The sequence below is a fragment of the Micromonospora lutea genome, from assembly GCF_016863535.1.
Lineage (GTDB): Bacteria > Actinomycetota > Actinomycetes > Mycobacteriales > Micromonosporaceae > Micromonospora > Micromonospora lutea.
The window spans coordinates 1-54,042 of the sequence record NZ_BOPB01000023.1 but is presented as its reverse complement, the minus strand read 5'-3'; the positions used below and the strand labels follow the sequence as shown (position 1 = coordinate 54,042).

The following is a 54,042-nucleotide window of genomic DNA, read 5'->3' as shown; positions in this document are numbered from 1 at the left end:
AGTGAGCGCACGGAAAAACCCACACCCCACAGCGAGCGCAGGGCAGCCCACACCCCAACAGGCCAGACCGGACACCAATGGCCACGCCGGCAACAGCCAGACCGGATATCGAGACCACAGCCGGACAGCGCCCACAAAGCGGGGCACAGCCGAGGTTCAGGCGGCCGGCCAGTCCTGGGAGGCCACAGGCGGCGAGACCGCCCCCGGAGGGGCGGCCTCGAGCCAGGAGAGGAACCCGGTGACGGTGGATCGTGCCATGGCGATCTCGACCGGGGCGTGTCGACTGGTACAGCGGAGGATGATCCAGTCGGCGGGCATGGACATTCGTTCCTGCCCCTCGGGCAGTCGCCGTCGTTCGACCGTCAGCCCTTCGCGGGACAGCACCCGTTTGGGTCGTACGGCGAAACTGAACATGCGGTACCAGCGGAGTTCGTCGCCGACGAAGCGACCGAAGCCGGGCGACCAGCCACGGCCGTCGAGCATGGTGGTGGTCCGGACACTGAGCCGGATGATGCCACCGCTTCGGGTGACCAGAGCCCGCCGGATGAAGAGGAACAGGATCGCGCCGAGGATCACGGCGACGCCGATTCCGACCCCTTCGACGATCTCCATCGGCGGGTCGGCTCAGTTACCCGAAGCTGCGGTGGCCGGAGTGGCGTTCTCCGCCAGTACGGTCACACCCCGGTCGCTGACCGAGAGGAAGCCACCCGCCACGTCGTAGGTGAGCTGCTCGCCCCCGGGAAGCTTGATGCGTACCTGGCCGGGCTCGGCGAGCTGGCCGAGCATGGGCGCGTGCCCCGGCAGCACACCCAGCTCACCCTCGGTCGTGCGGGCCATGACCATATCGGCCTTGCCCGACCAGACCTTTTCCTCGACGGCCACGAGCTGGACGTTTAGCTGCTCTGCCACGCTGTCTCCTTGCTGAGGCGGCGGATTGGGCAAATTCTAGTCGCGTCCCGGACCTGTTCTTCAGGCGGGTGCCGAGACCTGCACCACGGTCAGCCAGTGTTCACCAGCTTCGGATGTTCGAGGAGGAACGGGTCGAGCAGTTCCCGCTCCAGGGCGACGAAGAAGTCGTCCACCTCGGGCGCGAACCGTTCGCCGAGATACTTGCCGTTCTCCTTGATGCCACCACCCGGCAGCTTGATCATCTGAATGTTGCCGGGGCGGATGTCCTTGAGAGCGAGGCCGAAGTCGATCACGCTGTGCCCCCGACCACTGAAGATCAGCGACTCGCCTGCCGCGCGGAGCACCTTGTCCAGCTTGACCGGGTTGGTCACCACGTCGGCGCTGAGTGCCTGAGCGGCCATCGCCTTGACGAACTGCTGCTGGTGCCGCTGCCGGCCGTAGTCACCGTCGGGGACACCGTTCTCCGGGTACCGCTGACGGACGTAGTCCAGCGCCTGCCAGCCGCTCAGGTGCTGCTTACCCTTCGGGTAAACCGCCTGCGGGCCGATGTAGCCCTCCCCGTTGGGGTTGCCCTTGCGGTGCTTGCCGTTCGGTTCGCGGTGTTCGGAGCGGACCTCGCGCTCGATCTTCATCGTGACGCCGCCCATGGCGTCGACGATCTTCCTGAAGCCGTTGAAGTTGATGATCGCACCAGCGTCGAACCGCTTGATGCCGGTGACCTGCTGCACGGTGAGGGCGAGCAGTTCGAAGCCGCGGGCGGGGTCCGGCTTGCCCCCGGGCACCCGGCTGCCGAACGACATCGCGGCGTTGAGCTTGGTGGTGGCGCCGCCGAACTCCGCCTTGGGGAACGACGGGATCTCCACGTACAGGTCTCGCGGGAGGGAGAAGAGGTACGCGCGGTCCATCTCCTTCGGCACGTGGAGGACCATGATCGCGTCGGACAGTGGCAGGGTGTCCTCGTCGCGGGGGTCGATGCCGACGAGCAGGATGTTGAGCGGACCCTTGATGTCGCTCTTACGCGTGTTGGCACCGGCCGCCTGGTCGCCGAAGAGGTCGGCCTTGCCGATTGCCCCCTCGTAGCGGGCCATCAGTGCCTCCGCGCCCACCAGGCTGGTCCCGCTGAGCATCATCAGGACGACCCCGAAGATGGTGCACAGCTGCGCCCACCGGGGCACGCCCCGCCACACGGACGATCGCCCACCACGCTTGCCGCGCCTGCCGGCCTTACCCACGAGCATCTCCGTTCGTCGCGCCCACTGGGGAATACGGGCGCGCGGGTCCGAATGGTTTAACCGATCAACGGCCATCAGGACATGACCATGGCTGGGTGATGGCCAGAAACTTCACCGGACCGCGACTGCCACGATCCGGCGTCGGTGCCTGGACATCGCAACTGACGGTATCTCGCAGTCGCCGTGATCGCCGAGCGCGGAACGCCGGGCGGCGACGATGGTACGTCGTCAAGATGAACGGAAGGCCGCCCCGGTGTTACCGGGACGGCCTTCCGTTGACAGAGAAGGATCAGCTCTTCATCAGCTCGGCGGCCTTCTTCTCAAGGTCGTCGAGTCCGCCGCACATGAAGAATGCCTGCTCGGGGAAGTGGTCGTACTCGCCCTCGCTGATCTTGCGGAAGGCCTCGATGGTCTCCTTGATCGGAACCGTCGAGCCCGGCACGCCGGTGAACTGCTCCGCCGCGTAGGTGTTCTGCGACAGGAAGCGCTCGATCCGCCGGGCCCGCTGGACCGTGATCTTGTCTTCCTCGGAGAGCTCCTCGATACCGAGGATGGCGATGATGTCCTGCAGGTCCTTGTAACGCTGCAGGATCCGCTTCACCTCGCTGGCCACCTGGAAGTGCTCCTGGCCGACGAACTCGGGGGCCAGGATCCGCGACGAGGAGGCCAGCGGGTCCACCGCCGGGTAGATGCCCTTGTCGGAGATCGACCGCTCCAGGTTGGTGGTCGCGTCCAGGTGGGCGAAGGTGGTGGCCGGGGCCGGGTCGGTGTAGTCGTCCGCCGGCACGTAGATCGCCTGCATCGAGGTGATGGCCTGGCCCCGGACGGAGGTGATCCGCTCCTGCAGCTCGCCCATCTCGTCGGCCAGGGTCGGCTGGTAGCCCACCGCGCTGGGCATCCGGCCCAGCAGGGTGGAAACCTCGGAACCGGCCTGGGTGAAGCGGAAGATGTTGTCGATGAAGAGCAGCACCTCCTGCTTCTTCACGTCACGGAAGTACTCGGCCATGGTCAGCGCGGAGAGGGCGACCCGCAGCCGGGTGCCCGGCGGCTCGTCCATCTGGCCGTAGACCAGGGCGGTCTTGTCGATGACGCCGGAGTCGGTCATCTCGTGGATGAGGTCGTTGCCCTCGCGGGTGCGCTCACCCACGCCGGCGAAGACCGAGGTACCACCGAAGTTACGGGCAACCCGGGTGATCATCTCCTGGATGAGCACCGTCTTGCCCACACCGGCACCGCCGAACAGGCCGATCTTGCCGCCCTTCACGTACGGGGCGAGCAGGTCGATGACCTTGATGCCGGTCTCCAGCATCTCGGTCTTCGGCTCCAGGTCGGCGAAGGCCGGGGCCTTGCGGTGGATGCCCCAGTGGTCGTCGGCCTGAATGGTCTCACCCTCGGTGAGGTTGAGGCACTCACCGATGGCGTTGAAGACGTGGCCCTTGACCGCGTCACCGACCGGCACCCGGATCGGGAAGCCGGTGTCGCGCACGTCGGCACCGCGCACCAGGCCGTCGGTCGGCTGCATCGAGATCGCGCGGACCAGGTTGTCACCCAGGTGCTGGGCGACCTCCAGGGTCAGCGTCTTCTCGCCACCGGACAGGGTCACGTCCACATGCAGCGCATTGAACAGGTCCGGCATGGCGTCGCGCGGGAACTCGGCGTCGACGACCGGGCCGATGACCCGGACCACGCGACCCGTGGCCGTCTTGGTCTCAGCTGGTCCACCAGCAACTGCGGATACAGTCATCACACTTCACTTCCCGACGCGGCCAGCGCGTTCGCGCCGCCGACGATCTCACTGATCTCCTGGGTGATCCCGGCCTGGCGGGCCGAGTTCATCTCACGCGTGTACTTGTCGATCATCTCTTCGGCGTTGTCGGTGGCGCTCTTCATCGCCCGCCGACGGGCTGCCGACTCGCTCGCCGCCGACTCCAGCAACGCCGCGTAGATCCGCGTGTTGATGTACTTCGGCAGCAGCGCGTCGAGCAGCGCCTCCGGGTTGGGCTCGAACTCGTAGTCCGGCAGGACACCGGGCGCCGCCTCCGAGCGGGGCCGCTCCTCGACCTGCAACGGGCCGATGATGCGGGTGACCGGGTTCTGGGTCATCAGGGACTTGAACTCGGTGTAGACGATGTGCAGCTCGTCCACCCCGCGTACCCCGTCCGGTCCCGGACCGTCCGCCTCGTCGTCCGCGCCGGCGACGAACGCCTTGATCAGCGTCTCACCGACCTCGCGGGCGTCGGCGAATCCCGGCTGTTCCGAGAAGCCCGTCCAGCTGGCCTCGATCGGCCGGTTGCGGAAGCGGTAGAACGACACTCCCTTGCGCCCGATGACATAGAGCACCGGCTCCTTGCCGTCGGCCCGCAACCGGGCGATCAGCGATTCCGCCGTGCGGATCGCGTTGGAGCTGTAGCCACCGGCCAGGCCCCGGTCGGCAGTCACCAGCAGCACGCCCGCCCGCCGCACCCGCTCGCGCGGGGTCAGCATCGGGTGGTCGATCCGCGCGTTGGAGGCCAGCGCCGTGAGCACGCCGGTGATGGCCTGGGCGTACGGCAGGGACGCCTCGACCCGGGCCTGAGCCTTGGCGATCCGGCTCGTCGCCACGAGCTCCATCGCCTTGGTGATCTTCTTCATCCCCTTCGCCGAGCGAATGCGTTGACGAAGAACACGTACCTGCGCCGCCATGGCCCGACCCTAACGCTTCTCGGCCGGAGCACCGCCGCTGTAGCGGGTGACCGTCTCGTGCTCGGACTCGCCCTCCAGCGGCTCCGCCGGCGCCTCGTTGATCGAGCGCTCGTCCTCGCGGCCGAGGAAGCCCTGCTTGAACTCGGTGATGGCCGCGTCCAGGGTCGCGATGATCTCGTCGTCCCACTTGTTGTCGGCGATCGCCTGAAGGGTGGCGTTGTGCTTACGCCGCAGGTGCTCCAGGAACTGCGTCTCGAAGCGCCGCACCTCGCCGACCGGGACGTCGTCCAGCTTGCCCTCGGTGCCGGCCCAGACCGAGACGACCTCCTCCTGCACCGGGTACGGCGAGTAGTTCGGCTGCTTGAGCAGCTCCACCAGGCGGGCACCGCGGTCGAGCTGGGCGCGGGATGCCTTGTCCAGGTCGGAGGCGAAGGCGGCGAACGCCTCCAGCTCACGGAACTGGGCCAGGTTCAGCCGCAGCGAGCCAGCGACCTTGCGCATCGGCTTCACCTGCGCCGCGCCGCCGACCCGGGAGACCGAGGTACCGACGTTGATCGCCGGCCGGACGCCCTGGTTGAACAGGTCGGTCTCCAGGAAGATCTGGCCGTCGGTGATCGAGATGACGTTCGTCGGGATGAAGGCCGAGATGTCGTTGGCCTTCGTCTCGATGATCGGCAGGCCGGTCATCGAGCCGCCGCCCATCTCGTCGGAGAGCTTCGCGCAGCGCTCCAGCAGCCGGGAGTGCAGGTAGAAGACGTCACCCGGGTACGCCTCGCGGCCCGGCGGACGACGCAGCAGCAGCGACACGGCCCGGTACGCCTCGGCCTGCTTGCTCAGGTCGTCGAAGACGATCAGGACGTGCTTGCCGCCGTACATCCAGTGCTGCCCGATGGAGGAGCCGGTGTACGGGGCGAGGTACTTGAAGCCGGCCGGGTCCGACGCCGGGGAGGCGACGATGGTGGTGTACTCCATCGCGCCCGCCTCCTCCAGCTGCCCCTTGATGGAGGCGATGGTGGAGGCCTTCTGACCGATGGCGACGTAGATGCAGCGGACCTGCTTCTTCGGGTCGCCGGAGGCCCAGTTCTCCCGCTGGTTGAGGATGGCGTCCAGGGCGACCGTGGTCTTGCCGGTCTTTCGGTCACCGATGATCAGCTGCCGCTGGCCCCGACCGATCGGGGTCATCGCGTCGATGGCCTTGATGCCGGTCTGCAGCGGCTCGAAGACCGACTGCCGGGCCATCACGTTGGGGGCCTGCAGCTCCAGCTCCCGGTAGCCCTCGTCGGCGATCTCACCGAGGCCGTCGATCGGCTGGCCGAGCGCGTTGACCACGCGGCCCAGGAAGGCGTCACCCACCGGCACCGAGAGCACCCGGCCGGTGCGCTTGACGCGCTGCCCCTCTTCGAGCCCGGCGTAGTCGCCGAGGACGACGACACCGATCTCCCGGACGTCGAGGTTCAGCGCCACGCCGAGCGTGCCGTCCTCGAACTCCAGCAGCTCGTTGGTCATGGTCGAGGGCAGGCCCTCGACGTGGGCGATGCCGTCACCGGTGTCGGCGACGGTGCCGACCTCCTCGCGGGAGACGTCGGGCGAATAGGAGGAGACGTAGCGCTCCAGAGCGCCGCGGATCTCCTCCGTCGAGATGGTCAGCTCGGCCATCCTCTGCTTCCTTAAGTATCAGGGGCCCGGGATACCTAGTACCGACCGGTCCTCGGGTCGACTGTCTTTCCGGGCGCTTCGCTGGGTGCTGGTCAGCGCTTCGCGAGCGCGTTGCGGGTCTCGTTGAGGCGGCGCAGGATCGTCCCGTCGTAGAGGTCCGAACCCACCCGTACGCTCACTCCTCCGAGGATCGCCGGGTCAACCGTAAGCTTGACAGCAACCGGTCGATCGTATATGGCGGAAAGCCGATCGCCCAGTCGCTGCTCCTCCTCCTCGGTGAGCGGGGCGGCGACCGTCACGTACGCGACCTGCCGGTCCCGCCGCTCCGCCGCCAACTCCACCAGTCGGGACAGCGCGGCGGTGAACGAGCGCCCACCGAAGCCGGCCAGCGCCGCCTCCGTCAGCCGCACCGTCACCGGCCGGGCCTTGCCCGTCAGGAGCATCCCGACCAGCTCGGCCCGCTGCGCCACCGGCGCCATCGGGTCGGACAGGGCGTTGGACAGCTGCGGGTCCGCGGCGACCACCTGGCCGAAGCGGAACAGCTCGTCCTCCACCTCGCCCAGCTCGTCGGCGCGGTCCGCGCTGGCGAGCAGGGTCTGCACGCCAAGGCTCTCCGCCCCGTCGAGCAGCTCCGACGGCGCGGACCAGCGGCCGGCGACCAGCGTCCCGAGCAGGTCGAGCGTGTCCACACCGACCTTGCCGGAGAGCACCGAGTTCAGCAGTTCCGTGCGGTCCGAACCCTCGCGGGCCGGGTCGGAGAGCGCCCGGCGCAGCCGGACCTCACGCCGCAACAGGTCCGCCACGGCGAGCAGCTCCGCGCCGGTGGCGGCCGCCGCCGACGCCTCGACGCCCCGGACGTACTCCTCCAGCCGCGCGAGCGCGGCGGCGTAGGACTCCCGGCTGGCGGCCTGCATCAGCGGGCCCCCGCGCTCTCGAGATCGGTGAGGAACCGCTCGACGGTGCCCTTGCGGCGAGCCTCGTCAGCGAGCGACTCGCCCACGATCCGGCTGGCCAGGTCGACCGCGAGACCGCCGACCTCCGCGCGCAGCTCGCGCACGATGGTCTGCCGTTCCACGGCCAGCGAATCCCGACCGGCGGCGATGATCCGGTCGGACTCCTCCCGGGCCTTGGCCAGGATTTCGGTACGGATCGACTCGGCGTCGGCGCGGGCGTCGTCCCGGATCCGCGCCGCCTCGGTACGCACCTCGGCGAGCTGGGCCCGGTACTGCTCCAGCAGTTGGTTGGCCTCGGCCTGGGCAGCCTCGGCACGCTTGAGGCCGCCCTCGATCGCGTCGACCCGCGCCTGGTACATCGCCTCCATACGCGGCATCACGAACTTCAGCAGCACGAAGCAGAGCAGGGCGAAGGCGATCGTCCCGATGACGAGCTCCTGCCAGATCGGCACGAGCGGGTGGTGCTCTACACCTTCAGCGGCGACATACATGTCAGACCTCCGGGTCGACTAACGGACGGTCAGTTGACAGCGAAGGCGAGCACCAGGCCGAACAGGGCGAGCGCCTCGACCAGCGCGAAGCCCAGGACCAGCCAGGTGCGGTTGTAGCCGGCGGACTCCGGCTGGCGGGCGCTGGAGTTGATGTAGGCCGCGAAGACCAGGGCGACGCCGATACCGGGGCCGATGGCGGCGAGGCCGTAGCCGATGGTGTTGACGTTACCGTTGATGGCGGCGAGAACGTCCATTGCGGGTATTCCTCCTAGTAGACGCGTGAGGTTCACGCGTACGCGGTCGTGCCGGAAGCTTGGCCGGGCCGGGCGGCCCGCCGAAGTTTGTGGCGGATCAGTGCTCGTCGGCGAGCGAGCTGCCGATGTAGTTGGCGGTCAGGGTCACGAAGACGTACGCCTGCAGCAGCGCGACCAGCACCTCGAAGAAGGCCATCAGGATCGCCATGACGAAGGCGGCGACCGACGAGATCTGGATGAAGATGTTGTCCGAGGCGAGCATCACGAAGCCGCCGACGGTGAACACCAGCAGGATCAGGTGGCCGGCGAACATGTTGGCGAAGAGTCGGACCGCCAGGGTGACCGGTCGGACGACGAAGGTCTGCAGGAACTCGATCGGGATCAGCAGGAAGTGCATGGGCCACGGCACGCCCGGCAGGATCAAACTCTGCTTGAGGTAGCGGCCCAGGCCGTGCTTGCGAGCCCCGATGTAGAGGTACATCACGTAGGAGATCAGTGCGAGCACGATCGGGAAGGCGATGTGCGAGTTCGGCGAGATCTGCAATCCGGGGACGATGCCGAAGAGGTTGGTCACCACGATGAAACAGAACAGCACCGTGAAATAGGGCGCGAACCGGATGCCGTCTCGGCCCATCTGCTCGCGGGCGATGTTGTCCCGGACCAGACCGTAGACCGACTCCGCCATCCACTGGCCCTTGCTGGGCACGAGCTTCGGGTTGCGATAGGTGGCCATGAAGAAGACGATCAACAGCCCGACGGCCAGCCAGACCATGAGCGTGAACTTCGTGACCCACGGACCGGCGAGATCCGGCGGGTAGAAGTCTCCGACGCTCGGGGGCCAGGGAAGGCCCTCTGCGGCGACAAGCTGTCCGCTCACCGTGTCATCCTCCGCACTCGACAGACCCGCGCGTGCCGGCACTCAGGCACTGAGCCTCTTCATGATCAGGTAGATCGCTCCGGCTGCGCCGAGCATCATGCCGACGGCTATTCCGACGCCGGTCGGCAGGCCCAGGAACTCCCCCGCCAACCAGCCGAGGAATCCCCACACCACGATGCCGGCGAGCAGGTAGCCGAGGACGGCTCCGGCGACACCTTCCGACGAGTGTTCGTCGGGGCTTCTGCGGTGGGGGTTGTCGGCCATGACGTCGCGAACACTATCAGCCGGGTGTTTCGCGAGTGTGCGGCACCCCCCACACTGCGAGCAGCGTGCGGGCGGCGGGTGCGGCGCATCAAGCCGGGGTCAGCCTACTCCTGTCCGACCAGCCGGACAGGCCCACGAAACGCCCGGGAAACGGCAGCCGTACGGTCAGTGATCCGACGAACGGTCCACGCTGGGCAGCGGCGAGCGCAACGCCCAGGTCAGGTGGGCTCCGGTCCACACCACCACGGCCGCGATGATGGCCACGCCCAGGTCGGGCAGACCTGGCCAGCCGGTGGCCGCCACAGCAGCCATCACCACGCCCAGAATGACGATCTTCGTGACGTAGGTGACAAGCCCCACCGACATGATCAGTCGCGGGTGCACCGCGTCCGCCCAGGCCACCGAGAGACCCGAGATCAGGTAGCTGACGATCACCAGCGCGATGCCTGCGGCCACCCCGGCCGCGCCGGTCGGGCCACGCAGCACGGCGGCGGTCGGCACCGCGACCACGGCCAGCGCGGCGCAGGCGAGCAGCGGAAGACGCAGGTACGGCAGCCGGGCCCGGATGGCACCGGGCTCCCCCGCCCGAGGAACGCTCGCCGGGGGTACGCCGGGCTCGCCGGCGCGGGGCCCGCTCATCGGGGGTACGCCGGGAACTCGGCGGCCAGCTCGGCCACCTCGGTGGTGATCCGGGTCAGCTCGTCGGCCCCACCCGGTGCGGACGGGTCGGTCCGCACCGCCCGGGCGATCAGCTCGGCGATCTGACGCATCTGCGCCTCCGCCATGCCCTGGGTGGTGACGCTGGGGGTGCCCACCCGGATCCCGGAGGCGACCATCGGCTTCTGCGGGTCGTACGGGATCGCGTTCTTGTTCAACGTGATGGTCACCGCGTCGCACCGCGCCTCGGCCTCGGCGCCGGTGACCCCGTACTCCCGCAGGTCGATCAGGGCGAGGTGGGTGTCGGTGCCGCCGGAGACCGGGCGCATCCCCTCGGCCGCCAGCCCGTCGGCGAGCGCCCGCGCGTTGGCCACCACCTGCGCGGCGTAGCTGCGGAACGCCGGTTGCGCCGCCTCGTGCAGCGCGACGGCCTTGGCCGCCACGGCGTGCATCAACGGGCCGCCCTGGGTGAACGGGAAGACCGCCTTGTCGATCCGCTCGGCCAGCGACTCGCGGCAGAGGATCATGCCGCCGCGCGGGCCGCGCAGCACCTTGTGGGTGGTCGCGCAGACCACGTCGGCGTACGGTACCGGCGACGGGATCGCCTGCCCGGCGACCAGCCCGATGAAATGCGCGGCGTCCACCATCAGGTACGCGCCGACCTCGTCGGCGATCTCCCGGAACCGGGCGAAGTCGATGAGCCGTGGATAGGCCGTCGCCCCACATATGATCATCTTCGGCTGGTGGGCCAGCGCGAGATCCCGTACCTCGTCGTAGTCGATCAGCTCGGTGTCCCGCCGGACGGTGTAGCCGACGGGGTTGAACCACCGACCGGAGAAGTTCACCCGGCTGCCGTGGGTCAGGTGCCCGCCGTGCGGCAACTCCATCGCCAGCACGGTGTCACCCGGTTGCACCAGGGCGGCGTACGCGGCCAGGTTGGCGCTCGCGCCGGAGTGCGGCTGGAGGTTCGCGTGCTCGGCGCCGAAGAGGTCCTTCGCCCGGGTGATGCCGAGTTCCTCGGCCCGGTCCACCTGCGCGCAGCCACCGTAGTAGCGCCGACCCGGGTAACCCTCGGCGTACTTGTTGGTCAGCGTGGAGCCCAACGCGGCCAGCACCGCCGGCGAGGTGAGGTTCTCGCTGGCGATCAGTTGCAGGCCGCCGCGCAGCCGGTCGAGCTCGCCGAGCACCACCTCCGCGATCTCCGGGTCGGTCGTGCTGAGCTGCTCGAAGTCCGGCCCCCAGAAGGTGCCCTCGGCGGTCTCCACAGCGCCAGAGTCTATGAGACCGCAGACTGGAGGGGTGAGATGCCTGGTGACCGGCGCGACAGGATACGTGGGCGGGCGGTTGGCGCCGCGCCTGTTGGCGGAGGGACACACCGTGCGCTGTCTGGCGCGGCGGGCCGGCCGGCTGCGCGACGTGCCGTGGGCCTCCCGGGTCGAGGTGGTCGAGGGTGACCTGAGCCGGCCGGAGAGCCTGGCCGGCGTCTTCGACGGCGTCGACGTGGCCTACTACCTGGTGCACTCGCTCGGCCAGGCCGGTTTCGAGGCCGCCGACCGGCAGGCCGCGAGCACCTTCGCGGCAGCGGCCCGCGCCGCGGGCGTACGCCGGATCGTCTACCTGGGCGGGCCGGAGGCCCCCGACGAACGTTCGTCGGCGCACCTGCGCTCCCGCACCGAGGTGGGTCGGATCCTGCTGGACAGCGGAGTGCCGACGGTGGTGCTGCGGGCCGCCGTGATCATCGGTTCCGGGTCCGCGTCGTTCGAGATGTTGCGCTACCTGACCGAACGGCTGCCGGTCATGGTCACTCCGCGCTGGGTCGCCAACCGGATCCAGCCGATCGCGGTTCGCGACGTGCTGCGCTACCTGGTCGGCTGTGCGGGGTTGCCGCCGGAGGTCAACCGGGCCTTCGACATCGCCGGTCCGGACGTGCTCACCTTCGGCGACATGATGCAGCGCTACGCCCGGGTGGCCGGGCTCTCCCGCCGGCTCCTGCTGCCGGTACGGCCGCTGACGCCCACGCTGTCGTCGTACTGGGTCGGACTGGTCACCCCGGTGCCGAACGCGCTCGCCCGACCGCTGGTGGAGAGCCTGGTACACGAGTCGGTCGCGCACGAGCACGACATCGCGGCCTACCTGCCGGACCCGCCGGGCGGGCTCACCGGTTTCGACAAGTCCGTCGAACTGGCGCTGACCAAGGTGCGCGACGCCCAGGTGGAGACCCGTTGGTCGAACGCGGCCGGGGCGGACGCACCCGCCGAGCCGCTGCCCAGCGACCCGCGCTGGAGCGGCGGCACCGCGTACACGGACCTGCGGGAGCGGACGGTGGCGGCACCGCCGGAGGCGTTGTGGAAGGTGATCGAGGGAGTCGGCGGAGAGCACGGCTGGTACTCGTTCCCACTGGCCTGGTCGGTGCGCGGCTGGTTGGACCGGCTGGTCGGTGGGGTGGGGCTGCGGCGCGGCCGGCGTCACCCGCACCAGCTACGGGTCGGCGAGGCACTGGACTTCTGGCGGGTGGAGGAGATCGTCCCCGGTGAACTGCTGCGACTGCGCGCCGAGATGCGGTTGCCCGGCCGGGCCTGGCTGGAGATGCGGGTGCAACGGGACGACACCGGACAGGTCAGCTACCGACAGCGGGCGGTGTTCCTGCCTCGGGGGCTGGCCGGGCACGCGTACTGGGCCGCGGTGGCGCCGTTTCACGCCCTGGTCTTCGGCGGAATGGCCCGCAACATCGCCGAGGGCGCGGAGCGGATCACGGAGTCCGCGCCGGCCCGCTGACCGGGTTCGGGGGCACGGCCAGGTGCCGATGCGCTTCCCGGGTTCGGGTAGCGAGGTCAGTTGCCGGTGCGCTGACCGGTGACCCGCCAGGCGGTCGTGTCGCTGGGCGGCACGAAATCGCGTACCGGCTCGTCGCGCAGCGCGAAGGAGAGGATCTCGCCGACTCCCTCCACCATGGCGGTCTGCACCGTACGGCCGACGGCGTCACTCGGCTCGTCGGGGTTGGCCGCTATCGCCGCTACCGCCAGTTGCGGGGTGAGGGCCACCACCGTCTCCGTGGCGTACCGCTCGGAACTGCCCGTCTTGCCCGCCACCGGTCGGCCGAGCTGACCGCGCAACCCGGTCGCCGTGCCGCCGTCGCAGGCGTGGTACATGGACTGGTCGCCGACCGGGCAGCGGGCCGCGTCCGCCGCAGCCCGAGCCACGTCGACGTCGAGCACCTGTCGGCAGTCCGGTTGCCCGGCGGCCACCCGGCGACCGGCGGCGTCGGTTATCGAAACGACCGGCGTGGGCGCACACCAGGTGCCCTCCGCGCCCAGCGTCGCGTACGCCCCGGCCAGGTCGAGCGGGGTGGTGGCGGAGACGCCCAGGGTGAACGGTCCCCACTCACGCGCGCCGTGTCGGGCCAGCTGGACATCGTCGTCAGCGCGGAACACGATGCCCAGGCGTTCGGCCATCTCCACCACCCGGTCCGCACCGATCCGCTCGGTCAACCAGGCGAAGTACGTGTTGACCGAGTCGCCGAAGGCGGTCCACATGTCGTGTCGGCCACTCACCGAGGCGCTGGCGTTCTCCGGGCACCAGTACCCCCCGCAGTTCGCCTCGCCGCCGCTGACCCGGAAGTCGGTCACGATCCGGGAGGGCGCGTCGAAGACCGTGTTCAGGGGAAGCCCGGCCTCCAGGGCAGCCAGCATGGTGAACAGCTTGAACGTGGAACCGGCCTGGTAGCCGACGATGGAGCCGCCACCGGCGACGAGTTGGTTGACGGTGTGGGGATGGTTCGGCTGCCCCGCCGGGTTCGCCGCCACGCTGTAGATCCGGTTGACCGACATGGCGAGCACCCGCCCGGTGCCGGGCTGGACCACGGCGGTCGGCATGGCGTGTGGGTGCTCGGCCGGATAGATCCGTCGCACCTGTTCGGTGGTGGCCCGCTGCACCCCGGGGTCGAGTGCGGAGACGATGCTGAATCCGCCCCGGCGTAGGGTGCGTTGCCGCTCGTCGACGTTGCCGCCGAACGCCTGCTGACTGTTCCACCACCGGGTGAACCAGTCGCAGAAGAAGCCCCAGTCGTTGTGCCCCTCGGGCACCGCGGTGCAGTCGTTCGGAGTTTCGCTGGGCCGCAGGTTCAACGGTTGGGCGGTGGCCCGCGCCGCCTCGTCGGCCGGCACCACGCCCGACTCGACCATCCGGTCCAGCACGTAGCCGCGACGGGCGGTCGCGCTGTCGGCGTCGCCGTTGATCGGGTCGTCAGTGTGCGGGGAGCGGACCAGCCCGGCCAGCAGGGCCGCCTGGGCCAGCGTGAGCTTCGCCGGTGAGGTGGAGAAGTACCGTTTGCTGGCGGCGGCGATGCCGTACGCGCCGGCACCGAAGTACGCGATGTTGAGGTAGCGGGTGAGGATCTCGTCCTTGCTCAGCTCCCGCTCCAACGCCAGGGCGTACCGGATCTCCTGGATCTTGCGGGCGGTGCTCACCTCGGTAGCCGCGGCCCGCTGCGCCTCGCTGAGCCGGGGGTCCGTGCTCAGCACGTTGCGGACGTACTGCATGGTCAGCGTGGAGGCGCCCTGCCGGGTGGCACCGTCGCGCCGGTTGGCGGTGAACGCCCGCACGATGCCCCGCAGGTCCACCCCGCTGTGCTCGTGGAAGCGGGCGTCCTCGGCGGCGATGATGGCCTGACGCATCACGGGGGCCACCTCGCCCAGCGGCACGTCCACCCGGTCCTCCTGATAGAAGGAGGTGATCAGGGTGGTGCCGTCGTTGGCGTAGAGGTTGGACCGTTGGGCCGTCGGCGGCGTCCGCAGCGTGTTGGGCAACTCCGCGTACGGCGCGGAGAGCGCCGAGAATCCGATGCCGAACACCAGCGCGGCCGGTAGCGCCGCCACCGCCAGCACCAGGCCGGCCAGCGTACCGGCCAGCAGGACGGTGAACATCTTCGGCAGGAACGCCCGGGTCATCAGCTCTCCCCGCAGGAGCCGTCAGGACTCCCCCAGAATGGCGCTAATCACCCCTTCTGCCGCGCCTTTCATGAAACCCGGATGAAATTCGCCGATCAGGGGAGCAGCAGCGCGGCAAGCGGCTGCACCGTCTCCTCGATCTCGTCGGCCACCCGGCTGAAGCACTGGTCGCCGCGCCCCCACGGGTCGTCCAGGTCGTCGGTGGACAGCGCGGCGGCACCCTGGCGGGCGTCGTGCGCCGCCTCCACCAGCGCCACGCCACGAGCGTGGAGCGCGTCGGCGGTGGCCTCGGGCGTCGGCAGCACCGCCGGATCGAGAGCCGCCAGCAGCCGACCGAACTCGCCGAGTACGAAGGTGCGGGCAGTGGCGTCGGGCCGCAACGCGGTCACGTACTCCTGCTGGTCCGCGGTGGCGGTCAGCACCAGATCAGCGCCGTCGATGTGGTCGGAGCGCAACTTGCGCGCGGCGAACCCGGCGACGTTGCCACCCCGACTGGTGATCTGACGGGCGGCCGGCGGGTTCATCTCCTCACCGGCGTGCCAACCACCGGTGCCGGCGCTGTGGCTGTGCAGCAGTTCGTCGACCCGGGCCGGGTCGACCTCGCGCCGGGCCAGCCGATCGGCCACGGCGAGGGTGAGCAGCCGCTCGGCCATCGGCGAGCGGCAGATGTTTCCCATGCAGACGTGCAGGACGGTGAAGGGAGGCACCTACACCACCTGGCTCTCACGCAGTTCCGGCACCACGTCGCGGAGCCGGGCCAGGTCGATCGCGCCCTCCCGGACGAGCAGCGGCTCGTCACCGGTGAGGTCCACGATCGTGCTCGGCACCGGATCCACCGCCGGTCCCGCCTCCAGGTAGGCCCGCACCGAGTAGGCCAGCTGATCGCGCGCCTGGTCGGCGGTGAGCGCGGCCGGTTGACCGATCCTGTTGGCCGAAGCCACCGCCATCGGCCCGGTCTCGCGCAGCACCTCCAGCGCCACCGGGTGCAGCGGCATCCGCACCGCCACCGTGCCGCTGTCGTCGCCGAGATCCCACCGCAGGCTCGCCGAGTGCCGCACCAGGATGGTCAGCGCACCCGGCCAGAAAGCCTCCACCAAGTCCCGCGCCGCAGCCGGCAGCGTGTAGGCCAGGCCGTCGAGGGTGTGCCGGGAACCGATCAGCACCGGCGGCGGCGAGTGCGGGACACCCTTGGCGTCCAGCAACGCCTTGACCGCGTACGGGGTAAACGCGTCGGCACCTATCCCGTAGACCGTGTCGGTCGGCAGGACGACCAGCTCGCCGTTGCGGACCGCCTCGATGGCCGCAGCGATGCCGCGGTCCCGGTCGGCGAGCGATCGGCAGTCGTAGAGCATCACGAGGAGCCAGTCTGCCACGTCACCGGCGGATCGGGTGGCGGGCGGTCCGCGAGGCGGGACGCCGTGACGAAGCGGGGCCGCTCGGCAAGGTCACGATGGTCGACGATCGCGGCGTACCGACCGTCGGCGGCGAGCAGATCAGGCAGCACCGTGCCGTGGCTGTCGTCGTGCTCGATGCCGAGGGCACCGCCGGGACGCAGCAGGAACCCCGCACGGTCGATCACCCGACGGATGACGTCCAGCCCGTCGGCCCCACCGAACACGGCCTCCGCCGGGTCGTGGTCGGCCACCTCCGGTGGCACGGCCACCGCGAGCGGGACGTACGGCGGGTTGCACAGCAGCACGTCCACCTGGCCGACCAGTTCGTCCAGCAGGGCCGGATCGGTGACATCCGCCGCCACCACCTCGACCGGCCGGTCACCGGCGGCAACCCTGGCCGCCGCGTTGCGCCGCAGCCAGGCCAGGGCTTCGGGTGAGCGTTCCACCGCCACCACCCGGGCGTCCGGCACCTCGTACGCCACCGACAGGGCGATCGCTCCGGACCCACTGCACAGGTCCACCACCAGCGGCTCCGGTCGCCCTCCAGCCCGCCCGGCGCCGGCTCGTACGACCTGTCGAGCCTGGTCGACGCCCCAGCCGGCGAGGAGTTCGGTTTCCGGGCGCGGCACGAAGACGCCGGGCCCGACGGCCAACTCCAGGTGCCGAAAGCCGGCCGTGCCGGTGAGATGCTGCAACGGTTCCCGCCGCGACCGGCGGGCCACGAGTGCGCGGTAACTGTCTCGTTGCCCGTCGGTGAACCCGTCCGCCAGCGCCAACCGCCCCCGGGGGACCTGGAGCACGTACGCGGCCAGCAGCTCAGCCTCCGCACGGGCCGAGGTCACGCCGACTGCGGCAAGCGTACGAGCCGCCTCGGCGATCACGGGACCCGGACGGTGACGTCTCGTCCCTTCGGACGGGTGTTGCGGTGCGGTGGCCACGCAATAATCATGAGGCGTCGCCGTGCACGTGCAAAAGCGGGTGCAGCGGCACACCGACAGGAGGTCGCGGGTGGGCTGGCTCGACCGGGTCGAGGACCAGGTTGACGCCCTGACGAAAGCGCGGGCGTTGCAGGAGGTGAGCCGTTCCACCGAGGCGTACGGGCTCCTGGACCGGGTGCTGTGTGCCACCCGTGATCCGAACGCCCGCGCCGACGCACTCGTGCAGCGGCTCTCAGCCCTGATCAATCTCGGGCGCACCGCCGAGTACACCCGCGCCATCGAGGAGGCCTCCGCGGCGGTACGCGACCTTGCCGAGCCCTACCTGCACGGGCACCTCAACGCGCTGGCCGCGCTGGCCGCCCATCATCAGGGCGCATTGGACCGCTGTGTGACGCACCTGGTCAAGGCCGCGCGAGCGCTCGGCGCGGTGGAGGACCCGGACCGGGACACCGCCTGGGGCTGGCACGACCTGGCGATGGCCTACTCGTACCTCAGCTTCCACGGGTACGCGTTGGGCGCGATCGAACGCGCCCGACAACTCGGCAACGCCGCCGGCATACCGGAGGAGACCTTCGCCGCGCCGGGCATCCGGCTGCGCAACGCGGTCGCCCTGGACCACACCGGTGACAGCGACGGCTGTCTGCGCGTACTGCGGGATGTCGGCGGCGACCTCGACCGGTTCGTCACCGCCGGGCGGGCGGACCGGCTGCGCCCCAGCAGCCTGGCCGCCTACGGTTACGCCGCCGCCCGCCGGTGTGCGCTCGGCGACGACGTCACCCCTGCTCCGGGTCAGGATCCCGCCCGGCTGCTCGGCTACGGCGCGGACAGCGCCCGCGCCCGCGACATGCGCCAGCTCGGCCAGGTGTGCCTCGCCATCGCCAGCGGGCGGCCGATCGAGGCGGTCACCCGGCTGGACAGTGTCCAGGTGTCCGCCGAGACGCTCGGTGCGGCCGAATCGGCTCGGCTACGCAGCATGGCGCTGGGATGCGCCGGTGACCACGCCGCCGCGCACCGGGCCGATCGGCTGGCCTTCCGGCTCGCCGCGCAGCGCCACGACCGGCTCCGCGACGTCTACATCGACGGCATCGCCGCGCGGATCGACCATGAGGAGATGCGCCGTGAGGCGGCGCGGTTCGAGGGTGAGGCGCTGACCGACCCGCTGACCGGGCTGCCCAACCGACGCCGGCTGGAGCGCTACATCGCGGCCGTTGTCGCGCGGGGCGAACGGGTGGTGATCGGCGTCTGCGACCTGGACGGGTTCAAGGCGGTCAACACGCGGCACGGGCACCACTCGGGGGATCTGGTCCTGCAACGCGTCGCCGGAGTGATCAACAGGGTGATGCGTCGGGGCGACTTCGTCGCCCGCTACGGCGGCGACGAGTTCGTGGTGGTGCTGCCGGCAGCCGGCATGTCCGAAGCGGCCGAGGTGGCTCGGCGCATCGACGCCGCCGTGCGCACCGAGGACTGGGAGTCGCTGGTACCCGGCACCCCGGTCGGCGTCAGCATCGGCTTCGCCGAGGTGGGTATCGGCAACCCCGGCAAGCGGGACGCGCTCAGCGCCGCTTTCGAGACCGCTGACCGCGAGATGCTGCGGGCCAAGGCGCGACCACGTATCGCCTGACCGACGAGGGCTGTCTCAGCGGCGGGTCAGCTCCACGTCCCCCGCCAGGCGCGCGGCCCGGTCCGCCTCGGTGAGCGCGTCGAGCACGCCGTCCAACTCCCCGGCGAGCACCAGATCGAGGTTGTACGCGGTGAAGCCGATCCGGTGGTCGGTGATCCGGTTCTGCGGGAAGTTGTACGTGCGGATCCGCTCCGAGCGGTCCACCGTACGCACCTGGGCCTTGCGGGCGTCCGACGCGGCGGCGTCGGCCTGTTCCTGCGCGGCGGCGAGCAGTCGGGCGCGCAGGATCCGCAGGGCCTGCTCACGGTTCTGCAGCTGGGACTTCTCGTTCTGACAGGAGACCACGATGCCGGTGGGCAGGTGGGTGATCCGCACCGCCGAGTCCGTGGTGTTCACCGACTGGCCGCCCGGACCGGACGAGCGGAAAACGTCGACGCGCAGCTCGTTCGGGTCGATGGTGACGTCGACCTCCTCGGCCTCCGGCAGCACCAGGACCCCGGCCGCGCTGGTGTGGATGCGTCCCTGCGACTCGGTGACCGGGACCCGCTGCACCCGGTGCACGCCGCCCTCCCACTTCAACCGGGACCAGACGCCGTTGCCGCCCTCGGGCACGCCCTTGGTCTTGATCGCCAGCGAGGCGTCCTTGACCCCGCCGAGGTCGGAGTCCTGAGCGTCGATCACCTCGGTGAGCCAGCCGCGCCGCTCCGCGTACCGGGTGTACATGCGCAGCAGGTCACCGGCGAACAGCGCGGACTCCTCACCCCCCTCGCCCGCCTTGATCTCGACGATGACGTCCTTGGCGTCGTGCGGGTCACGCGGGATGAGCAGCTCGGCGAGACGTTCCTCCAGCGCCGGGAGCGTCGCCGCGATCGTCTCGGCCTCGACGGCGAAGGAGGCGTCCTCGTCGGCCAGCTCCCGCGCGGCAGCGAGATCGGCCCGCGCCTGTTCCAGTTCCCCGGCGGCCTTGTGCAGCGGCACCAGTTCGGCGTAGCGCCGGCCGACCCGTCGGGCGGTGCCCTGGTCGGCGTGGATCGCGGGGTCGGCCAGCCGCTTCTCCAACTCGGCGTACTCGTCGAGGAGGGCGGCCAGGCGCTCGCTGCTCATGCTCGGAATCGCTCCTTGGACGGCGGGGGAAACCGGGACCCAGACGGACGACGCCCGCGCCCGGCGGAAAACCGGACGCGGGCGTCAGACGAGAAGCTACTTGGCCTTCTTGCCCTGGGCCTTGGCGTACTTCTGCTGGAACTTCGCGACCCGGCCGGCGGTGTCCAGCACGCGCTGCTTGCCCGTGTAGAACGGGTGGCAGGCGCTGCACGTCTCGACGTGGATCGAGCCGCCCTTGGCGGTGCTGCGGGTGGTGAAGGTGTTACCGCAGGAGCAGGTGACCTCGGTGGTCACGTACTCCGGGTGGATGTTGGGCTTCATGTCGCCTCGGTCCTCTCGTCTGTGGTCGCCGGGTCGCCCCTGTGCCTGCTGCTGTGGGCGTGAACCGGAACCAGTGGCCGATTGACCAGTCTGCCATGGGCACCGGCCGCCCCTGGAGGCGGGCCGCGCCTCGCGGCGGCACCGGTCGAGCAGGTCAACACCGCGCCGTTCGACCGCATTCCCGCCACACCCGCGAGCATTCCTGCCCGCCCGAGCCGGGTGACGGTGAGGGGCGTGGCCGATCATCGGCCACGCCCCTCACCTCACCGTCTGCTGCTCGGGGGTTTCACTCCCCCGGCGTCGACTTGGCGATCTGCATCAGGAACTCGATGTTGGTGCGGGACTGCTTCAGCCGGTCCAGCAGGAGGTCGAGCGACGCCTGCGAGTCCAGCGAGTGCAGCACCTTGCGGAGCTTGTGCACGATGGCCAGCTCCTCCGGCGCGAGCAGGATCTCCTCCTTGCGGGTGCCGGACGCGCTGACGTCCACGGCCGGGAAGGTCCGCTTGTCGGCGATCTTCCGGTCCAGCTTCAGCTCCGCGTTACCGGTGCCCTTGAACTCCTCGAAGATCACCGTGTCCGCCATCGAACCGGTCTCCACCAGCGCGGTGGCGAGGATGGTCAGCGAGCCGCCGTTCTCGATGTTGCGGGCTGCGCCGAGGAAGCGCTTCGGCGGGTACAGCGCGGTGGAGTCGATACCGCCCGACATGATCCGGCCGCTGGCCGGCGCCGCCAGGTTGTACGACCGACCGAGCCGGGTCACCGAGTCGAGCAGTACGACCACGTCGTGGCCCAGTTCGACCAGGCGCTTGGCCCGCTCGATCGCCAACTCGGCGACGGTGGTGTGGTCCTGCGGCGGGCGGTCGAACGTGGCCGCGATGACCTCGCCCTTGACCGACCGTTGCATGTCGGTGACCTCTTCGGGCCGCTCGTCCACCAGCACCACCATCAGGTGGCACTCCGGGTTGTTGTGCGTGATGGCGTTCGCGATCGCCTGCAGCACCATGGTCTTACCGGCCTTCGGCGGCGAGACGATGAGCGCTCGTTGCCCCTTGCCGATCGGCATGACCAGGTCGATCACCCGGGTGGTGAGGATGTGCGGCTCGGTCTCCAGCCGCAGCCGCTCCTGCGGGTACAGCGGGGTGAGCTTGTAGAACTCCGGCCGACGCTTGGCCTCGTCCGGCTCCATCCCGTTGATGGTGTCCAGCCGGACCAGCGGGTTGTACTTGTCGCGCCGCTGCTCGCCGTCACGCGACGCCCGCACCGCGCCGGTGATCGCGTCACCGCGTCGCAGTCCGTACTTCTTGATCTGGGACATCGACACGTAGACGTCGTTGGCGCCGGCCAGGTAGCCGGTGGTCCGGACGAAGGCGTAATTGTCCAGCACGTCCACGATGCCGGCCACCGGCACGAGCACGTCGTCCTCGCCGACCTGTGGCTCACGGCCGCCGTCGCCACCGGACTCGTTGCGGTCACCGCGGCCCCGTCGACGATCCCGGAAGCGGCTGCGCCGGCTGCGCCGACCGTTGCCGTCGCCGTCGTCGTCACCGTCGTTGTCCCGCTCGGCACGCTGTCCCCGGTCACCCCGGTCGCTCCGGTCACTCCGCTCGCCACGGTCGGCGGCACGGTCACCGCGCTCGGCACGCTCACCGCGCTCGGTCCGCTCCGCGGCACGCTCCCCGCGCTCGGCACGGTCACCGCGCTCGGTCCGCTCGCCGCCACGGTCACCGCGCTCGGTCCGCTCCGCGGCACGCTCACCGCGCTCGGTCCGCTCCGCGCCACGCTCACCGCGCTCAGCACGCTCAGCCCGTTCACCGCGTTCGGCGGTCCGGTCGGCACGCTCAGCCCGTTCACCGCGCTCGGTGCCCCGGTCAGCACGCTCAGCCCGCTCGGTGCCACGGTCACGGCCGGACCGGCCCTCGGACCGCTCGCCCTCGGCGGTGACTTCCTCGGCACGCGGTTCCGCCACGGCGGTCCGGCTACGCCGGGTGCGGCCACGGCCCTCGCTCTCGACGGTCGCCGCCGGCTGCTCGGTGCCACGGCGCTCGGCCTCCGGCCGCTCACCCGCGTCCCGTACCTCCGCGTGGACCTCCTCGCGGACCGGTGCGGCGGCCGCCGCGACCTCGGCCCGTGGTCGAGGGGTCCCGGCGGCGCCGCCCTGCCGCTCGGCGATCGCGCTGATCAGCTCGCCTTTCCGCATGCGAGCCGTCCCCGAGATGCCGAGCGACGCGGCCAGGCTCTGCAGCTCCGGCAGCAGCATCGCCGACAGACCCGTGCCGCTGCGTCGACGGCGGGCGGGGGCAGCGGTGGTGGCATCGCCAGCGACGTTGGAAACATCCGACGTCACGTCGGTGGTGTCGCTCAATGGATTCCTTCCCTCGATAGGCCGGGACTGCCCGGAATCGACTACAGGTGGCCGGGCGGCCTCGGTACACCCGCCTCGCATGACGCTTCGCGGGAGTCTGTAACACAGCAGCCGGTCGGTCGCCCGACCACCTGGTGGAGCGGTGAACGGGTTTTCGCCGTCTGCGGCGACCAGTGAAGACTGCGGTGCGGCGTGGGCCTAGGCAGGGGTGACGGGCTACCGCCGAAAGCTTCGGGGGTGCGCCGACCCGCAGGGAGATCGCATGCTGCGCGGCTGTGCTAAGTCTAGAGCGTAATCAACTCTTGCGACCTGCGGCAACAGGGTCCCGCTCCGCGTGTTTGAGTCTACCCCGCTCGACCTGCGCCCCGCATACATCCACCGGCAACCGCAGCAGCCGCCAATCTGTTCCCGCGTCGAAGTCTACGGGCAGGTCAGAAAGGGCAAGCACGGTGGGTCCGGCCCCACTGACCACGGCCGCCACACCAGCTTCACGCAACCCGTTGACCAGGGCACTCGTACCCGACATCGACGCCGCGCGATAGTTCTGGTGCAACCGGTCGGCGGTCGCCGGCAGCAGCAGACCCGGCTGTGCGGTCAACGCGTGCACCAGCAGTGCGGCGCGGCCGGCGTTGAATGCGGCGTCGCCGTGCGGCACGGTGGCCGGAAGCGCCGCGCGCGCCGAGGCGGTCAATCCGCGTTCGGCGGGCACCAGCACGGTGGGGCGTACGCCGTCGGCCACCTGCAGCGACACCGCCCGGGCGCCGGTCGGCTCCGTCCAGGCCAGGGTGAAGCCGCCGAGCAGGCAGGGCGCGACATTGTCCGGATGGCCCTCGATCTCGGCGGCCAACCGCAGCACCGCGTCGTCGTCGAGGCGACTGTCGCCCTCCGTCACCAGGGCCCGGGCTAACAGCACCCCGGCGACGATCGCCGCCGACGAGGAGCCGAGCCCACGCGCCTGCGGGATGCGGTTGGCGCACTCCACCGCCAGCCCCGGCGGTTGCCCGCCGAGCGCGTCGAAGGTCGCCCGCATGGCGCGTACCACCAGGTGCCCGTCGTCGACCGGCAGGTCGGCGGCTCCCTCGCCGGTCACCGTCACCGTCACACCCTCAGCCGTCACCTCGGCGGCGACGTCGTCGTGAAGTGCGAGGGCCAGCCCCAACGCGTCGAAACCCGGCCCCAGGTTCGCGCTGGTGGCGGGGACCCGGACCCGGACCGGTTCGGCGACGAATGTGATCGGCACGCGCCCATGTTAGGCCCGGCACCGGCGTGACCGAACACCGCCCGGCTGCTGGGAACCACCCAGCCTCCGCTGCGCCGCAACGACCGGTCGGGTGAAGTTTCCGGGAGGGCCGGTCGAATCGGGTTCGCACAACAGCCGGTGGGCGGGTGCGCGGGCGGCCGGTAGGCTGCCGCGAACTGACGGCTGTGGGAGGCGTTCGTGGAGAACTACGGATACGCGCTGATCTTGGTTCTCACCGAGCTGCCGACCTTTGCGGTCCTGGTGGTCGCCGCGGTGCTGACCCACAACGCCCGCGACCGGGTGCCGGAACGGGTCCGCCACCTGCTGCTGGCCGGCCTCGGCGCGCTGCTGCTCTCCGCACTGCTCACCACGGGATGGTCGGCTGGAGCGCGGGTCAGCTTCTCCGGCTTCGGCCCGCTGTTCTTCCTCGGCGGCCTGCTGCGCGTCCTGCTCGTGCCGGTCGGGGTGGGCCTGCTGGTCGCTGCCGCGCTCGCCGGCCGCCGCCCCGGCGAGCCCCGCCCGGCTGGCCCGGCGCTGACCACCCCGCCGCCGCACGCGCCCCAACCGCCCACCGAGCCCCGGTAGGCCGACACCGCGCGGTACTACCGCACCCCGCCGGGGGTCGTCTCGGCAGCCGGCGTGGTGAGCGAGAGGTTCCGGGTGGCGATCCGCCAGCCGACCGCGTAGACCAGGGTCACCAGACCGCAGCCGGCCAGTACGACACGTTCGTCGACCACGTCCACGACCGCGGCCACCACCAGCTGGCTGATGGAGATCGCCAGGGTCGCCAGCATCATGTCGGTGGCGAAGACCCGGCCCCGCAGCCGATCCGGCACCTCCCCCTGCAAGGCGAAGTTCGACATCACCCAGTTGCTGCCACCCGCGAAGTGGGCCACGAAGACCAGGACCAGCACCAGTGGGAACCAGGCGGCCACCGACGTGCCGAGGTAGGCCAGACCGTAGACCGACATGGACAGTGCCAGGCCGGGCAGCAGCCAGGCCCGGTTGGTCAGTACCCGACGCATCATGAACGGCCCGACCAACGCGCCCGCACCGCGTACCGCGAACAACAGGCCTGCACCGAGCGGACCGACTCCGTACACCCCGGCGAGCAGGGGAAAGACGGTGAGTACGCCGTTGCCGAGGCCAACCGCCGATTTGACCGTCACCAACGCCAACACCCGCGGGCGATGCCCGATGTACACCAGCGCCTCGCGGATGGCCACCCAGGTCTGCGGCGACCGCGCGCCACGCTCGCGGGGTGCCTGCAACGGACGTCGGATGCGCGTGGCCAGGCCCGCGGCGATCACCAGCCCGACGGCGCCGACCCAGAAGCACACGTACGGCCCGGCCGCCGCGCTGAGCACCCCGCCGAGCGACGCGCCGACGACCGTCATCGTGCCCCACGCCGACCCGGCGACCGCGTTGCCCGCCGCCAGCTCATCCGGATCGAGCACGTTCGGTAGTGCCGCCTGCGCCGCCGGCGAGTAGAACGCCTTGGCCACCGCGACCACACCGATGCCGAGCAGCGCCAGCCAGGCGCTGCCGGCGTCGCGCACCCCGAGCAACAGCAGGACACCGACCAGCGCGGCGGCGTTCGAGACGATCATGATCGTACGTCGGTCGAACCGGTCCGCGATGGTGCCGGTGTACGGCAGCAGCAACGCCACGATGCCGGTGTCCACGGCGAGCACCAGGGCACCCCACACGCCACTGCCGGTCAACGTCGGAAGCAGCACCAGCAACGGCACCATGACGAACCAGTCGGCACCGAAGACCACCAGCTCGGCCAGGAAGAGATTGCGGAAGTTCCGGTTGCGGGTGAGGACCGAGAGGGTGGACGCCACGGAGCGGACCCTACCCGGCCACTGTCAGCGGTCGCAGCGGAGCGCGGACAGCTCCCCGGAGAGCCCGAGGGCCCTCCGGGGGCGGCGGTCACGCGTTGGGTGGGAACGGTGAGTTGCGGCTCTTCGGCAGCCGGAGCACCTCGAACTGGTCGGTGTTCTCGATCAGCGCCCCGGAGGGCGCCGCCGGTACCGGCTGGCTCTCCGGCCGCCGCGCGGCGGCCGTGTCGGCAGCGGTCCCCGCGCCCTCCGTCGTCCGCTGAGCGGTGTCCGCCCTGCTGTCGTCGGCCTCGTCGACCTCGCTGCCGGCCGACCCGCCGTGGGGGCCGTCACCGTGCCGACGCCGTCGCCACGCCCGGACCGACACCTTGGTGTCCTCCACCATGGCGTACAGCGTCGGCACCAGGATCAGCGTGAGCAGGGTGGAGGTGAGCAGTCCGCCGATCACGACGATCGCCAGCGGCCGCGAGATGAAGCCACCCTCCCCGGTGAGCCCGAAGGCCATCGGCGTCAGCGCGAAGATGGTGGCGATCGCGGTCATCAGGATCGGTCGCAGCCGGTGCCGCCCGCCCTCGACCACCGCCTCCCGCACACCCATCCCCTGGGCGCGGTACTGGTTGACCAGGTCGAGCAGCACGATCGCGTTGGTCACCACGATGCCGACCAGCATGAGCACGCCGATCAGCGCCGGCACGCTGAGCGCGGTGCCGCTGATCAGCAGCAGGGCGACCGCTCCGGTGGCCGCGAACGGGATGGAAACCAACAGGATCAGCGCCTGGATGACGCTGCGGAACGTCGCCATCATGATCAGGAAGACGATCGCGATCGCGGCCAGCACGGCCAGACCCAGGTCGGCGAAGGTCTCCCGCTGCTCGGCACTGACACCGCCCAGGCTGATCGTGGCCCCGGGGACATCGATCGCGTCGAGGCGGCTCTGCAACTCGGTGCTGATCGCGCCCAGGTCGGAGCCGGTGACCGTGCCGGTGACCGAGACACTGCGCTCACCGTCGATCCGTCGTACCTGTTGCGGGCCGGTGGTCTCCGTGACATCGGCGATGTCATCCAGCTTGACCGCGCCCACCGGCAGCGCCCGCAGCTCCTCCATGGTCATCGGCGGTGCCGCCGACCGGCGCAGCACGACGTCCCGGGCAGCGCCGTCGACGGTCACCTGGCCGAGGGGCGTACCCCGGAATGCCTGCGACACCAGCTGCCCGACGGCGGCCTCGGTGAGCCCGGCCCGGCTGGCGGCCACGCGGTCGACGGTCACGTCGAGGCGCGGTACCCGCTCGGCCAGGGTGGTCGTGATGTCCTCGACGCCGTCGATGCCGGTCAGGGCCGACTCGGCCTGCTTGGCGGCGGCGGCCAACGCCTCGGGATCGGCGGCCCGGACGATCACCGCCAGCTCGTTGGCGGACGCCCCGCCCTGACCCGCCGGGAAGGTGATCTCGCCGGCCTCCGATCCGAGCGCCGCGAACCGGTCCCGCAGCACGCCGCGCATCGCCTTGGCGTCGGTCTCCCCGTCGAGGCGCAACGCGTAGCTGGCCACGTTGTTGCCGGCACTGCCCGCCCAGGGGGTGTCGCCGCCACCGGCGGTGACCTGGTACGACTCGACGCCCGGCGTGCTCGCCAGCACCGCCTCGACCCGTCGGGCCGCCGCATCGGTGCCGGCCAGCCCGGTGCCTATCGGCAGTTCCTGGCGAATGTTGAGGGTGTCCTGGCCGGAATCGTCGAGGAAGTTCGTCTCCAGTTGCCGGGCCAGCCCGAAGGTGCCGAACAGCACCAGCAGCCCCGCCGCCAGGGTGGCCCAACGGTAGGCCCGGCGGCCGGTCGCGAACCGGATGACCGGCAGGTACGCCCGCTGCAACGGACTGCGCAACTCACGCTCCTCCGCCGCCCGACGGATCGCCGCGCCGTCGGCCGCGCCGCTGGCCGGCTTGAGGAACCAGTACGCGAGCACCGGAATCACCGTCAGCGAAACCAGCAGCGAGGCGAGCAGCGCCACGGTGACCGTGATCGCGAAGGGCGCGAAGAGCTGGCCGACGAAGCCTCCGACCAGTGCGATGGGAGCGAAGACGGCCACCGTCGTCAGTGTCGACGCGGTGACGGCACCGGCGACCTCGCGTACGGCCGTGAGAATCCCCTGCCGCTTCGGCCCGCCGTACGTCAGGTGCCGCTTGATGTTCTCGAGCACCACGATCGAGTCGTCCACCACCCGACCGACCGCGACCGTCAATGCGCCGAGGGTGAGCAGGTTGAGCGAGTAGTCACCGACCCAGAGAGCGATCAGCGCGACCACCACCGACAGCGGGATGGAGACCGCGGTGACCACTGTGGAACGCACCGACAGCAGGAACACCAGGATCACCACCACGGCCATGATCAGACCCAGCAGGCCCTCGGTGCTCAGCGTCTTGATGGACTTCTCCACGAACGGCGCCTGGTCGAGCACGACCGTCAGCTCGGCACCGGTGGTGGACCGCAGGTCGGCGAGTCGGTCGGCGACGGCGTGCGAGATTTCCACCGCGTTGCCGTCGGGGTCGGCGGTGACCGCGATGCCGAGGCTCTCCCGGCCGTTGGTGCGGGTGATCGCGGTGGCCGGGGCGAGTTGCTCCTCGACCGTGGCGACGTCGCCGAGGCGGATCGGACCAGCCTTCTTGACCGGCGGCGCGACGATCACGTCGCGCAACTCGTCCAGGGTGGTCAGCGGAGCCCCCACCTGCACCGGCAGGGTGCGGTCGCCGTCCACTACGGCACCGGCCGGCACCGCCACGCCGTTGGCCTGCAACGCGGTGCCGATCGCGGTGGGCTGCACCTTCGCCTTGGCCAGCTTCGCCGGATCCGGCGTGATCACCACCAGTTCGTCGCGCACGCCTGTCAACTCGACGCTGCGGACGCCGTCGATCGCCGCCAGTTCCGGCACCACGGTGTCACGCAAATTGCCGGCGAGGGCGCGCTCGTCGTCGCCGCCGGACGCGGCCAGCACCACGGCCGGCAGGTCGTCAGTGCTGCCCGCGATCACCTGCGGATCCACGCCATCGGGCAGCCTGGTCCGGTTGATGGCGGTCTGCATCCGGCTGACCATGTCGTCGAGTTCGGTGCCGAACTCGTACTGCACCACGATGGTCGTCAGGCCCTCACGGGAGGTCGAGGTGACCGAGTCGAGACCGGACAGGCCGCGCAGACTGTTCTCGATCGGCTCGGCGACCTGGGACTCGACGACCTCCGGTGCGGCGCCGGGGTACTGGGCCACGATGAACGCGGCGGGGAACTCCAACGACGGTAGGAGTTGCTGCTTCAGCGACGGCACGGCGTACACACCGAACGCCGTGGTCACCACCGCGATGAGGGCTACCAGCCCTCGGTTGGCGAGGCTGAATCTGGCGAGCAGCGACATCGCGTGACTCACTCCTGAGGGAGACGATCGAGAGGTACGAGCAGTGTGCCCGACCCCGTCGTCCTGCCGGCCTCCGGGGCGGTCGGGGTCCCGGGAGCACCGATCCGCAGCGACGCCACCAGATCGCGGTACAGCTCGTCGGTGGCTCCCCGGCCCTGACCCGCCCGCCGGGCCGGCGGGTTCGCAGCCGCGACCCGAACCCGTCCACCGCCGAGGGGAAGCGGCAGTCCCTCAGGCGAGATCGAGGGAGCGGGCGGCGACGAGCGGGTCGTTGGCGATGGTGACGGGGGCGGGGGCGGTGGAGATGGCCCACTCGGGGTCCTTCAGGCCGTGCCCGGTGACCGTGCAGACCACCGTGGAGCCGGCCGGCACCCGACCGGCGGCAGCCTGCTGAAGCAGACCGGCGACGCTGGCCGCGCTGCCCAACTCCACGAAGACACCGACCTCCCGGGCCAGCAGGCGGTACGCCGCCAGGATCTCCCGGTCGGAGACCGCCTCGATCAGGCCGCCGGAGGCGTCCCGCGCGTCCAGTGCCTTCGTCCAACTCGCGGGGTTGCCGATCCGGATGGCCGTGGCGATGGTGGACGGCTCGGCCACCACCTTCCCGGTCACGATCGGCGCCGCGCCGGCCGCCTGGAAGCCGTACATCTTCGGCCGCCGGGTGGCGTTGCCCGCGTCACGGTCCTCCGTGTAGCCCATCCAGTACGCGGAGATGTTGCCGGCGTTACCCACCGGCAGGCAGTGGATGTCGGGTGCGTCGCCGAGCGCCTCGACGATCTCGAAAGCGGCCGTCTTCTGGCCGTGCAGCCGGTCGATGTTGACCGAGTTCACCAGGGCCACCGGATAGTCCTGGGCGAGCTTGGCGGCCAGCGCCAGACAGTCGTCGAAGTTGCCGTTGACCTGGAGCAGCTTGGCGCCGTGCACGAGCGCCTGGGCCAGCTTGCCCAGAGCGATCTTGCCTTGCGGAACCAGGACGGCGCAGGTCATCCCGGCCCGGGCCGCGTACGCGGCGGCAGAAGCGCTGGTGTTGCCGGTGGAGGCGCAGATGATGGCCTTGTTGCCGGCTTCGACCGCCTTGGAGACGGCCATCGTCATGCCCCGGTCCTTGAACGAACCGGTCGGGTTCGCCCCCTCCACCTTCAGGTGCACGTCGCAGCCCAGCCGGGCGGAGAGCACCGGCGCGGGCAGCAGCGGCGTGTTCCCCTCGTGCAAGGTGACCACCGGCGTGGCCTCGGTGACCGGCAACCGGTCCCGGTAGGCGTCGATCAGGCCACGCCACATCTTGCTCTCCTCGCCTCTGCGATTGATCCGGCCGTTCACAGCCCGCCCTCGACCCGCAGCACGCTCGCCACCGACCGGACGATGTCCAGACCCCGCAGTTCCTCGACGGTCGCCGCGAGCGCCGCGTCCGGCGCGGCATGGGTCACGATGACCAGCACCGCGTCTCCGGCGGCTCCGGCGGCACCGCCGGCCGGCCCCTGACGAACGGTGGCGATCGAGACGTCGTGCCGGGCGAACACCCCGGCCACCGACTCCAGCACACCCGGCCGGTCGGCCACGTCGAGGCTGATGTGGTAGCGGGTGACCGCCTCCCCCATCGGCCGCACCGGCAGGTCGGCGTAGGCGGACTCACTGGCCGCGCGGACCCCGGCGAGCCGGTTGCGGGCCACCGCCACCACATCCCCGAGCACCGCGCTGGCGGTCGGTGCCCCACCGGCACCCCGTCCGTAGAACATCAACTGCCCCGCCGCGTCCGCCTCCACGAAGACGGCGTTGAACGCGTCGCCAACGCTGGCCAGGGGGTGGGTCACCGGGATCATCGCCGGGTGCACCCGGACGCTGACCGACTCCCGGCCCTGCCCGTCGGCACCGCGCGCAGCGATGCAGAGCAGCTTGATCGTGCAGCCCATCGCCTTGGCGCTGGCCACGTCCGCGGCGGTCACCTCGGTGATGCCCTCGCGGTGCACGTCGGCGGCGGCGACCCGGGTGTGGAAGGCGAGCGAGGCCAGGATGGCGGCCTTGGCAGCCGCGTCGAAGCCCTCCACGTCGGCCGTCGGGTCGGCCTCGGCGTAGCCGAGTTCGGTCGCCTCTTCGAGCGCCTCGGCGAACCCGGCGCCGGTGGCGTGCATCGCGGAGAGGATGAAGTTGGTGGTGCCGTTGACGATGCCGGTGACCCGGGTGATCCGATCGCCGTGCAGCGACTCGCGCAGTGGGCGCAGCAGCGGGATGGCTCCGGCCACGGACGCCTCGTAGTAGAGGTCACCGCCGCCCTCCGCCGCCGCGTCGTGCAGCGTGCCGCCATCCTCGGCGAGCAGCGCCTTGTTGGCGGTGACCACGCTCTTGCCGGCCCGCAACGCCTCCACCAGCCAGCCGCGCGCCGGCTCGATGCCGCCGACCACCTCGACCACCACGTCGACGTCGTCCCGCTTGATCAGCCCAAGCGCGTCGGTGGTGAACAGGGCCGGGTCGACCGGCAGTTCGCCGCGGTCCCGCCCGATCCGGCGTACGGCGATGCCGGCGATCTCCAGCGGAGCACCGACGCGGGCGGCGAGGTCCGCCGACTGCTCGTGCAGCAGCCGGACCACCTCGGCACCGACGGTGCCGCAGCCGAGCAGGGCGAGGCGTACAGGTGACGTCATCCCACATCCAAAGCGAGCAGGTCCTCTTCGGTCTCCGGTCGAACGATCAGCCGGGCCCGGCCGTTGCGAACCGCGACCACGCCGGGCCGGGGCACGTGGTTGTAGTTGCTGGCCATGCTGCGGCAGTACGCCCCCGTTCCGGGCACCGCGACAAGATCTCCGGGCTGCACGTCGGCGGGCAGGAATTCATCCTTCACCACGATGTCCCCGGACTCACAGTGCTTTCCCACCACGCGGGCGAGCAACGGTCCGGCGGCGCTCGCCCGGGAGGCCAGAGTCGCCGAGTACGACGCGTCGTACAGGGCGGTACGGATGTTGTCGCTCATCCCGCCGTCGACGCTGACGTACGTCCGGATGCCGTCGACGTCCTTGACCGTACCCACCTCGTAGAGCGTGAACACGGCCGGGCCGACGATCGCCCGGCCCGGCTCGACGGACAGGCGCGGAACCGCCAGCCGCTCCGCCGCGCACTCGAACTCCACGATCTTGCGCAGTCGGTCCGCCAGGTCCTGGGGGACGGCGGGATCGTCCTGCGAGGTGTACGCGATACCGAACCCACCACCCAGGTCCAGCTCGGGCAGCTGCACACCACGCGCGTCGCGGATCTGCGCCTGGAGGGTGAGCACCCGTCGGGCGGAGACCTCGAAGCCGCTGGTGTCGAAGATCTGCGAACCGATGTGCGAGTGCAGGCCGCGCAACTCCAGTACGCCCTCGTCGAGCACGCGCAGCGCGGCGGCCAGAGCCGAGCCACCCGCGAGGGAGAAACCGAACTTCTGGTCCTCGTGTGCGGTGGCGATGAACTCGTGGGTGTGCGCCTCCACACCCACGGTGACCCGGATCAGGACCCCGGGCCGGACGCCCCGCTCGCGGGCCAGCGCGGTGAGTCGATCGAGTTCGGTGAAGGAGTCGACGATGATCCGCCCGACTCCGGCCTCCAGGGCCCGGCTCAGCTCGGCCACCGACTTGTTGTTGCCGTGGAAGCCGATCCGTTCCGGCGGCATTCCGGCGGCCAGCGCCACGGCCAGTTCACCGCCGCTGCACACGTCGAGGAAGAGGCCCTCCTCCGCGATCATGCGTACCACCGCGCGACAGAGGAACGCCTTGCCCGCGTAGTACACGTCGTCGGCGGAGAAGGCGTCCCGGAAGGCCCGGCAGCGCGCCCGCAGGTCGTCCTCGTCCAGGACGTACAGCGGCGTGCCGAACTCGGCGGCGATGTCACGTACGTCCAGGCCCGCGACGGTCAGCGCGCCGTCCGCCCCACGCGCGGTGTTGCCCGGCCACAGCTGCGGCACCAGGGCGTTGACGTCGGCCGGGGGACGCAGCCAGGCCGGCCCCCGGCTACCGATGTCGCCGTGCAGCGCGCCTGCCTCGTGAGCCCTCATCCCTGACCTCCGCTTGGCGACCGCATGGCTCGCACGCTCACTCCTCGCGCTCGCATGCGTTACATCCGCTCCGGCGCCGAGACGCCGAGCAGGCGCAGCCCGTTGGCGATGACCACCCGGGTGGCGTCGTTGAGCCAGAGTCGCGCCCGGTGCAGATCGGTGACCGCCTCGTCGCCCCGGGGCAGGATCCGGCAGTTGTCGTAGAACCGGTGGTACGCCCCGGCCAGGTCCTCCAGGAAGCGGGCCACCCGGTGCGGCTCGCGCAGCTCGGCGGCGGCGGCCACCACGGCGGGGAACTCGGCGAGCGCCTTGAGCAGCTCGTTCTCCTTCTCGTGGTCGAGCAGCTCGGGCCGGAACGTCGCGGCGTCGCCCCGGACCAGGCCGACCTCGGCGGCGTTGCGGCCGACGCTGGCCGTGCGGGCCGCCACGTACTGCACGTAGTAGACGGGGTTGTCCCGGGTGGCACGGGTCCACAACTCGATGTCGATGTCGATCGGCGAGTCGCTGGAGTACCGGGCCAGCGCGTACCGGGAGGCATCCACCCCGATCGCGTCGACCAGATCCTCAAGCGTGACCACGGTGCCGGCCCGCTTGCTCATCCGCAGCGGAGCACCGTCACGGACCAGGTTCACCAACTGGCCGATGAGGATCTCCAACGTGCGCTCGGGGTCGTCGCCGAAGCAGGACGCCATCGCCTTCATCCGGCCGACGTAGCCGTGGTGGTCCGCCCCGAGCATGATCACGACGCGGTCGAAGCCGCGTTCCCGCTTGTCGAGGTAGTAGGCGCAGTCGGCGGCGAAGTAGGTCCACTCGCCGTTGGACTTGCGCAGCACACGGTCCTTGTCGTCACCGAAGTCGGTGGTCCGCAGCCAGGTGGCGCCCTCGGACTCGAAGACGTGGCCCTGCTCGCGCAGCCGGGTCAGGGCGTGCTCCAGCTCACCCCGGTCGTGCAGGTCCTTCTCGTTGAAGTAGGTGTCGAACTCGACCCCGAAGTCACGCAGCGAGGACTTGATTTCGATGAACATCAACGCCACGCCCTCGACCCGGAAGACCTCCTGGGCGGCGGCGTCGTCCAGGGCCAGCACGTCCGGGCGCCGAGCCACGACCTGCTCGGCGATCTCGGCGATGTACGCCCCGCCGTAGCCGTCCTCCGGCGCCGGCTCGCCCCGGGCGGCGGCGAGCAGCGACCGGGCGAAGCGGTCGATCTGCGAGCCGGCGTCGTTGAAGTAGTACTCGGTGCCGACCTCGGCGCCGGTCGCGCGCAGCAGTCGGCTCAACGCGTCACCGACCGCGGCCCAGCGGACGCCACCGATGTGCACCGGACCGGTCGGATTGGCCGAGACGAACTCCAGGTTGACCTTCAGACCGGCGAGCCGGTCACTGCGGCCGTACTCCTCGCCGGCCTCGACGATCGAGCGGGCGAGCTGTCCCGCGGCGGCGGCGTCGAGCCGGATGTTGAGGAAGCCCGGGCCGGCGATCTCGACGGACTTGATCCCCGACGTGCTGGCCAGCCGGGCGGCCAACGCGGCGGCCAGCTCCCGCGGCGGCAGGCCGACCTTCTTGCTGAGCTGAAGCGCCAGCGTGGCGGCGTAGTCGCCGTGCTCGGGGTTGCGGGGACGCTCGACCGTGGTGTGCTCCGGCAGGGCGGACCGGTCCAGCTCCCGGTCGGCGAAGACGGCGTGAGCGGCGGCGAGGACGGCGTCGGCGAGTTCTGCAGGAGTCACCGATCCATGTTATCGGGGGTAGACTCGGTCCCCGCGGCGGCGACCCAGCATCCGAACTCAGCCCGCCAGTCCCCCTGACCGACCGACCTGACGAGGCACGATGAGTATCAGCACCCCGAGCGGCCCGGAGCGCCGCCCGACAGTGGTCAGCACCGGCAAGAAGCCGGCGGCGGGCCGGCCGGCCGCCGGCGCCAAGGCGACCGGCGCCAAGGCTGGCCCCAGTAAGTCCGGATCGGCCCAGCGCGCGGGGGGCGGCAAGGGGCCACGTAAGCCGATCACTCCGGTCAAGGTCAGCCAGGGCCGGTCGTGGGGGCCGATCGCGCTCTTCGTCGCCGTCGGCGTGCTCGCCGCGTCGATCGTCGGGTTCGGCGCGTGGGCGACCTTCAAGGGCAGCCAGTCCTGGGAGGACAAGGCGGCCGACATCGATGGCATCGTCAACTACCGCAAGACCGACCCGGAGAGCCTCACCTACGAGTCGCACCAGGCCGGCAAGATCGAATACAAGTACGCCCCACCGGTCGGTGGCGCGCACAACAATGCCTGGCAGCGCTGCCTCGGTGACGTCTACGACGCGCCGATCGCGGCCGAGCACGCGGTGCACAGCATGGAGCACGGCGCGGTCTGGCTCACCTACCGCCCGGACCTGCCCGCGGCCGACGTCGAGAAGCTGGCCAGCGTGATCCGGGGCAACGACTTCATGCTGATGAGCCCGTACGAGGGCCTGGACGCCGCCGTGTCGCTGCAGGCGTGGGGTTACCAGCTCAAGGTCGACAGCGCCGACGACCCGCGGATCAAGGAGTTCGCCACCACGCTGGCGCAGAACGCCTCGATCGAACCGGGTGTGCCCTGCTCCTCCGGCAACTACACCACCGGCACCGGCACCGAGCCGCGCGAATTGGCTCCGCCGACGGGTGGTTGACGTGTCGACCGAGACCCAGCAGGCACCGGCGGCGGAGCACAATGGCACCGAGTTGCGTCGCTCGCCGCACCTGCTGCGGTATCTGACCCTCGCCATGGCGGCGGTGCTGCTGCTCGGCCTCGGCTGGACAGCCGCGACGCTGTGGTCGGCCCGGACGCCGGGCGAAGAATCGGCCGAGGCCGGCTTCGCCCGGGACATGTCCCGCCACCACGCCCAGGCGGTGGAGATGGCGATGATCGCGTACGCGAAGGGCCAGGACCCGGCGATCCGGCAGATGGGCTACGACATGGCCCTGACCCAGCAGGCTCAGATCGGCCAGATGCAGCGCTGGTTGCAGGAGTGGGAGCTGCTGCCCACCGGTTCGCGACCGGCGATGGAGTGGATGCCCGACGCCGTGCCGGTGGGAGCTGACGGCCTGATGCCCGGCATGGCGACCCGCGACGAGATCACCCAACTGCACGAGGCCCAGGGTGTCGCGGTGGACCAGTTGTTCCTCAAACTGATGATCAAGCATCACCTCGGCGGGGTCCACATGGCCGACGGCCTGTTGAAGGTCTCCGACCGGGCCGAGGTGGTCTGGATGGCCGAGGCCATGAAGCAGACGCAGCAGAAGGAGATCAACGAGATGCGGCGGTTGGAGCTCGCCAACGGTTGATCCGCTCGTACCCGTGCTCCTCGCCGCCCCGCTCGTCACTTCGAGCGGGGCGGCGCTGCGTCGGCGGTACGTGGCTCCTATCCGGCTACCGGGACAGTGCGCCCCACCTTGGGGTCATACGACCGATTTTCCCTCTAGGGGTTACTTGGAGGGAAGTGCACTCGTTGTCCGGACGTGGGGGTTGCACTCAGAGACGCGCGGCGTTCGGTCACCAGCTGGTGCCGACGCCACACCATCGGCGGTGACGGAGCGGTGGCAGCCGTCCGTCGCGGACAGCGGCAGGGTGAGCCGGGAACACTCAGCCGTGAACAGGAGCTGGAACTGATCGACGCCCTCCGGGGCGTTCACCCCGACGCGTTCGGCTTGGACGAGGAGCTGTGGACCCGCCAGAGCCTGCACGCGCTCATCCAGCAGCAGTTCGGTCTGACCCTGGACGTGGGAGTGGTCGGGGCGTACCTGCGGGCCTGGGGGCTGGGTCCGCGCGAGCCCCGCGAGCGGGCCTGCGGCCTCTGCGTCGGCGCGGTCGAACGTTGGGTACGCAGCGAATACCCGGCGATCACCCGGGCCGCCCAGGAACACCTGGCCGAGGTCTACTGGGTCGGTCGGGTCCGTCTGCGGGGCACCATGCCGGCCGCCGACGTCATCTCGGCGGTCTCCTCGCGGGGACGGGTCCGGTTCATGGTCATCACGCCGTCGGTCGACCCACCGCTGCCCCGGGAGTTCCTGTACCGACTCAGCGGTGCGGAGCAGCGCACCGTGCACCTGATCGTGGACGGCTCCTGGGCCCGCAACGAATGGCCGCGTCGACTTCCCCGGCGGATCGTGCCGCACCCGCTGCCCAGCTGCGGACGCGCGATCGCCGCCTGAGCCGGACTGCCGGCAATCGCCGGTCGGGCCCGACGGAACCGACCCGTCAGCGACGCGGCCGGCTCCGTCCAGGTGCGTCGGCAGCCGTCCGCGACGCACCGATACCGATTCGGCGATCGGGTGCGGGGTTTGCTAGTCTTCACCAGTCGCGCTGAGCCCCCGTAGCTCAGGGGATAGAGCACCGCCCTCCGGAGGCGGGGGCGCAGGTTCGAATCCTGCCGGGGGCACTTCTTCTTCGTAACAGAGCCGTTCGCCCGATTGCCGGGGAGCGGCTCTGTCAATTTCGCCCCTCCGACCGTCGTCGTTGAGGGCGCGGACCGGCGTCCAGGTCCACCCCTGCTGCACGCATCCCGCCACCCTGCGGAAGGTCTCGTGGGGTCTGGACCCATTGCCTTCTTCCCTGTCGGCGTGGTCACGAATATCGTGATCTCACCGAGTCGGTGGGCCTGATTCGGGCCCGATGGCAAGAGCCTCTCCGAGAGCCTCGCGGACCAGCAGGATCGGATCATTGATGCCGAGTACCTCAGGTAGCAAGAAGGTCTTCGTAATCATGCCGTTCGGCCTGAAACGACTGCCTTCCGGCGCGACCCACGACTTTGACCGCTTCTATCACCAGATCCTGCGGCCGGTCGCCCAGGACGCCGGCTGGGCGGTGTCCCGTGCCGACGAGATCACCGAGCCGGGCACCATTGTCAACCAGGCGTTCCGGCACCTTCAGGCCGCCGATGTGGTGGTCGCCGACATCAGTTCGCCCAACGGCAGCGTCTACTACGAGTTGGGCGTCCGGCAGGCCATCTCACCAGGCAAGACCATTCTGGTCGCGGTGCACGGCACCGAACTGCCCTTCGACCTGAGAAGTCAACGTGTGCTGTTCTACAGCCCGCAGTTCGACCAGGATCCCCGTTTCCGTTTCGCCTACCGCGAAGCACTGGTCTCGGACAGCCCGCACGTACACAATCCGGTGCGCGACGCCCTGGCCGACCTCGGCCTGAACTTCAGCCCCCAGACCGACCGGATCGCCTTCGAGCAGGAACTGCACCACAAGATCGAACGGAGTCGCAACATCGAGCAACTGCTCGCTGTCTGGCACTGGGCTCGGCAGTCGGGTGATTTGCCGACCGGGGCGCTGCTGTCGCTGAGCTACCGACTGGCCGTCGAGGGCGACTACGCCAGCGCGATCCAGGTCCTCGACGCCGCCTTCCCAGAAGCCGACGGCGACTGGGAGGTGCACCGGCAACGTGGCTTCTACCTACGCAAGTTGAACCGGCTCGACGCGGCGGAGGCAGCGTTGACCCGGGCGTACGAATTGAACCCGTCGGACCCGGAAACACTCGGCATGCTTGGCGGCGCGCTCAAACGGCAGGGCCGCTATCCCGAGGCGCTGCGGCTCTACCAGCAGGGCGCGACACTGTCGCCCACCTCGCTCTACCTGGCGGTCGCCTGCGCGGGCATGATGGCCATCGCCGAGCCGGACAATCCCGGGCCAGCCCTGGCGCGGTACCGGCAGTTGCTCAGCGAGATCGACGAACGCCCCGGCCAGGAGACCGACTCGTGGGCGAACCTGGTACGCGCCGAGGCGCACTTCGTCCTGGGTGACGTGGAGGCGGCCTACCGGTTCGGACGTGCGGCGGTGCGCTACGGCGCCGAACGACTTCATCTGGAGTCGACCGCCGATCAGATCCTCATGCTGGATGCGCACGGTCTGACCCTGACAGACGCGGACCGTTTTGCTCGCTGGCTCGTCGAGGAGGCCAAGAACCAGCCGTCGGTGACCGTGACCGAACGGACTTCGGAGACGTCGGTTCCCGATTTCCCACACCGGATGATCTTCCACATCTCCGATGTGCACTTCGGTACGATTTCAGAGGGCGACAAGCAGATCGACCTGCACCGCTTCGTCGACAGCGAGAACTCCGACCGGCTGAGCGTGGAGCTCAACCGCGAGTTCCACGCCGCGCTGAAGCGTTCCGGTTGCGCCGCGTCGGATGCCGTTCTTGTCGTCTCCGGCGATTCCACCTACACCGGACGGCAAGCCGAATTCGAACTGGTGAACCAGTTCCTCACGGAGCTGTGCGAAAACATCGGAATGGACCATAGCCAGGTCGTTCTTGTCCCCGGCAACCATGACATTGATTGGCTCCAGACCAAGTCCAACAGGGCCAACAGGTTCGACAACTATCTCACCTTCGCGCACCAGTTCTACGGGGAGGAACTGTTCCGCGAGGTGTTCCCACGGATCACCTGGGACCTCAAGACCTCGGGTAGGCGGCCGGAGGCGAGAGAGATAATCTACCGCCGCACCGACCGGACGATGACCTTCGTCGGGCTGAACTCCTGCATCTTCGAGGATGACCAGAACCACTACGGTTACATCGGAAAACGCCAGCTCGACATCGTCAAGGACCTGCTCGAACAGGAACCACCAGACAACGTACGCGTGGCGGTCATGCACCATCACCTGCATCCCTTCCCGGAGCCGCTGGAGCCCCGCCGGGGGGACTCGGTCGTCCTCGACCTGTCCACCGTCCGCGACGCCGGCTTCGTGGAACAACGCCTGGAACGGCTCGGATTCTCGCTGCTGCTGCACGGGCACAAACACAAGCCACAGCTGCGGGAGACGCTGGTACGGGTGCCGCAGGACGACGTCAGCAGAGTGGCCCGGCCACTGATCGTCTCCGGTTGTGGCAGCACCGGGGTCAGTCACCACGAGTTGGAGCACGACCAGCCGAACCACTTCGCCATGCTGGAACTGACCCAACCGGTGCGGACTCCCGGCGCGGACTTCCTGGTGATCGAGTGGCGGGAACTGGCGGTCAGACTGGGCGCCGAGTGGGTCACCAAACAGCGCTGGACCATCAAGGGTTGAGCCTGCCGGGGCGGTACCGGGTGGCCTCCCGGCTCCGGAGGGCCCGCCGAGGTCGGGACCTTCGGCCCGACGGCTTCGGGTGTTCCGGCCCGCGCACAGCGCCCTCGGTGCTTGCGAGAGTGATCACGTAAGAAACTGATCACGGAGGCAACGATGACCATCCACCACGGCACCCACCGCTCGATCGAGCGTCCGCTTGAACACGCCGAAATGCCCGGTGCCATGCTGACCGCCACCGCCGCCCGGGCCTTGGCCGTGCTGCGGATCTCCACCGGACTCGTCTTCATCTGGGCCTTCCTCGACAAGGCCTTCGGGCTGGGTTACGCCACCCCGGCCGAGCGCGCCTGGATCAACGGCGGTTCGCCGACCAAGGGCTTCCTCGCCAACGTCGAGGTGGGACCGTTCCAGTCGGTGGCTCACTCGATCGCTGGGACCTGGTGGGCGAACGTGCTCTTCATGGTCGGTCTGGCCGCCATCGGCGTCGCCCTGATCGCCGGTATCGGCCTGCGGCTGGCGGCCGCCTCCGGCACCCTGATGATGGCGCTGATGTGGCTGGCCGAGTTTCCGCTGGCCCGGTTCACCGCCGCCGGTGACCCGACCGGCTCGACCAACCCCGTGGTGGACTACCACCTGATCTACGCCGTGGTGCTGATCGCCCTGGCCGCCGCGTACGCCGGGCACGCCTGGGGTCTGGGTCGGCGCTGGGCCCGGCTGCCCTTCGTGCAGCGTCACCGCTGGATGATGTGACCCTGCTCGACCCCCGCAGGGCCGGACCGTCACCACGGTCCGGCCCTGCGGCATGCCGAACGGTCGCCCCGCTCAACTCCCGTTTCGACCGGTGGCCGCGCGCCGGGCCTGGGCTCGACGGCGACCTTCGTGCATGGCCTGCACCCTCGGCACCGGAATCGCCCGACCCTCCTCGATCAGATCGGCGGGAAGTTGCTGGGGCGCCGGCAGCAGATCGGCCCACGGGTCCCGCTCCGCCACCAGCGTGGGGACCGTCCGGATGGTGAAGTCCGCCGGAGTGACGGACTCCAGGTCCGGCCAGGGAACCGGGAAGGAAACCGGCACGCCGGGACGCAGCCGGGGGCTGTACACCGAGACCACCGTCGCACCGCCGGTGCGGGTGGGGTCGACGAAGACCTTGCCGCCCCGGTCCTCGCGGATGAACGCGGTGGTCGCCAGCGACGGGTCCAGGCGTTCCGCCCGGGCGGCCAGGGCCCGGGTGGCGGCGGCCAACTCCTCGGCGTCGGGGCCCGGCTCGACCGGGACGAAGACGTGTACCCCCTTGGCGCCGCTGGTCTTCACCGCACCCGCCAACCCGGCGTCGGCGAGCGCCTGCCGGACCAGCAGCGCGGCGGCCACGCCGGCACCGAACCCACCGTCCCCCGGCGGATCGAGATCCAGCACCAGGTGGGTGGGTCGGCTCAGATCGTCGGCCATGGCCAGGGTGGGGTGGTACTCGACGGCTCGCTGGTTGGCGAACCAGAGCAGGGTACGGCGATCGTCGCAGAGCGCGTACGCGATCTCCCGGCGAGACGCCTCCGCCCAGACCGGCACCCGTCGCACCCAGTCCGGGGTGTAGCGCGGCAGGTTCTTCTGCATGAACGGTGGTTGTCCCGGCCGTACCCGGACCACCGACAGCGGACGACCATGCAACTGCGGGACGATCCGGTCGGCCACCGCATCGAGGTAGTCGACCAGGTCGCGTTTGCTCGCTCCCGAACCGTCGAACAACGGCTGGTCGAGATTGGTCAGCGCGACCCCGTCCCGGGTCTCGTCAGCCCCCATCCGATCACCATCCCGGCCGGGAGCCCGGCGGTCAACCGCGACACCGCGTCCAATCCGTCCACGCCGTCGAATCGACAGTCTCAGCGGAGGTGAACCCGGGGCTGCCGTCCAGGTGCAGGGCGCACCGGTCCGGCGGGCCCGGCGGCTGTCCAGCGACGGGCCGGACCCGGTCGCAGACGGGCGACGGTCAGGCGAGCGGGCCGCCGGCGGCGACAGCGGCGAGCAGCCGGGTGGTGTGGGCACGAGTTGCCGCGTACAGGCCGGAGCCGTAGCTGACCCGGGCCACACCCAGGGCGGCCAGTTCCGCGAGCGTCGGTGTGCCCGGGCGGGCCAGCACGTTCACCGGTGCCGCGACGGCGCGCACGAAGCGCCGTAGCTGTGCCGGGTCAGCCAGCAGAATCGGGTAGACGCTGTCCGCTCCGGCCGCCAGGTAGCGCTGGGCACGGCGGACCGCCTCGGCGAGCTGATCGGCCGGTTCACCACCGGGCCGCAGGAAGACGTCCACCCGGGCGTTCACCACCACCGCCACTCCGGCGTCGTCGGCCGCCGCCCGTACCTCGGCCAGCAGGTCGGCCTGTTCCTCAATGTCCACCACGACCCCGGTACGCGGATCCGAGTCCTCCAGGTTCAACCCGACCGCCCCGGCGTCGAGCAGCCGGGAAATCAGCTCAGCAGGGCGCAGACCGTAGCCTCGCTCCAGGTCGGCGGTGACCGGCACGGCGACCGCGCGGGCGATCCGCCGCACGGCGGCGAACATCTCCTCCGGCGGGGTGCGCTCGCCGTCGGCGTAGCCGAGTGACTCGGCGACGGCGGCACTGCCGGTGGCCACCGCCGGAAAGTCAGCGTCGACCACCGCCCGGGCCGAGCCGGCGTCCCAGACGTTGGGCAGCACCAGCGGGTCGCCAGGTCGGTGCAGGGCACGGAGCGTGACCGCCCGGGCCGCCGTCGAGTCGGTCATGGCCCAGATTCTCGACCCGCCGCTAACGTGTTCGGAGAGCCAATTCGGCACCGCTGGTTGTGGGGAACGCCACTGATCTGACCGATCGGTCAGCCTCTGACCGATCGGTCAGGCATGCTGAGCCTCATGGCCCGCCCCACCCCGCAGACGCACGACGAGATCCTGGCGGCAGCGGCGAGACGTTTCGCCGCCACCGGCTATCGGGGTACGTCGTTGCAGGACATCGCCACCGAGGTGGGCTGCTCCAAGGCTGCGGTGCTCTACCACTTCGCCAACAAGGAGGCCATCCTCACCGAGCTGATGGCGCCGGCGATCGAGGTCTTCTGCTCGCTCGACGAACGGATCGCCGCGCAGCCCGGGCCGGCCGCCGCGCAGCGGGTCGCCGCTGAGGGCTTCGTCGACCTCGCGGTCCGGTTCCGCAGTGAGATCGCCCTGCTCCGAGGTGAGTTTCCGGAATTGCTGCAGCAGCCCGTCTTCGCGCACATCCAACAGATCTCCGAACGGCTCATCGATGCCCTCGCCGGACAGTCCGAGCGGGCCTCCGCCCGGATCACCGCGCTGGTGCTGCTCGCCGGCATCGCCGAGACCTGCGGCCAGTTCGCCGACGTGCCCGACCAGGAGTTGGGCGACGCGCTGCTGGGCCTGCTACGGCGGGCGCTTGAGTCGCCCATCCACTGACCAGTTCCACCACTCACGACCCAGGAAAGGACCTCATGGCGACCCTGCTCTACCGGATTGGCCGGGGCTCGATGCGTCGACGGCGACTCGTCGCCGCGATCTGGCTCGTCGTACTCGTCGGGCTCGGCCTGGCAGCGGCGACCCTGCGGGGCCCGACGGCCAGCAACTTCAGCATGCCCGGTACCGAGTCGCAGCGCGCGCTTGACCTGCTCGACGAGCAGTTCCCGGCAGCGGCCGGTGCCACCGGCACCATCGCGGTCAAGGCACCCGCACCCGGGCAGCTCGGCACACCCGAGGGCCAGGCGGTGATGCAGTCGATCACCCAGGAGGCCGCAGCGGTCCCCGGTGTGCTCGCCGCCGTCGACCCGTTCCAGGTCGGCTCGGTCTCACCCGACGGTCAGTACGCGCTCATCCAGGTGCAGTTCAACGACGGCGCCGACCAGGTGACCGACGAGCAGCGGGAGGCGTACGAGCGGCTGGGTGCCGACGTCGCGGCCCAGGGTTGGCAGGTGGCGCCCGGCGGTGAGGTGCTCAACTCCGAGCCCGAGGTCGGCTCCACCGAGGCGATCGGCGTCGCGGTGGCCCTCATCGTCCTGGTGGTCACCTTCGGTTCCCTGGTAGCCGCGGGCATGACCATGCTCAACGCACTGATCGGCGTCGGCGTCGGCATGGCCGGCCTCTTCGCACTCAGCGGCGCGATCGAACTGACCAGCACCGCGCCGATCCTCGCGTTGATGCTGGGCTTGGCCGTCGGCATCGACTACTCGCTCTTCATCACCTCCCGCTACCGACAGAACCTGACCGACGGAATACCGGCGGACGAGGCGATCGGCCGGGCGGTCGGCACCGCCGGCTCGGCGGTGACCTTCGCCGGCGCCACGGTCGTCATCGCCCTGGCCGGTCTCGCCGTGGTGAACATCCCGTTCCTGACCGTGATGGGTCTGGCCGCCGCCGGCACCGTCACCGTCGCGGTGCTGGTGGCGATCACGCTTCAGCCGGCCCTGCTCGGCTTCGCCGGCGGCCGGGTACTGCCCCGCCGGCTGCGCTCGTCGGTGCCGGTGGCCCTCACCGCCGACGAGGCCGCCCGCGACAGCGACGCGACCGCCCAGCGTGAGCTGTCGGAGGCCGCCACCACGGCCGGCGAGGACAAGTCGGCGTTCGGATTCCGCTGGGCCCGGCTGACCACCCGGTTCCGGGGCCCGGTGATCCTCGTCGGCCTGCTCGGCCTGGGGCTGCTCGCGCTGCCGGCGTCGGACATGCGCCTGGCCCTCCCCGATGCCGGCACCGCTCCGGTCGGCTCCGCCGCCCGGGTCTCCAACGACCTGATCACCGAGGGGTTCGGTCCGGGCTTCACCGGACGTCTCGCGGTGGTGGTCGCCGGTGACGACGCCGCCGCCACCTCGGCAGCCGTTCCGCAGGTCACCGCCCTGGTCCAGCGCACCGACAACGTGCTCGCGGTGGCTCCGCCGCAGCTCAGCCCGGACGGGCGGACGGCGCTGCTCGGGGTGATCCCGCAGACCGGACCGACCGATCCGGCCACCGAGACGATGGTGCACGACATCCGCGCCGCCGTCGGCGGTATCCAGGGCACGGACGTGCTGCTCACCGGCGTCACCGCGATCGGCATCGATATCTCGGAGAAGCTCTCCGATGCGTTGCCGATCTACCTGGCGCTGGTGGTCGGCCTGTCGATCCTGCTGCTGATGCTGGTGTTCCGCTCCGTGCTGGTGCCGATCAAGGCGGCCCTGGGCTTCCTGCTCACCGTCGCCGCCACGTTCGGCATCACGGTCGCGGTCTTCCAGCAGGGTCACCTCGCGGACCTGGTCGGTCTGGACACCCCTGGCCCGCTGATCAGTTTCCTGCCGATCCTGCTGATCGGCATCCTGTTCGGCCTGGCCATGGACTACGAGGTGTTCCTGGTCTCCCGGATGCGGGAGGACTTCGTGCACGGTGACACCGCCCAGCAGGCCACCATCAACGGCATGGGACACGGGGCACGGGTGGTGACCGCCGCCGCCCTGATCATGACCTCGGTCTTCGGTGGCTTCATCTTCCTCGACGACCCGGTGATCAAGTCGATGGGCTTCGCACTCGCCATCGGCGTGGCGATCGACGCCTTCGTGGTCCGGATGACCATCGTTCCGGCGGTGATGTCGCTGCTCGGCAAGGTGGCCTGGTGGCTGCCCCGCTGGCTCGACCGGGCGCTGCCGAACGTCGACATCGAGGGCGAGAAGCTGCGCGCCAAGCTCGACGACAAGGTCGGTGTCGGGGCCTGACCCGAACCGCGACGGCCCCCACCCGATCCGGGTGGGGGCCGTCGCCGGCTCAGACGCCGGCCGGGTAGGTCTCCATCTCGCCCGGGGTGGCCAGGGCGGGCAACGGATGCAGGGCGGTGGTCTCGTCGCACCAGATGAAGGCGTCGTAGCGATCTCCCAGCCGGCTCGGCACGTAGTTGCCCCACGACTCGAACGACGGGTCGTACACCACCCCGATCGCCCGGTGGTCAAGGGTGTCGGTGACCCAGCCCGGCTGGTCCGGCCCGCCGAAGACCAGCACCGCCCGCTCCGGCATCAGCTCGTGCAGCCGGTGCTCCAGCGAGCCCGGCCGGGCCGGCGGCACCACCATCGCCTCCGCCGGTGAACCCCAGCGGGGCGCGGCGATCACCGTGCCCCGCCAACTACCGAAGCCGATCAACGCCACCCGGTCGGCGCCATGACGTTCCCGGGCCAACTGGCCGATGTTCACCATCCCGTCGGCGGCCATGTCGGTCGCCCGCGCGTCGCCGACGTGCGTGTTGTGCGCCCACACCACCCCCCGGGCCCCCGGCCCGTACCGGATGAGCAGCCGGTCCAGGGTGTCGGTCATGTGGGTGTCCCGGACGTTCCACGAGCCCGATCCACCGGCCACCATCTCCCGGTAGTACCGTTCGGCGCCGGCCACCACCTCCGCGTTCTGCCAGGCTGAGAAGGCGTCCGGCCCATCGGTGGCGGCGTGCTCGCGGGTACGCGCCAACAGCCGGATCACCTCCTGCTCGCATCGGGCGGAGACGAATCGGCTCGCCGCGCCGTACTCCTCGATGCGCTTGCCGTACGGCTCGAAGCACCGGTACGCGTCCTGAGCGGCCTCCAGCGAGGCCGGCTCCTCCTCGCCGAGGTAGTCGAAGATCGCCTGCATCGACTCCCACAGGCTGTAGACGTCCAGACCGTGAAAGCCGACCCGGTCCGCCTCCGCCCGCTCCATGTTCCAGGCCCGCAACCACCGGCAGAAGCGGACCACCTCGGCGTTGGCCCACATCCACGTCGGCCACCGTTCGAAGCCCTCCAGCGCGTTCTGTGGCTCGGCCGCCGCGCCCGGGGCACCGGTCACCGAACGGTGCACCCGGTCGCAGTCCGGCCAGTCGCCCTCCACCGCCACGAAGGAGAAGCCACACTCGGCGATCAGGCGTCGGGTCAGCTGCTCCCGAATACGGTAGTAGTCGTAGCTGCCGTGCGTCGCCTCCCCGATCATCACCACCTGGGCGTCGCGGACACGCTCCAGCAACGGATCGAGGTCGCTCGGCGCGCCGAGCCGCTGTACCAGCATGCCTGCGGCTACCCGGCACCCCGCCAGGCAAACGCCGGGGCCTGATGGTGGTGTGCCGGGGCACTTGCGCGGGTAGGCCGGAGACCATGACCGACAGCGGTGCCGCCCTGCAGGAGTACCTCGCTGGGCTGGACTATCCCGTCTCCCGCGAGGACCTGATCCGCTGGTACCAGGAGAACGGCGCGAGCACCGAGCAGTTGCAGGCCGTACGTGCGCTGCCGGTGGAGCAGTTCAGCTCCCTCACCGAGCTGACCGAGGCGTTGGAGACGCTTCCCTGAGCAGGTCAGCGGGCGTGCAACAGGCGGTGCAGTACCAGCCACTGCTCAGGCCAGACCTGCCCGACCGGGAGGTCCGGGTCGAGCCGGCTGGCCCGCAACGCCGCCGCCAGCCGGGCCCGTGGATGCGCACGGGTCAGCGAGGCCGCGAGCGAGCCGCCGACCCCGCCGAACCCCAGCTCGACCATCCGCCGGTACGCCGGTAGCTCCCGAGGCGGCAGCAACGGCTGTGCCCGACGCTCGATGCGCAGGATGCCCGCGTCGACCCGGGGCACCGGGCGGAACGCCGTACGCGGCACCCGCCCGGCGAGCCGCCAATCGAACTCCGGCCAGGTCAGCACGGTCAGCCGGCTCCACCTGCCGTAGTCACCGGCCCGCCGCCGGGCGTATTCCAACTGGGTGAGCAGGGTGGCCGTGCGCAGCCCCGGCGCGGCCAGACACCACCGCACCACGGCTGCGGTCAGCGACCACGGGATGTTGCCGACCACGGCGAACTCCTCCTCGGGCGCCACGGCCGAAAGGAAGTCGCTCTGGCGATGCGTGACGTTCGGCAGGGCCGCGCAGACCCGGGCCAGTTCCGTCCCGGCGACGGGATCCACCTCGTACGCCGTCAACCGGCCGCAGCGCGCGGCCAGCGGGCGGGTCAGCTGTCCCCGCCCGGCGCCCACCTCCAGCACCAGCCCGTGCGGGTCGGGGCGAGCGGCGTCGATGAACCGCCGGACGGCAGACGGATCGGCGAGGAAGTTCTGGGAGAGCACGCGACGGGACCGGTCGCGTTCGGTCGTGCGGGTACGGCGGGGCGCCATGGCGTCGTCCTTGTCTGTCGCCGCGTGGCGACGAGAGCGGACAGGCGACCGTCGACGGGGGCCTGTCCAAGCGATCGGGACTCGGACGGCCCTGGTGGGATGGCGCGAAGAAGGGCACCCCGCGATGCGAGGCGGGTGCCGGAGACGTACGCGTGAGAGGCGTCAGTCGCGGGTCGCGCCGGCCAGGGCCGGACGCCGGACACGCGGGCGGGCCACCAGCAGCGGCCCGAACGCGGCCGGCATGGCGACCGCGTTGATCAGGGCATTCACGCACATGCCGGCAACCCTACCGACCCCGAACGGCCAGCTGCCACTGATTTGGAGCCACCCGTGCTCAGGCCGGTACGTCGATCACGGTGCCCTGCGCACGGGCGATCTCGGCGGCGGCCAGGACCGTCACCACCTCGCGGCCGAACCGCACGTCACAGCGGTGATCCCGAGTGCCGGTATCGACCTCAGCCAGCAACTGGTCGATCGCCACCTCGAACGCCGCCGCCGAGCTCGCGTCACCGTCCGGGAGTCGCTCGATGCCGCTCTCGCCGTAGAAGACGAACTCCGCGGCGACCGACCGGGGCGGCGCGTCCAGGGTGAGCGACACCGTGCTGGTGGCACCGTCGGCGTGACTGAGCAGCAGGTGCACCAAACCGCCGGGGCCGTCGGCGGCGGACACCCGGACCACCCGGCCGAGCACCGGCAGCAGGACGGCCAGGGCGTGCGGGCCGACGTCCCACAGCGCGCCGTGCGTCCGACGCCACGGCGACTGCGCGTACGGGCTGCCGGGCTGGAAGATCGAGGCGAACCGGATCACATGGGCGGTGTGCCAGCCGCCCGCAGCGGCGGTCGCGGCGATGAAGCCGGCGACGTCCGGTTGGTAACGGCCGGTGAAGAAGACCACCGACGCCACCCCCGAGCGCACCGCCGACTCGACCACCCGGTCGGCGTCGGCGACGCTCAACGCCAGCGGCTTGTCGAGCAGCAGGTGCCGACCGGCGGTGGCGGCCCGGACGGCGATGTCCGCCTGGACGTCGGGCGGGAGCGCGACGGCGACCGCGTCGCACGCCTCGATCAGCGCGTCGACATCCTCGAACGGCGGCACGCCGTAGCGGGTGGCCAGCGCGGCGGCCTTGTCGGGGTTCCGCCCCCACACACCGACGAGATCCGCTCGGGGGTGCGCCTCGAGCGCCGCCGCATGCGTCTCCGCCGCCCAGTGTCCGGTGCCGAACAACCCGAACCGCATCCCGTGCCTCCGCCGTCCTCGCCTGGCCACGGCCTACCCGTCACCGCGTCCCATCAGACCACGCCCCGAAGGGCGTACGCGGTCACCCGGGAGGGCGCGTACGCGGTCACCCGACCAAGCCCGTGCCGCAACCCGCCGGTCCTGTTGCCGGTCGCTCTTACTACGGGGGTTAGTAGAGTGGGCCGGTGATCGGAACGAACACCGGACGAACCCGGTGAACCCTCCCACCCCCTCACCTACCCCGGTCCCCATCTCCGGATCTCCGGTCGACGGGGTGCTGGCCGTCGCCGCCATCGTGCTGGCGCTGCTGGTCGCCGTCTGGGCACTGGTCGCCGCGTTGCGTCATCGGTCGCCGGACCGGGTGCAGTTCATCGGGCTGGCCGTGCTGGAGTTGCTGCTCCTCGGGCTGGTCGTGGTGACCGTCGTGGCGCTGGCCGGCGGCGAACGTCCAGGCGAACCGGGATCGTTCTTCGGCTACCTGGTCACGCTGCTCTGTCTGCCGCCGCTGGCGGCGGTGCTGGCCCGGATGGAACCGACCCGTTGGGGGTCGGCGATCGTCTGCGCGGTGTGCCTGGTGACACCGGTGGTCGTGATCCGACTTCAGCAGACCTGGGAGGTGCTCGGTGGCTGAGCCGGGCACCGCCCGATCTCGGACCAACGCCGGACCGGGACGGCTGCTGATCGCGGTCTACCTGCTCTTCGCCATCGCCGCGAGCAGCCGCGCCGCCGTCCAGATCGCCACCCGGCTCGACGAGGCGCCCTTGGCGTACCTGCTCTCCGCGCTCGCCGCGGTGGTCTACATCGTGGCCGCGGTCGGTCTGGCCCGGGCCGGTCACACGGGTCGCCGCGTCGCCCTGGCCTGCTGCGCGTTGGAACTGGCCGGTGTGGTCGGCGTCGGCGCTTTCAGCCTGGCCCGCCCGGATCTCTTCCCCGACGAGACGGTCTGGTCCGGCTTCGGCAGCGGCTACGGCTACATCCCCCTGGTGCTGCCGGTCCTCGGCCTCGCCTGGCTCCGGCACACCCGCCACCCGGATGCAAGGAAGGGCCCCTTGTTAACGCCTGGTGCATAGGAAGGGGCCCTTCCTAACAGGTCAGTCCCGGGGACCACCGGCGACGTAGACGACCTGGCCGGACACGAAGGACGCCCCTTCGCTGGCCAGGAACGAGATGGTGTGCGCCACATCCTCGGGCCGGCCCACCCGACGGACCGGGATCTCCGACTCGGCGTGCTTCTGCATCGCCTCGAAGTCCACCTTCATCCGCGCGGCGGTGGCGGCCGTCATGTCGGTGACGATGAAACCGGGCGCCACCGCGTTGACGGTCACCCCGAACGGGCCGAGCTCGATGGCGAGGGTCTTGGTGAATCCCTGCATACCGGCCTTGGCCGCGGCGTAGTTGGCCTGACCCCGGTTACCCAGCGCGGAGGTGCTGGAGAGGTTGACGATGCGACCCCAACGGGCCTCCACCATGTGCTTCTGCGCGGCCTGGCTGAACAGGAACGCCCCGCGCAGGTGTACGCCAAGGACGGTGTCCCAGTCGGCGTCGGTCATCTTGAACAGCAGGTTGTCGCGGAGCACACCGGCGTTGTTGACCAACACGGTCGGCGCGCCAAGCTCGGCGGTGACCCGCTCCACAGCGGCCTCCACCTGGGTACGCTCCGACACGTCAGCGCCGACACCGAGCGCCCGACCACCGGCCGCCGCGATGGCGTCCACAGTCTCCTTCGTCGCCGACTCCTCGATGTCGACCACGGCGACGGCCAGCCCGTCGGCGGCCAACCGTTTCGCGGTGGCCGCGCCGATTCCCCGTGCCGCCCCGGTCACGATGGCGACCCGCTGCCCCTCCGACATACCTACCTCCCGGTAACTTGGCTCGACGGCAGGAGCCTAACCCACCCCGGGGCGGCGTGGTCCCCGTCGATCCTGACCGCTGGACCGGCACGCCCCGCCCGGAGGTCACCGGGCCGGCACCGGCGGGGCGGCCGGCCCCTGCTCAGGACGACCAGGACCGACGGAGCCGGATCCAGCGGTAGCCGTAGCCCGACAGTTGCAGCTTGTCCAGCTTGCCCACCTCGTCGTAGTTGCGGTCGGCGAGCACGTCGATGGGCAGGTCCGCCTCCGATTGGAGCAGGCTGAGGTCGACCTCGGTGTCGGTGGTGCCGAGATTGTGCAGGAAGACCATCGTTCCCGTCGGGCCGTCAGCCCGGTGCGCCAGCACCCCTGGCGGCATCGGCACGTCGATGTGGGTGGTGGTGCCGAAACCGATCTCCGGGGCCTCCCGCATGGTGCGGATCATCCGTTCGAACCAGGCCAGCAGCGAGGTGCGGTCCCGGCGCTGCAGAGTGACATTCACCTTCTCGTATCCGAACTCACCCTTGTCGATGACCGGACGGACGAGCTTCTCCGGCTCCGCGGTGGAGAAGCCGGCGTTGGCCTGGTTCGACCACTGCATCGGGGTACGGATGGCCTCCCGGCCGGACAGCGACAGGTCCTCCCCCATGCCGATCTCCTCGCCGTAGCGCAGCACCGGCGTGCCGCGCAGGCTGAACTGCAGGGAGTACGCCAACTCGATGCGCCGTCGGTCGTTGCCGAGCATCGGGGCCAGCCGGCGGCGGATGCCCCGGTCGTAGATGCGCATGTGCTCCTCGGGACCGAACTGCTCGTACACCTGGTTGCGTTGTTCGGCGGTGAGCCGGGACAGGTCGATCTCGTCGTGGTTGCGCAGGAAGGTCGCCCACTGCCCACCGTCGGGCAGCGCCGGGGTGTCCCGCAACGCTTCGATCACCGGTTCCGGGTCCTGCCGGGCGAGGGCCAGCATCAGCCGCCCGTTGAGCATGAAGTCGAAGAGCATGTGCACCCGGTTCGCCGAGCCGCCGCTGTCGCCGAAGAAGGCGGGGAGGTTGTCGGGCTCCACGTTCGCCTCGGCCAGCAGGATCGCATCGCCGCGCCGCCACTGCACATGCTGGCGCAACTCGGTGAGGAACTCGAAGTCCAGTTCCGGGTTCGGATCCCCCGGCTCGGTGCGCTCGATGATGAACGGCACCGCGTCCATTCGGAAGCCGGCGACACCGAGTTGGATCCAGAACGACATGATCTTCTTGATCTCGGCGCGTACCGCCGGATTGTTGGTGTTGAGGTCCGGCTGGAACTTGTAGAACCGGTGGTAGTACCAGGCTTTCGCGGTCCGGTCGTAGGTCCAGGTCTCGTGCTGCTCACCGGGAAAGACCATGCCCTGATGCCGGTCGCTCGGCTCCTGGTCCGACCAGACGTACCAGTCACGGTACGGCGAGTCCGGCGACGACCGGGCCGAGACGAACCACGGGTGCTGGTCGGAGGTGTGGTTCACCACCAGGTCGATGATCACCCGGATGCCTCGGTTGCTGGCCTGGTGCAGCAGCTCGGCAAAGTCACCCAGGGTGCCGAAACGCGGATCGACGTTGTAGAAGTCGGTCACGTCGTAGCCGTCGTCGTCATTGGGTGAGGGATGGATGGGGTGCAGCCAGAGGCAGGTCACACCAAGCCGGGCGAGATAGTCCAGCCGACTGATCAGACCTCGGATGTCACCGACTCCGTCACCGTCGGAGTCCGCGTATGTGTCGATGTCGAGGCAGTACACGACCGCCTCCGAGTACCACCTGTCAGACATGCTGTCGAACCTTCTCCCGACCGCAACATCGGCAAACCCGCAGGACGGCGGTGTGCGGGGCCGCCCGACGGGTAGGGAACTTCTTACGCTGGTCTCGCGAAAGGCATCCTCATGGCGCTCGCCCAGGACGTCGATCCCGCCCAGGTCGGTGGGCTGACCGGCTGGATCGCCGGGGTGATCGAGGCGGGCGGCGCGGTGGGGGTGGCTCTACTGGTCGCCCTGGAGAGCATCATCCCGCCCATTCCGAGCGAGATCGTCCTGGCGATGGCCGGATACCTGGCCGGCGAGGGCCGGTTCAACGTGGTGGTGGTGGCCATCGCGGCCACCGTCGGCTCGGTGCTCGGCGCACTGGTCCTCTACTGGCTCGGCGCCGCCCTCGGCGAGGACCGCCTCAAACGGTGGCTGGACCGGTTGCCGCTTGTCGATCTGGAGGACCTGGAGAAGGCCGATCGTTGGTTCGAGCGGTACGGCCGCTGGGCGGTGTTCTTCGGCCGAATGGCACCTGTCGTACGCAGCCTGGTCTCGGTGCCCGCCGGGGCGAACCGGATGCCGCTGGTCGAGTTCGTCACGCTCACCACGCTGGGCAGCGGTATCTGGAACGGGATCTTCATCGGTCTCGGCTACGCCCTCGGCTCCCGGTGGCACCAGATCGACCGCTACAGCTCCTGGTTCGACTACGGCATCCTCGCCCTGATCATCCTCACGCTCGCCCTCTGGGCGATCAAAAAACTCCGCCGCCGCCACACCCCCCACCCCTGATCCCCCGCGATCATGCAGTTGTGGCACTCGATACCACCTGGTTTGTCGTCTTTGGTAGGTGCCACAACTGCATGATCGGCGTGAGAAGGGGGTGGGGGTGGGTGGGTGGGGGTGGGTGGG

At 70.4% G+C, this 54,042-nt stretch carries 47 protein-coding genes, 1 tRNA gene and 2 pseudogenes; 16 read left to right on the top strand and 34 right to left on the bottom strand.

Annotated features, from left to right (window positions below; all coding sequences use genetic code 11):
* Positions 1-156 precede the first annotated feature (156 nt).
* The 13 genes from Vlu01_RS19740 to glyA all read right to left on the bottom strand — a co-directional run bounded on the left by Vlu01_RS19740 (position 157) and on the right by glyA (position 11,240).
* A complete protein-coding gene (locus Vlu01_RS19740) occupies positions 157-612 on the bottom strand; it encodes a DUF2550 domain-containing protein (RefSeq protein WP_204001715.1) in 456 nt (151 codons plus the stop codon).
* A gap of 12 nt (positions 613-624) precedes the next feature.
* A complete protein-coding gene (locus tag Vlu01_RS19735; RefSeq protein ID WP_204001714.1) occupies positions 625-909 on the bottom strand; it encodes a F0F1 ATP synthase subunit epsilon in 285 nt (94 codons plus the stop codon).
* Between the two features lie 89 nt (positions 910-998).
* The gene (locus Vlu01_RS19730; protein WP_204001713.1) at positions 999-2,147 is read right to left on the bottom strand and encodes an LCP family protein; all 1,149 of its coding nucleotides are present in this window, start codon (positions 2,145-2,147) and stop codon (positions 999-1,001) included.
* 283 nt (positions 2,148-2,430) lie between these two features.
* The gene (gene atpD / locus Vlu01_RS19725; RefSeq protein WP_204001712.1) at positions 2,431-3,885 is read right to left on the bottom strand and encodes a F0F1 ATP synthase subunit beta; all 1,455 of its coding nucleotides are present in this window, start codon (positions 3,883-3,885) and stop codon (positions 2,431-2,433) included.
* Positions 3,885-4,823, bottom strand: a complete 939-nt coding sequence (locus tag Vlu01_RS19720) for a F0F1 ATP synthase subunit gamma (protein WP_204001711.1) — start codon at positions 4,821-4,823, stop codon at positions 3,885-3,887. Before Vlu01_RS19720 ends, atpD begins: the two co-directional genes overlap by 1 nt.
* A gap of 9 nt (positions 4,824-4,832) precedes the next feature.
* On the bottom strand, positions 4,833-6,479 hold the full coding sequence (gene atpA / locus Vlu01_RS19715; RefSeq protein ID WP_204001710.1) for a F0F1 ATP synthase subunit alpha: 1,647 nt from the start codon (positions 6,477-6,479) through the stop codon (positions 4,833-4,835).
* A 92-nt stretch (positions 6,480-6,571) separates the two neighbouring features.
* Positions 6,572-7,393 carry a F0F1 ATP synthase subunit delta gene (locus Vlu01_RS19710; protein WP_204001709.1) on the bottom strand — a complete coding sequence of 274 codons (822 nt, stop codon included), beginning with the start codon at positions 7,391-7,393 and terminating at the stop codon, positions 6,572-6,574.
* A complete protein-coding gene (locus Vlu01_RS19705; protein WP_204001708.1) occupies positions 7,393-7,923 on the bottom strand; it encodes a F0F1 ATP synthase subunit B in 531 nt (176 codons plus the stop codon). Before Vlu01_RS19705 ends, Vlu01_RS19710 begins: the two co-directional genes overlap by 1 nt.
* A gap of 29 nt (positions 7,924-7,952) precedes the next feature.
* Positions 7,953-8,177, bottom strand: coding sequence for an ATP synthase F0 subunit C (atpE, locus tag Vlu01_RS19700; protein WP_204001706.1), 225 nt, complete (start codon positions 8,175-8,177; stop codon positions 7,953-7,955).
* Between the two features lie 97 nt (positions 8,178-8,274).
* Positions 8,275-9,096, bottom strand: coding sequence for a F0F1 ATP synthase subunit A (gene atpB / locus Vlu01_RS19695; RefSeq protein WP_204001704.1), 822 nt, complete (start codon positions 9,094-9,096; stop codon positions 8,275-8,277).
* Positions 9,097-9,318: a hypothetical protein gene (locus Vlu01_RS19690; RefSeq protein ID WP_093405421.1), complete on the bottom strand. Its 222-nt coding sequence runs from the start codon at positions 9,316-9,318 to the stop codon at positions 9,097-9,099.
* Positions 9,319-9,483: 165 nt separating this feature from the next.
* A complete protein-coding gene (locus Vlu01_RS19685) occupies positions 9,484-9,957 on the bottom strand; it encodes a Cg1360 family ATP-synthase-associated protein (protein WP_204001701.1) in 474 nt (157 codons plus the stop codon).
* A complete protein-coding gene (gene glyA, locus Vlu01_RS19680; RefSeq protein WP_204001699.1) occupies positions 9,954-11,240 on the bottom strand; it encodes a serine hydroxymethyltransferase in 1,287 nt (428 codons plus the stop codon). Before glyA ends, Vlu01_RS19685 begins: the two co-directional genes overlap by 4 nt.
* A gap of 34 nt (positions 11,241-11,274) precedes the next feature.
* Here glyA and Vlu01_RS19675 point away from each other — a divergent pair, with 34 nt between their 5' ends.
* A complete protein-coding gene (locus Vlu01_RS19675; RefSeq protein ID WP_204001695.1) occupies positions 11,275-12,750 on the top strand; it encodes an SDR family oxidoreductase in 1,476 nt (491 codons plus the stop codon).
* Between the two features lie 56 nt (positions 12,751-12,806).
* Here Vlu01_RS19675 and Vlu01_RS19670 read toward each other — a convergent pair whose 3' ends face one another.
* The 4 genes from Vlu01_RS19670 to prmC form a co-directional block, all read right to left on the bottom strand.
* On the bottom strand, positions 12,807-14,921 hold the full coding sequence (locus tag Vlu01_RS19670) for a transglycosylase domain-containing protein (protein WP_204001692.1): 2,115 nt from the start codon (positions 14,919-14,921) through the stop codon (positions 12,807-12,809).
* Between the two features lie 95 nt (positions 14,922-15,016).
* Complete coding sequence (locus tag Vlu01_RS19665; RefSeq protein ID WP_204001680.1) at positions 15,017-15,628, bottom strand: arsenate reductase/protein-tyrosine-phosphatase family protein; 612 nt, start codon at positions 15,626-15,628, stop codon at positions 15,017-15,019.
* Positions 15,629-16,273 carry an L-threonylcarbamoyladenylate synthase gene (locus Vlu01_RS19660; protein ID WP_204001720.1) on the bottom strand — a complete coding sequence of 215 codons (645 nt, stop codon included), beginning with the start codon at positions 16,271-16,273 and terminating at the stop codon, positions 15,629-15,631.
* Positions 16,273-17,253: a peptide chain release factor N(5)-glutamine methyltransferase gene (gene prmC, locus Vlu01_RS19655; protein ID WP_204001677.1), complete on the bottom strand. Its 981-nt coding sequence runs from the start codon at positions 17,251-17,253 to the stop codon at positions 16,273-16,275. The genes Vlu01_RS19660 and prmC overlap by 1 nt, the downstream gene beginning before the upstream one ends.
* 70 nt (positions 17,254-17,323) lie before the next feature.
* Here prmC and Vlu01_RS19650 point away from each other — a divergent pair, with 70 nt between their 5' ends.
* Positions 17,324-18,874, top strand: a complete 1,551-nt coding sequence (locus Vlu01_RS19650) for a GGDEF domain-containing protein (protein WP_204001674.1) — start codon at positions 17,324-17,326, stop codon at positions 18,872-18,874.
* 15 nt (positions 18,875-18,889) lie between these two features.
* Here the strand turns inward: Vlu01_RS19650 and prfA are convergent, their stop codons facing one another.
* From prfA to thrB, 4 genes are all read right to left on the bottom strand, one after another.
* Positions 18,890-19,978 (bottom strand): peptide chain release factor 1, encoded by a 1,089-nt coding sequence (gene prfA / locus Vlu01_RS19645; protein ID WP_204001671.1) that lies wholly within the window; start codon positions 19,976-19,978, stop codon positions 18,890-18,892.
* A gap of 96 nt (positions 19,979-20,074) precedes the next feature.
* Entirely contained in the window at positions 20,075-20,299 is a 225-nt protein-coding gene (rpmE, locus tag Vlu01_RS19640; RefSeq protein WP_155214744.1) for a 50S ribosomal protein L31, read from the bottom strand.
* A 286-nt stretch (positions 20,300-20,585) separates the two neighbouring features.
* Entirely contained in the window at positions 20,586-22,661 is a 2,076-nt protein-coding gene (gene rho, locus Vlu01_RS19635; protein WP_204001668.1) for a transcription termination factor Rho, read from the bottom strand.
* A gap of 295 nt (positions 22,662-22,956) precedes the next feature.
* On the bottom strand, positions 22,957-23,901 hold the full coding sequence (gene thrB, locus Vlu01_RS19630) for a homoserine kinase (RefSeq protein ID WP_204001664.1): 945 nt from the start codon (positions 23,899-23,901) through the stop codon (positions 22,957-22,959).
* A gap of 198 nt (positions 23,902-24,099) precedes the next feature.
* On the opposite strand from thrB, the gene Vlu01_RS19625 reads away from it, so the two are divergent.
* Entirely contained in the window at positions 24,100-24,486 is a 387-nt protein-coding gene (locus Vlu01_RS19625; RefSeq protein WP_204001662.1) for a hypothetical protein, read from the top strand.
* 17 nt (positions 24,487-24,503) lie between these two features.
* Here Vlu01_RS19625 and Vlu01_RS19620 read toward each other — a convergent pair whose 3' ends face one another.
* From Vlu01_RS19620 to argS, 6 genes are all read right to left on the bottom strand, one after another.
* Positions 24,504-25,748, bottom strand: coding sequence for an MFS transporter (locus Vlu01_RS19620; protein ID WP_204001660.1), 1,245 nt, complete (start codon positions 25,746-25,748; stop codon positions 24,504-24,506).
* 88 nt (positions 25,749-25,836) lie between these two features.
* Entirely contained in the window at positions 25,837-29,139 is a 3,303-nt protein-coding gene (locus Vlu01_RS19615; protein WP_204001657.1) for an efflux RND transporter permease subunit, read from the bottom strand.
* 231 nt (positions 29,140-29,370) lie between these two features.
* Positions 29,371-30,420: a threonine synthase gene (thrC, locus tag Vlu01_RS19610; RefSeq protein WP_204001654.1), complete on the bottom strand. Its 1,050-nt coding sequence runs from the start codon at positions 30,418-30,420 to the stop codon at positions 29,371-29,373.
* A 35-nt stretch (positions 30,421-30,455) separates the two neighbouring features.
* Positions 30,456-31,778, bottom strand: coding sequence for a homoserine dehydrogenase (locus Vlu01_RS19605; RefSeq protein ID WP_204001651.1), 1,323 nt, complete (start codon positions 31,776-31,778; stop codon positions 30,456-30,458).
* A complete protein-coding gene (lysA, locus tag Vlu01_RS19600; protein ID WP_204001647.1) occupies positions 31,775-33,160 on the bottom strand; it encodes a diaminopimelate decarboxylase in 1,386 nt (461 codons plus the stop codon). Before lysA ends, Vlu01_RS19605 begins: the two co-directional genes overlap by 4 nt.
* A 59-nt stretch (positions 33,161-33,219) precedes the next feature.
* Positions 33,220-34,884 (bottom strand): arginine--tRNA ligase, encoded by a 1,665-nt coding sequence (argS, locus tag Vlu01_RS19595; RefSeq protein ID WP_204001644.1) that lies wholly within the window; start codon positions 34,882-34,884, stop codon positions 33,220-33,222.
* A gap of 100 nt (positions 34,885-34,984) precedes the next feature.
* On the opposite strand from argS, the gene Vlu01_RS19590 reads away from it, so the two are divergent.
* The 6 genes from Vlu01_RS19590 to Vlu01_RS19565 all read left to right on the top strand — a co-directional run bounded on the left by Vlu01_RS19590 (position 34,985) and on the right by Vlu01_RS19565 (position 40,938).
* Positions 34,985-35,803, top strand: coding sequence for a thioredoxin-like domain-containing protein (locus Vlu01_RS19590; protein WP_204001641.1), 819 nt, complete (start codon positions 34,985-34,987; stop codon positions 35,801-35,803).
* Between the two features lies 1 nt (position 35,804).
* On the top strand, positions 35,805-36,458 hold the full coding sequence (locus Vlu01_RS19585; RefSeq protein WP_239096002.1) for a DUF305 domain-containing protein: 654 nt from the start codon (positions 35,805-35,807) through the stop codon (positions 36,456-36,458).
* A 174-nt stretch (positions 36,459-36,632) separates the two neighbouring features.
* On the top strand, positions 36,633-37,325 hold the full coding sequence (locus Vlu01_RS19580) for a winged helix-turn-helix domain-containing protein (protein WP_204001638.1): 693 nt from the start codon (positions 36,633-36,635) through the stop codon (positions 37,323-37,325).
* Positions 37,326-37,480: 155 nt separating this feature from the next.
* A tRNA-Arg gene (locus Vlu01_RS19575) sits at positions 37,481-37,552 on the top strand.
* A 284-nt stretch (positions 37,553-37,836) separates the two neighbouring features.
* Positions 37,837-40,191, top strand: a complete 2,355-nt coding sequence (locus tag Vlu01_RS19570; protein WP_204001635.1) for a metallophosphoesterase — start codon at positions 37,837-37,839, stop codon at positions 40,189-40,191.
* 153 nt (positions 40,192-40,344) lie between these two features.
* Complete coding sequence (locus Vlu01_RS19565; protein WP_204001634.1) at positions 40,345-40,938, top strand: DoxX family membrane protein; 594 nt, start codon at positions 40,345-40,347, stop codon at positions 40,936-40,938.
* Between the two features lie 72 nt (positions 40,939-41,010).
* On the opposite strand, the gene Vlu01_RS19560 is transcribed toward Vlu01_RS19565, so the two are convergent.
* Complete coding sequence (locus Vlu01_RS19560) at positions 41,011-41,982, bottom strand: DNA polymerase domain-containing protein (RefSeq protein WP_204001633.1); 972 nt, start codon at positions 41,980-41,982, stop codon at positions 41,011-41,013.
* A gap of 187 nt (positions 41,983-42,169) precedes the next feature.
* Positions 42,170-42,940, bottom strand: coding sequence for an isocitrate lyase/PEP mutase family protein (locus tag Vlu01_RS19555; protein ID WP_204001632.1), 771 nt, complete (start codon positions 42,938-42,940; stop codon positions 42,170-42,172).
* 126 nt (positions 42,941-43,066) lie between these two features.
* On the opposite strand from Vlu01_RS19555, the gene Vlu01_RS19550 reads away from it, so the two are divergent.
* From Vlu01_RS19550 to Vlu01_RS27975, 3 genes and pseudogenes are all read left to right on the top strand, one after another.
* A complete protein-coding gene (locus Vlu01_RS19550) occupies positions 43,067-43,618 on the top strand; it encodes a TetR/AcrR family transcriptional regulator (protein WP_204001631.1) in 552 nt (183 codons plus the stop codon).
* Between the two features lie 35 nt (positions 43,619-43,653).
* Positions 43,654-44,659 (top strand): annotated as a pseudogene (locus Vlu01_RS27980) (MMPL family transporter); the annotation flags it as partial.
* A gap of 101 nt (positions 44,660-44,760) precedes the next feature.
* A pseudogene (locus Vlu01_RS27975) lies at positions 44,761-45,894 on the top strand (MMPL family transporter); the annotation flags it as partial.
* A gap of 49 nt (positions 45,895-45,943) precedes the next feature.
* Here Vlu01_RS27975 and Vlu01_RS19540 read toward each other — a convergent pair.
* Entirely contained in the window at positions 45,944-47,200 is a 1,257-nt protein-coding gene (locus Vlu01_RS19540; protein ID WP_204001628.1) for an erythromycin esterase family protein, read from the bottom strand.
* Positions 47,201-47,286: 86 nt separating this feature from the next.
* Here Vlu01_RS19540 and Vlu01_RS19535 point away from each other — a divergent pair, with 86 nt between their 5' ends.
* Positions 47,287-47,478, top strand: coding sequence for a DUF2795 domain-containing protein (locus Vlu01_RS19535; protein ID WP_204001626.1), 192 nt, complete (start codon positions 47,287-47,289; stop codon positions 47,476-47,478).
* A gap of 5 nt (positions 47,479-47,483) precedes the next feature.
* Here Vlu01_RS19535 and erm read toward each other — a convergent pair whose 3' ends face one another.
* Both erm and Vlu01_RS19525 read right to left on the bottom strand, forming a co-directional pair.
* Positions 47,484-48,281: an ErmE/ErmH/ErmO/ErmR family 23S rRNA (adenine(2058)-N(6))-methyltransferase gene (gene erm, locus Vlu01_RS19530; RefSeq protein WP_204001623.1), complete on the bottom strand. Its 798-nt coding sequence runs from the start codon at positions 48,279-48,281 to the stop codon at positions 47,484-47,486.
* 334 nt (positions 48,282-48,615) lie between these two features.
* Complete coding sequence (locus tag Vlu01_RS19525) at positions 48,616-49,518, bottom strand: Gfo/Idh/MocA family protein (protein ID WP_204001621.1); 903 nt, start codon at positions 49,516-49,518, stop codon at positions 48,616-48,618.
* A gap of 214 nt (positions 49,519-49,732) precedes the next feature.
* On the opposite strand from Vlu01_RS19525, the gene Vlu01_RS19520 reads away from it, so the two are divergent.
* Both Vlu01_RS19520 and Vlu01_RS19515 read left to right on the top strand, forming a co-directional pair.
* Entirely contained in the window at positions 49,733-50,149 is a 417-nt protein-coding gene (locus tag Vlu01_RS19520; protein ID WP_239096001.1) for a hypothetical protein, read from the top strand.
* Positions 50,142-50,588 carry a hypothetical protein gene (locus Vlu01_RS19515; RefSeq protein ID WP_204001620.1) on the top strand — a complete coding sequence of 149 codons (447 nt, stop codon included), beginning with the start codon at positions 50,142-50,144 and terminating at the stop codon, positions 50,586-50,588. The genes Vlu01_RS19520 and Vlu01_RS19515 overlap by 8 nt, the downstream gene beginning before the upstream one ends.
* A gap of 21 nt (positions 50,589-50,609) precedes the next feature.
* On the opposite strand, the gene fabG is transcribed toward Vlu01_RS19515, so the two are convergent.
* Together fabG and Vlu01_RS19505 are read right to left on the bottom strand one after the other, a co-directional pair.
* Entirely contained in the window at positions 50,610-51,368 is a 759-nt protein-coding gene (fabG, locus tag Vlu01_RS19510; RefSeq protein ID WP_204001619.1) for a 3-oxoacyl-ACP reductase FabG, read from the bottom strand.
* A 142-nt stretch (positions 51,369-51,510) separates the two neighbouring features.
* Positions 51,511-53,163 (bottom strand): alpha-amylase family protein, encoded by a 1,653-nt coding sequence (locus tag Vlu01_RS19505; RefSeq protein WP_204001618.1) that lies wholly within the window; start codon positions 53,161-53,163, stop codon positions 51,511-51,513.
* Positions 53,164-53,274: 111 nt separating this feature from the next.
* On the opposite strand from Vlu01_RS19505, the gene Vlu01_RS19500 reads away from it, so the two are divergent.
* Positions 53,275-53,922, top strand: a complete 648-nt coding sequence (locus tag Vlu01_RS19500; protein ID WP_204001617.1) for a DedA family protein — start codon at positions 53,275-53,277, stop codon at positions 53,920-53,922.
* Positions 53,923-54,042 lie beyond the last annotated feature (120 nt).

Excerpts from the sequence above, each read along its gene's own strand:
- atpA (WP_204001710.1), bottom strand. The coding sequence starts at position 6,479 with ATGGCCGAGCTGACCATCTCGACGGAGGAGATCCGCGGCGCTCTGGAG.
- Vlu01_RS19670 (WP_204001692.1), bottom strand. The coding sequence starts at position 14,921 with ATGACCCGGGCGTTCCTGCCGAAGATGTTCACCGTCCTGCTGGCCGGT.
- rpmE (WP_155214744.1), bottom strand. The coding sequence starts at position 20,299 with ATGAAGCCCAACATCCACCCGGAGTACGTGACCACCGAGGTCACCTGC.
- Vlu01_RS19560 (WP_204001633.1), bottom strand. The coding sequence starts at position 41,982 with ATGGGGGCTGACGAGACCCGGGACGGGGTCGCGCTGACCAATCTCGAC.
- Vlu01_RS19565 (WP_204001634.1), top strand. The coding sequence starts at position 40,345 with ATGACCATCCACCACGGCACCCACCGCTCGATCGAGCGTCCGCTTGAA.
- Vlu01_RS19535 (WP_204001626.1), top strand. The coding sequence starts at position 47,287 with ATGACCGACAGCGGTGCCGCCCTGCAGGAGTACCTCGCTGGGCTGGAC.
- atpE (WP_204001706.1), bottom strand. The coding sequence starts at position 8,177 with ATGGACGTTCTCGCCGCCATCAACGGTAACGTCAACACCATCGGCTAC.
- Vlu01_RS19525 (WP_204001621.1), bottom strand. The coding sequence starts at position 49,518 with ATGCGGTTCGGGTTGTTCGGCACCGGACACTGGGCGGCGGAGACGCAT.
- Vlu01_RS19710 (WP_204001709.1), bottom strand. The coding sequence starts at position 7,393 with ATGCAGGCCGCCAGCCGGGAGTCCTACGCCGCCGCGCTCGCGCGGCTG.
- Vlu01_RS19570 (WP_204001635.1), top strand. The coding sequence starts at position 37,837 with ATGCCGAGTACCTCAGGTAGCAAGAAGGTCTTCGTAATCATGCCGTTC.
- Vlu01_RS19660 (WP_204001720.1), bottom strand. The coding sequence starts at position 16,273 with ATGCTCTACGACTGCCGATCGCTCGCCGACCGGGACCGCGGCATCGCT.
- fabG (WP_204001619.1), bottom strand. The coding sequence starts at position 51,368 with ATGTCGGAGGGGCAGCGGGTCGCCATCGTGACCGGGGCGGCACGGGGA.
- Vlu01_RS19540 (WP_204001628.1), bottom strand. The coding sequence starts at position 47,200 with ATGCTGGTACAGCGGCTCGGCGCGCCGAGCGACCTCGATCCGTTGCTG.
- Vlu01_RS19685 (WP_204001701.1), bottom strand. The coding sequence starts at position 9,957 with ATGAGCGGGCCCCGCGCCGGCGAGCCCGGCGTACCCCCGGCGAGCGTT.
- erm (WP_204001623.1), bottom strand. The coding sequence starts at position 48,281 with ATGGCGCCCCGCCGTACCCGCACGACCGAACGCGACCGGTCCCGTCGC.
- Vlu01_RS19705 (WP_204001708.1), bottom strand. The coding sequence starts at position 7,923 with ATGTATGTCGCCGCTGAAGGTGTAGAGCACCACCCGCTCGTGCCGATC.
- Vlu01_RS19550 (WP_204001631.1), top strand. The coding sequence starts at position 43,067 with ATGGCCCGCCCCACCCCGCAGACGCACGACGAGATCCTGGCGGCAGCG.
- Vlu01_RS19615 (WP_204001657.1), bottom strand. The coding sequence starts at position 29,139 with ATGTCGCTGCTCGCCAGATTCAGCCTCGCCAACCGAGGGCTGGTAGCC.
- lysA (WP_204001647.1), bottom strand. The coding sequence starts at position 33,160 with ATGAGGGCTCACGAGGCAGGCGCGCTGCACGGCGACATCGGTAGCCGG.
- Vlu01_RS19690 (WP_093405421.1), bottom strand. The coding sequence starts at position 9,318 with ATGGCCGACAACCCCCACCGCAGAAGCCCCGACGAACACTCGTCGGAA.
- Vlu01_RS19505 (WP_204001618.1), bottom strand. The coding sequence starts at position 53,163 with ATGTCTGACAGGTGGTACTCGGAGGCGGTCGTGTACTGCCTCGACATC.
- Vlu01_RS19590 (WP_204001641.1), top strand. The coding sequence starts at position 34,985 with ATGAGTATCAGCACCCCGAGCGGCCCGGAGCGCCGCCCGACAGTGGTC.
- Vlu01_RS19605 (WP_204001651.1), bottom strand. The coding sequence starts at position 31,778 with ATGACGTCACCTGTACGCCTCGCCCTGCTCGGCTGCGGCACCGTCGGT.
- Vlu01_RS19720 (WP_204001711.1), bottom strand. The coding sequence starts at position 4,823 with ATGGCGGCGCAGGTACGTGTTCTTCGTCAACGCATTCGCTCGGCGAAG.
- Vlu01_RS19740 (WP_204001715.1), bottom strand. The coding sequence starts at position 612 with ATGGAGATCGTCGAAGGGGTCGGAATCGGCGTCGCCGTGATCCTCGGC.
- Vlu01_RS19500 (WP_204001617.1), top strand. The coding sequence starts at position 53,275 with ATGGCGCTCGCCCAGGACGTCGATCCCGCCCAGGTCGGTGGGCTGACC.
- thrC (WP_204001654.1), bottom strand. The coding sequence starts at position 30,420 with ATGTGGCGTGGCCTGATCGACGCCTACCGGGACCGGTTGCCGGTCACC.
- atpD (WP_204001712.1), bottom strand. The coding sequence starts at position 3,885 with ATGACTGTATCCGCAGTTGCTGGTGGACCAGCTGAGACCAAGACGGCC.
- Vlu01_RS19730 (WP_204001713.1), bottom strand. The coding sequence starts at position 2,147 with ATGCTCGTGGGTAAGGCCGGCAGGCGCGGCAAGCGTGGTGGGCGATCG.
- Vlu01_RS19555 (WP_204001632.1), bottom strand. The coding sequence starts at position 42,940 with ATGACCGACTCGACGGCGGCCCGGGCGGTCACGCTCCGTGCCCTGCAC.
- prfA (WP_204001671.1), bottom strand. The coding sequence starts at position 19,978 with ATGAGCAGCGAGCGCCTGGCCGCCCTCCTCGACGAGTACGCCGAGTTG.